Below are 49,249 nucleotides of genomic sequence, written 5' to 3'. Positions count from 1 at the left end.
CTCTCCCAGCCGTAGAATCAGTATTGACGGTTCTAAACCATTTTCATTCTCTGTGGTGAAGCGCTGATTTTTGCGCTTCATGGATGGCTAACGGGTCAGGTTAGTTTAAGATGAAATGCTATAATTATTATCACGTCAACTATTTATGTATATAAATCCAAATCTTTTTCGGATATCTTGAATTCGATGTAAACGAAAGCGAGAATGAGTAAATGAACATAATGGACTATCTTAATGGAAGGTTTCCAACTGTCGAATTAGTCCCAAGCATTTATTATCAATGGGACATCGGCATCCACTTTTCACTTGGTGGGGAAATCTATCAATTCAAAGAAAATGATGACCTCAATCTTGAACGATTTCGTCTAGTATATAAGCAAACCTCCACAATTTTTAATGAATTGTTTGAGCAAAACGACGACTTGTTCTTTGTAACGAATGTATATAAGCACAAAACAAAAGAGAAACGTACAAAAAAACTGAAGGTATACCAACCGTTTCTGAAGTGTAAAAATAATTTGAATCGGATTCAGGTGAAGACTTACCCTTATCCCTTCGAGTTGGACGAAGCAGAAGAATTTGAGATGCAACAATTTTCCTTGCTATGTAAAAGAGAAGACATACGTGTAAATGAATTACTTAAGGCAGCGAGTAATGAGGATTTTCCATTGAAACCAAAGTTTGGGAGATACGCCATTGATTATCCTGATGTTTTCTTTGTGAACATCACAAAAGACATTATTTTCTTTGTTTACGACGACCGAGGGTGCGAAGTCATAGCACGTGAAGCAGACCAGATACGTCCACTTTATGAGAAATACTATGATTGGGTACAAGAAGTTGATAGAAAAAGGATTGAAAAAGGGTTAGGTGAATGAGAATAAAAAATGACCAAAGTTTCATCTAATTTCTCTTGTTGAACTAACGGGGTGCATTACTTATTGAAGCGAGGTAATAAAAGTGACAAATTCATGTGAAGGTTTTTTGGATATTATCGGTTTAGAACAAAATACAAGAGAAAAAGCTAAATTAATGGTGTTAATTGAAAATCCTTCAGGAGAACCTAACAAAGAAATTTTGTTTAACATATTTGATTTTATAAAAAAAGTATATGGAACGGAAAAGTGTACTATTCTCTGGTGGGATGGTCAAATCAAGCCGTCCACAAAAATAATAAGTGTAGAAGACATTGAGTTCTTGCAGAATTTGTGGTCAAGGATTGCGGGCAATTATCTTGTATTTTTACCAGTTCAATTTGATGTAAAACAAATTACTCAAAAGGATGAAGAAGAGTTTATTGGATTAAGTTTAATTACATATTCCCATTTGATATTAAAGTCACCAGATGCATATGAAGTATTATATTTAACCATGAATAAATGAGATGTATTAAACTGATTTTATTGAACTAACAGGTGCATAACTTCAATAAGAAGTAATGCTTTTTTACTACACCAGCTAATAGAGGTTATTTTTTTATTGCATTAAAGGGTGCGAATATTGATAATTGAGAGTAATCGGCAATTACGAAACAGTTGATACTGTTAAAAACCAACATAAATGAAAATGTTCAAATAAAGATACACTATCTGATGATAGAAAAGTTATTTTAAAATAACTCTAAATCACTGAATTATATGATTTATGAAGATAAGTTTCTATAAACTCAGCCAATCCATCATTTTCGTGGTGTCCTGTAACAAAATCAGCTGCTGCTTTAACCTCCTCGCTAGCGTTCTCCATTGCCACGCCAGTACCGACATGACGAAGCATCTCTATATCATTGGGTCCGTCTCCAATGGCTACGACTTCGCTTGGACTAATTCGAAATGCGTGAAGTAAGTTTTTTATAGCAGACCATTTGGAAACATTAGGAGCAACCATTTCAAACCCGTCATTCCAATTGATGACCTCTGCTTCCTTTTTAAACAAAGAGGATAACTCAGGTGTTGGTGCACCTGTTCGAACACTATATTTAAGAACATCTTGATAATATGCCTGTCTTAAATCTCCAATATAACGTGGCGGAATTTGCCCAACTTTTGTCCAATAATCGATTTCTTCATTTGTTTCCTTACAATAAAGCCCATTTGCTGTATGGATAATAACATTATAAGAATTTTCAGCGGTCAGCTGGTGGAATCGTTCTTCGTTCAGTCGGACGGTTTTCATTTGCATAGCTCTTCCTGTTTCTGCATCGTGAATAGCGGCACCATTCAAACAGATCATTGGAGTTTGTAATCCAATTTCTTTATGGTAGGGAGCGGTTACTTCATAGTGTCGACCAGTAGCTAGAAAAACCTTGACTCCCTGATTAATGAGCCTATTAATGGCTTCCATATTTCGGCTGGAAATGTTGTTTGAGGCCTTTAGTAGTGTACCATCCATATCAATAAATATTGCACGCACAATCATTTATACTGCCTCCTCATCGTTGGTAAACCAATCATATCATCTGACTATTAAAGTCTTGTAAACTCAGTGTACAGATTTAATAAAGTTTATTGGGAGGTAAGGGACGGTTCTATGCAGGTAAAAATATTATTCCATTAACGGGTGCTAAAATAAAACTTAGATTTTTATACGACGACATAATGGCGGCTTTTGTTATGAGACAACAAAATTTTCAGCATGATTGTGAAGCATTGTACTTAAAGTAACGGGTGCTTGTGCGGCCGAGCCTAGGTCGTATCATATAGCGGGTGGGATTCCCGTCGAGAAAGAACTAGCCATTCACTCGTAGCGAGTCTTGGAGGGCTAATGGTAACATTAGCCTTTAAGCGTAGACAGTTAGGTGGCGGGCCGAAAGCCAAATGGTTGAAGGGATTGAGCTCCATAATGTTAGTAAATCGAGAGGGCTGATGCCTTAAGCACAGCAGAAATCTACATTTTATCCATCGTTAAAGGCAAGAAGGATAAAACCTCTCTGGAGTCAGAGACCTTGGCACGTCACACATTGATATGATACGGCAACTCGGGAAGACCCTACCGGTCTTTTCTTTGAGTATGGTGTACAAGCGATAATAAGCAAGGAAGCCAAATGCCGTTGTAGGGAGTCGGATAGCAGCGTAGTACCAATGAAGTTGGGTAATGCCGATGGAGGAAAGGCTGCTACCAAGTTATCACCCTTACTAGGGACACATTTACTACACGCAGAGGTAGGGATAATAAATGGAAACAAAACTATTAAGGATAGCAGAATTAGCAAAATCTGAACGGAAGAGATTAGCTATATTTTGTGAATGGTGACTAGGAGGAACCGTGTGCGTAAATAGCGCAAGCACGGTTCTGTGAGGGGGGAGGAACACAATCTACCGCTAGGTAGAGAGGTTCCCTTCTACTCGACTAGTTCCACAAGGAAATAAACAACTTTATTATCTGCTTTAATTTCAGAAGTAAAGCTGAACTTAATCTTTTTAAAGAACTTTAAAAGGAGATACTACAATTTAAGTAGTGTCTCCTTTTACGTTTTTATAAGTGAATTTTAATGACTTTATTATTCCTATTCAAATGATTCATATCTTGTAGCTTGAAAAATATAGCTATTATTCTTCTCTTTTTATCCCAATGTATGTAATAATCACAGCCAGCTATATCGTTGATAAAAGGGGACAAGGTATCATAGATCGTTTTAACATGTTTCGGAAGTTTCGAACCCTTATTTCTTAAAAAGAATTCTTCTCTATAACATTTAAAAAATATTCTAAATTTTTAAATAATTATAAACGAAATATGGTATATAATAAGAGAAGTATATAACTGTTTTTAGGAGGATGAAAGATATGTTAAATGTTTGCTCAAAAATTTTGGTTCCGTATGATAATTCTGAATTAAGCAAGAAGGCATTGGATACGGCCATAGCACTAGCAAAACATGAGGAAAATATCGAATTGAATGTTATCACTGTCATTGATGTACATGGTACCATCTATTACTACGGTAATGGCGATCCCGTTACTGAAGCTCAACTTGAAGCAGCAAAAGAATCACTCAGTGAAGTAGAACGAAAATTAAAAGCCCTGCCAAACAAGACAGAAACATTCATAGTGGAGGGAAGACCTGCTAATACTATCGTGGATTTCGTTAAGCAGGACAATGCCGATCTTGTTGTTATGGGAAGTCGTGGATTAAGTGGATTGAAAGAAATGTTTCTAGGAAGTGTCAGTCATTATGTTGTGCAACATTCCACATGCCCAGTATATATTGTTAAATAGTACTACTTCTTTTTATTGTTCATTAGTTTATCCCCTTTCATATTAATACAGTAATTACACAAGATTTCGCATATTTTAAAGTACTAGAAAAGGATCTTCGAATGAAGATCCTTTTCTAGTACCAATAAAAATGATTATGTAAACTCCTCTTAAAATAAAATAAGAGGAGTTTTTTAATCTAGTTTATTAGGTGTAGCGTCAGGAAAATGCGGATTTACAACGTTAAGAAAGTTTCAAACTAATAAAAAAGGTCAATCCCCTGTAGAACTGAAATCCAGAATCGTTTCCATACCCCTGGTAGTCCTCTTAAAAAGTAATTATATACAATATAAAGAATATTTGTAAAATATAAACAAATACGCTAATATAATGATGAAAATGTATATTTAAATACATTAGATAATGAATTCTTGACCGAGCAGGAATTTATTAATTTACTTGAATCCTTCGAATACGTAAACAACTAAGTTGAAATCCAACAAAGAGGGTGATAAACATGAAGAAATTCACATCGAGTATTATCTTTTTAGTTACTATAGTGTGTATTCTATCAGGATGTTTTAAACCTACTGATAAGGATTTGGCTTCAGTAAAAGGTACTTACTCTATATATTCTGTTGGGGACTATGAAGTGGATGTTAAATTGGAAGAAGATCTAGGATTAGTTAATTATATTCATAGCATAACTTTAGAAAAAGACTATGAATATGCAAAAGAAGTTGTCCCCTATTTGAAAATAGATAAATCAAAATACAATTATTTTGTGTTTGATAGTAAGGGATTGATATACGAAACAACAGACTATGGAAAATTATTGCGATTCTTAAAAGACAATCCAAACCCAAAATAATTAATTATAATATTTGTTTTGAGTTAACAGTAGTATAGTAAGACATGTGAAACTTACTATACTACTGTTTTTGTTATTGAACTCCAACACGCAATATCTAAAATATGAAAAGATATACCAGCGTCCTCCTCAGAGAAGGACGTTTTTTAGTTAGAGGGACCCTTCGTTAACCTAATTGGGTGTTTTTGCACAACGCCCCGAAAAGGTTTAATAAGCTGTATCCCTTGAGCCACTTGAGTTTAGGGCAAGTCTTTCAAAAAGTGTGCTTTATGACAAGCCTAATATCCATTGAATTCATTATGTCAAAAAGCCTGTATTCAAGTTATGCAATATTTCGTTTGATAGAGGGACTTTTTGACATATGGACATTAGGAAGGTTCCCTTAACGTTGTCATATCAATGAATTCTTACGTTCTACATCCCTTAGCGTTGTTAATCCGCGTTTCGCTGGCGGTACCTCCTATTAGGCTAATGGGTGACATCGGTTCAAGAAGAAGACCCTTTTGGTGATCTTTTCAATGTACTGAAATAAAAAAAGGTTTCCAACCCAAGATGGAAGCCTTCTCGCAATGTCCCCTTCGTTTTACTTCATCCAAAAAACTTTGATAGAAACCCTTTCTGCTCTTTCTTTTGACTGCTTAGTTGAGCCTCAATTAACTGTAATTTATCTTCTAATTCTGTTCTTTTATGAGCTTCTTCCTGTTTTTGTTCCTGTATATAAACATTAAAAGTATCTTTTAAATTTTTATCTGAGCTAATTAAATCTTTAACCAATCCTTTTAAAGCTTCATTATCCTCCTGGAGCGTATTTAATCTGTTATCTTCAAGCGATTTTGTTTTATTTTGTTTTTCTATTAATTGAGATAAACGATTTATTTCTTGCTGCATCTGACGGAACTCATTGCCTATTTGCATAAACATTTCATTAGCGCCACTTTGTTCAAAGGCCTGTCCAAGCAACAAAGCCATTTCGTTCTCTTTTTCTTTTTGCTCCTTATCCGTTTGCAACTGATGATATAAGTTTTCCTTAATTAGCTCTTCTTTCACATCATCAAACGTGACATTTCCTCCACGATTGAAAACTTCAATGATCTTTTCGATCTTTGGAAACTCAGTATGTAATTTATAAAACATACAAAACCACATAAAAGAGTCAGTAAAAAAATATTAAGAGCTTGTTTTATCAATCTTTCAAAACAGACTCAATTCTATGATCGTTTATCAAGCAATATTAGATCTAGTTTCCAAGGGAATTTGGGTGGGTTTTAATGGTAATACTAATAAATATTATTAAGGATAAATAGGAGTGAAACCATGCCACAAAAACCTTCTAAGTCTACCGAAGAGTTAAATACGGAAAAAAATGTTCAAATACCAAATAATAATCAGCAAGATAAGGATGCAATTGATAACTTAACACGTATGTTAGCATCCCTATTGAACTATCTATCAGATGAAGAAAACGAAGAGTTAGATATTGATTACATTATTGATGATACGGAGGGTCTTCGAGAATGGTGGAATCAATATAAGGAGAGTAACCGGAAATTGATTGAAGAAGAAATCAGAGAATCTCTTGGTAAACTATCTATTGAAGCCCTTCACAAGATCCATGAACAAGTAAAAGAAAAACAGGATTAATTGTTATGAAGCTAAAATATGAGAAGCGGAAATTTTTTTGTAGCTCGTCATATATTTTGTGATGGATAAAAAATTGATAATATTATTAGAAGTGAGGTGGGACAGGATGAGTACTAAAGTGGTACCAAAAGATGGGGTTCCTATTTAATTAGGACCGCATTCGCTAACAAATACAATAAGATTATTTTTCATATCTACAATCGGAGCTGAAATCCCATTTTCACTTTCATCCAGTTCTTCTAAGGCAATTTCAAACCCGCGTTTACGTAATAGTCTTTGGAGTACATTGTTCTAACGGGCGGTGGAGTAAATTTTCTAATTCACTCTTAGGAAGATATCCTAAGAAAATCATTCCGTTAGAAGTACAATGGAGCGGAAGTATAGCATCAACATAATCAACTAAACGAACGCTTTGTTGGGGATCAATTTGATCAATGGTAAGGGTGTTGTTATGTTTAGGTACACTCAAAAAAACTGTTTCTTGAGTTGTATCCCTCAATCTTTCCATACTTGCACGGGCCCTCCGAATAAGAGGACCATAATTTCAGAACAATTAATAAATTTCGGAATTTTCTGTTTGACTGAACCGATAATCGTGTATATAATCGGTGTATATTCTTATTGTGAACACAATATTCGCATTATGAACATATCTCACTAAAAGAAAAAGATTTAACTTTTACGTTTAAGCAGGGTAAGGAGGGGGCTTGTATAGATAAATATGAGTTTAAGGCCAGGAAGATGCAAAACAAATGTACGCGATCATTAAGGCTTGTGATGAAGTCATAACTGATATTGATCCTAGACAATTCCCTGTTGATTAATAGCATGGAGGTGTCGGGATAGGAACAAATATGAATGTAAATAAGGTTATTGCTAATTTTGCTAATAAAGTACTCATGGAAACAGGAGAAAACGACCTGAACATTCATCCCGTAGATAATGTAAACGCTTCACAATCCGCTTTAGATGTCTGTCACACCGCAACCCGGATTGGGATTATTCTAAGTTTTAAACCATTATCTAAAGGAATTGTCAATCTTATAGAAGCAGTGGAGGTCAAGGTAGAAGAATTTATGCCGATTTCAACCATTTCTCGTACATGTTTACAAGATAGTATGAGAATTCGGCTTTGCGATACATTTAGTGCTTATGCAGCTATGCTCAAGGACGATTAGGTTCACTAGAACAGGCCATTGAAGATCTTTCCCGTATAAACTTAGGTGGAACGGTGATTGGTTCAGGTATTGGTGCACCTGAAAAGTATCGGAAAGTAGTAGTTGAGAAACTAGGTTATGTTACCGGTCTGCAACTTTCTCTCCGTGAAAACTTGTTTGATGCTGCACAGAATTTTGATGACTTGGCTAAAGTATCTAGTGAATTACGATTACTTGCTTCTTGCTTAATCAAGTTTGCAAAAGATTTACGGTTATTATCATCAGGTCCGGAAGCTGGGTTCCCCTATAGAGAGTGAAAAAGAATTAAATATTGTAGACATTTAAAGAGCACATGTTGATGTTTAGCTTTGAAACATAGTCAAGGACTAAGGTTTTTAAACTATATATCCATCTGCTTTTTCTCAGGAAAGTATAAGAGGGAGTGATTCATGTGGTTATGGTTACACATCCTGTCAGAGGATATGGTTCACCTAATAAATACGTTCAAGGAAAAGGATTGTTACATTCTTTAACTGAATACACTGGCAGATTCGGAGAGAAAGTCATTGCATTGGTCGATTCCTTCTTTTTTGAGGAGTATGAAGTGATTTTAAATAATTTATATAAAAAAGCAGGCTATGAAATTAATGTTGTTCGCTTTAATGGTGAAGTAACAGAAAATGAAATAAAAAGAGTGACAGACATAGCAAATCTTGAACATGCAGAAGTGATTGTGGGCATTGGTGGCGGAAAGACTTTAGACGTGGCTAAAGGAGTTGCCGCTGATGCGAAACTATCATTGATTATTATGCCTACAACAGCTTCTACAGATGCGCCTTGCAGCGCTCTTTCTGTAATTTATAAAGAAAATGGGCAGCATAGTGATGCAAGATGGTATGATAGGAATCCAGATCTCGTTTTGGTTGATTTAGATATTGTGATTAATGCTCCGGTCAGGTATCTTGTTTCTGGTATGGCTGATGCATTAGCCACCTATTATGAAGCTAGAGCAAATGAATGGTCTGATAGTAGCAATTACATATTTATGAATAAAGACGGGAGCGGGTGCAGAAGAACAAGATTAGCTATGATTATCGCTAAATCATGCTATAGAATCCTTATGGAAGATGGGCTGAAGGCTAAACAAGCTGCAGAGTCTAAAATTTGTACAAAGGCATTTGAAGACGTAGTAGAAGTAAACACGCTCTTGTCCGGATTAGGTTTTGAAAATACTGGTGTTGCCGGAGCTCATGCCATTGCTAACGGTTTAACAGCGTTGAAAGAAAGTCATAAATCGCTTCATGGAGAGAAAGTTGGATTCGGGATTATATGTCAATTGATAATGGAGAATAGGCCTTTGAGTGAAATTGAGGAAGTTGTGAATTTTTGTTTAAAGATAGGGCTGCCGCTTACATTGGAGAGTCTAGGGATTGAACCTACAGAAGAAAATATAAGCATCATTGCCCAAAATTCAACAAAATCAAATTTGTTATGTGAACCAATCCTGGTAACAGAAGATTTAATTTACGATACCATCATTCAAGCAAATGAATATGTAAAATCATTTGAAATTTCGTAAATGTTTAATAAAAAAAACCAAATTTCTTATTACAATGTGCCCTATTAAGTAGACACCAAAAAAAGTCTACCAATAGGGTACTTTTTTGTATAATTACGGTGCTTACGTAGCAAGTAAAGCGGCGGTTGAATCAATGATAATGATATTGGCTCGCGAATTGCGTGGTAAAGATTTCTTGACTCCTTTATTAATAATTTTAAAAAATTTGGAGTTAAGCCAAAAAAGGGAGAAATACTGGAAAATGTTAAAGAAGTCGTAATTCAATTAAATGAATTAAATGACAAATACGGTTACTTTATTCAGACAATGGAGAGAGAAGAACTATATGAATTTATTACTGAAGCTGCCCGTATAGCTGGTTTAGAAGTCGAAGGAGACATAACCGAAGAATGGAGATAGTGGTAACGTGGTTGGACAAATGAAAGCATAGCAAAAGTGATAAATAAACCATATAAGACGGCTAGTGCGGTAAACAAATATACAAAAAAAGTTTACTATAAAGATAATATACACTATGTAGCAGTAGATAATGGTACTGGGAAGGTAATACAAGTTTCTGATTTAACTATATCAAATTGGAGATTTGATCCTGATTTTTCGAAATAGGTGGTGATGTAATGATAATAAAAAAAGAAGGCAAAATTAATGAAATAATCTATGAATATACAACAATTAATAGCGGTAAATCCAGATTATATCCAACAATTACTGATTTAAACGGTATTTTAGAAAAGATAATTGAATCCAAATCAACGACAGAATATATAAGAATTAATCCATTTTATATTAATGAAAAGATTAATATGCAGATAGAATTCGAAGAATTTATGTTTTATTTGGAATGTAGGGAACAGTTCGATAAAAAAGCACTAAAAGACCATATTTTAGATTGCTTAGATGCACATTATCCAACTGTGTCTACAGAGCAATTTGAGATGGGTAAAATACTGTATCCTCTATGTCAACACAACGATGTAAAGAGTTATAAGCTCTCGCTAGAAAAATATCGTGATTATTTAGGTACGCTTTTACCGAGGTTATTTGATTATGCTAAAAGAAAAATGCAATTAAAAGACGATGACTTAGCATTTGGATATTTTTGTTTTGAAGTTCATAGTGGATAATATTTGAACCTTGATAGGCTATTTGACTTTCAAGGTTCAAATATTAAAAAGTGTAATGGAAACAATAATTTTATGTATGTAACAAAAGATGAAGTAGCTATCTTTAATAAAAAAGGTGTCCTACAAACGGCGTACGGAAAAGACCAATATAAAAAACCAATAGAAATGCTATTAATCAATTTTATGGAAAATAAAAGGAGTTACTAAGCTATGAGTAAGACAAAACGAATAATAAATAAGTGGGATCCTATGAAACTTCTTTTGCATGCACCAGATGATGAGTATGAAGAAGAAATATTACTAATTAATGACGTCTTAGCTCTAACTAGTGATGTTAATCAAGTGGCAAATGAAATTAAAGCTGCTTTTATAAAAATGTTTGGTTATGACTTTAAAAGAAGTTATAACGATTGTTTAGAAATAGCAAAAAAAATATTAGATTAATTAAAAACCTTGATTGGCTATTCATGCCTTTCAAGGTTTCTTTTTTTGTTGGTGGGGCTATCGCATTTATTTCCCCTAAAACGGACAGCATAAATCCGTCCGTTTTAGGAGAAAAACCAATATTATTTTTGACAGTTGATGTTTTTTATACCTATTATTTCTTGCCTTGCGAAGGATCACTGTAATAAACTTGTGGATCTTACTAATCCACTTCTTTCCAACCACCTGCAAATCCATCTTTATCTATCCATGAATAAACATTTACTGTGTGGCTCAAAAAATTAAAATCATAAAACCCGAAAAACGTTGCACGAACTTCAAATGGTTGATTACCCACTGCTCTATCATTTTGTTTAAATGTGCTAGATACTCCATCAAAAACCGATACAAACGGATAGATATTTTTTGATCCACCTGTAGCATTATCAGGAGTAATATCACCATCTTTAATAGTCGCAAATAATGTTACATAATATCTACTTACTTCAATATCATTTATTTTTACTGTTGTTTCATATTTGTAATAATATGATCCGTCAGGCACCGATTGCAAAGAATTTATTTTCTGTCCGTTCATATTTTCTATTGAAGAGGTAACTAGAAGATATCCTCCATCCTCACCAATAGGGATTTTTTTGTTTTCTGGTAATGATTCTATGTCATTTAATTTATTAAAAAAATCTTTAGCTGTCTTTGAAGAAAGAGTTGCCTTAAGAAATTTGTTTTTCTCACCTTGATTTAACTTGTTGAATTTTTCTAATTGTTCTTTCGCAAAATCATCCTCTTCAGCATTAGCTTCCCACCAAGCCATATAATGTTTTTTCAAAACACCAAATGCAGGAACACCATTGTTTTCATTGTCCTCTTTTTCCGCATTAACAATTCCACTAGATGATACGAACATTGTAATAACTAGCAAAAAAGTTAACAGTGAAGATCTGACAAAATTAAATTTTTTCAAAACAATCCCTCCTATTTTCATTTTTTTACATATATATAATATAATGTAAAATATTTGGTTGAAAGGGTCTGAATAATCAAATAAATATTGTTTTACTTATTTTATTAATTAAAATACATTAAGAAAGACCCAGCTTATCTCTCTATTTTCATTTGCATGGCTTATCCCACTCGCACCGAAAATTCCTGTGATTTCCCTTTCATAACCAAGAATCTCGCGATTGTGGAAAAAGATTTTAAAACGATTATATTGTTTTATCTTTTTGTATAGTGAAGTTTTTCACATGGGAAATTAAACAACTATATTTTTACCCCCGTCCTAGATTTAGAACGGGGGTATGCTTGTTTGAACTTTTAAAATTAAATAACTTTTTTGTCAGTTTACATTTGTGTTAGGGATAAACGATTGGATAGGAACTGTTCCGTTATGAACGGGCAATCATGGAGACTACATATAATGGGTTAACCTTAACTACTATTGGTTGCCCTTTATGGGTAGCTTTTTTTGTGGTCTACATAAGGTTTATGTAGAATTTATATTAATAAATTGAGAGCAGGATCAGTGAAGAATGGACCTATTAAAAGGGTAAATTGACTCTTTGGGTGCATTATCAGCATATTTGTTGGGTTAAATCAGGAGAATTGTTCTTTCGTGTATTTACATCGGATGATACTTCAAAAGCCTCCATTTGGAGTGCGTCAAATGGTTTAAGGAACTGTTGCAGATACGCTGAATGGGTATAATTATGCTAATAATAACCCAGTGATGTTTGTTGATCCCGATGGAACGTTTGCTCAGATCTTAGTGGGCGCTGTGTTAGGCGCGTTTGTGAATGCGGTAATTTATTATGCTAACTTAGTTTTTAAATATGGCTTTAAGAATTACAAAAAGCATATCTCTGGAAGAGCTCTTACTATAACAATGCTTAGAGGAGCGGTTGCAGGGTCAATTGGTATAGTGAGATACTGGCAAAAAATAGGAGTATTTGATAAGGTTGGTGTTCTAATTATGAGCTTTCAACTAGCTCCTGCAGCATATTTTTTCAGTAATTTAGGTGGAAAGTACAGTAGACGTGGCTTTATAGAAAATCAATTTTTATCTCTTTTCAGTCCGAATAAAAGCATTATATATGGTACTATTGTGAAAACTTTAGAGAGAAGTTATTCAGGAAGATGATTTCTTTTACTGTTATAATAGCAAATGAGTAATCAGTAAAGGAGAGTATAAAATGAAAGAAACAATTCTCAAGTTGGCAGAATTACTCAATAATATCCATGATTTTATTCAAATCTACGTTAGCAATCATTTAAATCTAGGTTTAAATGATAAAGATTTACATTTTTGGATTATGGGTATTATTGGGATCTTGATATTTCTTTTTGTGCTAGTTGTATCAAAATTTATTTCTAAACTGCCTTTTGGAATTACAATACTATCATTCATATATAGTTTCACGATTATGATCGTTTTAGTTTTTGCCATTGAAATACAACAAGCCCTTACCAAAAGAGGAAATATGGAATTTCAAGATGCTGTTGTGGGATTATGGGGATTCGTTGTATTTTTTATAGGTTTTGTGATAATTTCATCAATATTTTTACTAATTAAAAGGTTAATAAATAGTTTTACTGATAAAGATTCTATTAGAAAAAGTTAATCTTTAATATTTATAATGAGAAATATCACCCATTTCGGGTGCTTTTATTTGTAATCTTGTTTAACTATATAAGGACAATAGGGGAGATGACACGGATACCTTTATTAAGCTATTCAAATGATCATTTGGCTATCTAAGTTTGATTTTTTTCCTTCAAACATAGATAGCCAACTTTGCATCTGAGCAAGTTATCTCTCCACGCTGCCAATTGGGCAGGGGAGAGATAATCAAGTTTGAATAATAATACAATGGAACCAAGATTGTTAGCGGTAATATGTTTACATTAATTTATAAACTCTGAAACTCGAAGAAAGAAAAACTAAATACGTATAAAAGGAAATATTAAAAGATAATATTTCCATCGTTAGAAAAAGATTCAGGTGATAAAATATTAATCGAGAGGTATGCCACATGTATAAAAAATCATTCTTAAATTTCATTTTTTAAAGTATGTCTTGTCTTTTTAATATTTCTAGGAGGATATCAGAATTGCGCAAAGAAAAAGTTTCAGCCATCATTGGAGAATCACATAAACTTATGAATCAAGTTGTAACTGATACTGCTAGTATCCTTTCAAATGCTAATTTTGTCTATAAAATTGATGAGTTATTGAATGAGAGAAACATAACTCAAAAGGACCTTGCGTCGATGACGGGTATGAGGGTAGGTACTATTTCTCAATTGGTCAACGGTAAGACAGGTGTTAGTCTCAATAAAACTCAGCTAATTGCTCTTATGGTGGCACTGAGAGTTACTAAGTTATCGGATATTGTTGATTTAGAATTGCCACAGGATGTCTTGTTGAAATTTCAAAAACAGCAAGCTGAATGGTTATTGGATAAAGAAATGCCTATTGAGCTCAAAGAGATGCATAGAAATAATATATTAAAAGCAAACAATTTATAATGAGTTAACAGTTATTTACAAACATAAAAGTAAGGAATGATGCTTCAGAGCCAATTCCTGTTGTTATAGAAAATATACAACCGACCATTAATAATCAACATAAGGTTAAATTTAAAGGTGAGTTACAAAAAATCAATCTTACAACTTATGACGGATCAGGAGAAGTTTGTCATCATTTTGTGGTCTATCTTCCAGTAGGTTTTGCAGGATATAAATATTGGATGGCGATTACTCCTTATCCTAATGGCAATAATCAGCATGAAAATCCATCTATCTATTGTTCACACGACGGCAAAAACTAGAATTGTACCTGTTGGATTAACAAATCCTGTTACAACTGCTCCTGGAAAAGGATATAACAGTGACCCAACGTTAACCTATGACCGTCAAGCTAAGCAATTGGTTTGTTATTATCGCCCTGTAATAAGTGGTTCATCAAAACTTGTTAAAAAGACAACGCGTGATGGAAAAACCTGGTCAGAAGAGATTGAATGTCCAATAGTAGGAGCGTCAGCGGCCTCCCTTTCGCCACAAGTTTTTAAAGTAAAAACAAATAAATTTATAGCAATCGGTCAATACTGAGGAGCGTTTGCCTACACTGAATCGAGTGACGGAACGACTTTCAAGTTGATTTCGCAATCATCACTCCCAAGGCAAGGTGGTTTATGGCATATCGGAGCTATGAAACTTGAAAGTGGATATATTTACTCGGTATTTGTTGATAATCCAGTTGATTTAGTTCATGGAACAAACTTGGTTTTGGGGTCGAGTAGTGGACAAGGTATTCCCTCGGTCGGTGAAAACTGTCTATTAGTTTAATCAGAGATTAGCAATTAGCTAGTCTCTTTTCCTTTGTCTCCTCCCTTGGATATCCGACTGAATAAATTCACAGCTTAATAGAAAACAGACCCAACATCAATAATTAGGTCTGTTCAATCTTACTTATAAACGGTATACGGAATATTTACTTTAGGATGGCCATAAGCATATGCAGCTACCTCATACTCTTGGAAAACTAATCGAATTCCACCATCAGCATATACAAACTGAGTATCTCTAGTAATATCGAAATCACTCAGAGAACCAACAAAAAAGTTTTCGTTACTGACCATTGTTTTATAAGCATGTCTTTTAACTTTTAAATAGTTGTCTCTCTTTTTTAGTACATCATGGATAACTATACGATTCCCAGTACTAAGACTGAAGTTATAAGTAGTAGCAACTGTACTTCCATGAGCACCGCCCATGTATCTGTAATCATACATGATAATGCTTAGAGTGTTGTTTTTATTGTAAGCAATTTCATACGAAGTCAGATACTCCCATTGGAATACGAAGTCAGGATAAGTCCCATCATCTTCTAACTTCCACTCTTCTAAATCTGCTAACATTAATTGTTTGTATTTTATTGAATTTTTAATGTGATTTCGAAGAATATTATTAATCTTATCTTGAACTGACTTTGTCGATAATCCAGAAATTTGTGGATAAACTAATTCTTTATCTGCTTGAACCGTTGTTTTCCCTACTTTAGCTATAATTGTTTTAGCTGCATCAAACTTTAGGGATTTAGTCGTAACATAGGCTTTTTTCTTGTTGTATTTAACTTCAGACCAACCTGACTTAGTTTTAGAAAAAATGGTGATATTGTCACCCTTTTTCAAGTATCCAACCACTTTATACTTTGTCCCTGCACCATTTCTGATTTCAAGTTTGTTCACAATAACCGTAGCTTTTGAAGTGGATGCAGCTTCTACTGAATTAGTAGCAAAAGATAATGAGATTAATAATGCTATTGCTATAGAAAATAACAATGAGGCTTTAAATATCCTTTTCATTCAAATTACCTCCTATATAGTGAAATCTATATTAGTATATAGGAAAATAAATGAAAAAAATAGGTTAAATTAGGAAATGCGTTGGGGGGATTGTAACGGAATTAATTAATATTGATTAATTACACAAGTCCAATAAGGGATCTTTTATTATACCGAAAGGAGGCGATGCTATTGCTTGTAGTTAAAAATCTAGCAGGGGATAAAGAATTATTATCGAACATAAAAAATTGTGAAATAAACGAAGAGGTAAACGGAGATTTTTCAAATTCATTTCCCTCTATTTTTTCTGCCAATAATGCTCACTCGTATCCACTAGGAAGAAAGCACAGTCGAATTAGATGGACACGAATTTAGAGTTAAAAATATGACAGAGATCCGAAATCAAAAGTCAGTTGCAGCGCAACATGTCTATTTGGATCTAATCGAACATCAAGTTTATGGGATTATTGGTGGTACAAGGAATGCAAATGATATTTTTTCTTTCGTGTTATCGGGTACCGGTTGGACTTTCGAATCTGTTGATGTAACGGATTATGCATTATTCGCTAATTTCAGTGAAAATAATGTTCTTTCATTAAATTGGGATGCTTGTTCTAAACTTGAATGTGAAATTAAGATTATGCCTAATATGCACATCAAGATTTATAAGAAAAATTGGCATGGAGACGGATCATCAATTTACGTACAAACATAATGACAAAACACTCATAAAAACAGTGGATACTACCAATCTATGTACAGTAATAAAAGGTTTTGGTGGTAATGGATTAGAGGTAACGTGCAGATCGTCTATGGTAGAGGTATACGGAAAACGTCACGCAGAACCTGTCAGAGATGATCGTTACACGATTACTGAATCTATGATTTAACGAATTAAACAAGAGTTGAATGATGTTCTAGAGATCAGGTTTGAATTAGAAGTAACCCAGCTTGGGTTTGATGTTGGTTTAGGTGATCTGCAATGGACCATATACGAGCCAATGAATATTGACTTTAAAACAAGGGTGATCGCTCGAAAATGGTATCCTTTTAGCAATAAAAGTCCTGTTGTCACTCTAGGTAATAAAAAGCGTAACTATACAGATGTGCTTACAGTAGCTCGAATTGAAATTGATGAGAATAAAAAAGAATACCGATCAAAGTTTGAGCAGACAAATGAAAATATTAACATGCAGGTTGAGACTTGACGGCGAAGTAGAAGAGGCTATATCGCAAATAGACGTGAGGGCAGAAGGTGTTTTAATTGAATCTAAAGCTGACACGGATACTGGCATAGATGAAGCTTATAATTATTTTGACGGTCAAATTGAATCTGTAGAGGCATCCATAAACGTAGTTGCCGGAACAGTGGCTCTTAAAGCTTCTGTAAATTATGTAGATGGTCAGGTTGGAGCCGTTAATTCAAACATTAGCGGGCTTGATTCCAGGATTCAAAGTGCTGAGGGGGGCATTAAGTGTTCAGGCAGGGCTGATATCCTCTAAAGTGAGTCTATCAGATTTTAATGGTAATATAGTTGCATCTTTGATAAATCAAACAGCCACATCAGTTTTAATTGAAGCTGAAAATATTAGGTTAAATTGATACTCAAAATTAAAGATGAGTATAGCATTCCTTGCAACATTAACTATTGTAATGGGGTAGATACTCTACTATTCCCATCTTAATCTTTGGCTTATACTTAAGAATAAATTAGGAAGTGAAAAGGTGTATTCCAAAGATACCTTCAACAACAAAGGTTTTAGCCGTTTTACCTATTATTTGGTAATGGTGGAAGCCTTTTTTCGTTTTTTACTTATTGCAATTAATCTTCCCATTTAATCAATTCATCGACACTTATACCTAACTCTTTAGCCATGATAGTTGCCTGATATAAATTAGGTTGAGATTTATTATTTCTCCACTTCGAAAATGTTTGTTCAGTCACTCTACATCATAGCTAGTGTTCTATTCCTCAACCCTTTTTAATCCATCCAATAATCGATTCTGTTTTCAAAATCATATTTAGATCACTTCCTCGTATTACCTATTCTTCAAATCAAAGTTAAATCCTTTAACGTAATAATTCAAAAAGTTTAAAAATAAAATTAAAGAAAGTAATCTTTAATAGAGAAACAATTAGGATTGCAATTAGTATACTTTAACATCACTTTAATTTACTAATTATTAAAAATAATCGGAATTAGGGCTAGAGAAAGCATACGCTGCTATGGTATCATAATAGTGTCGACATAAAAATACAAAATCCAACAATATAATTAAAGGAGTAAAGTAACATGAAGAAATACATAATCAAAGATAATAACTCAAGTCAAATCACAGGGAAGCAAGTATTTCTCAAAGCGGATAACACACAAACTTTGAACTTCGACTATGCTCACATTTATCCTGAAGTAGAAGCAATCAATATAAAAGAACATGATGATAACTTGGAATTGATTGAAGTTAACGTAGTAGTTGTTTAAGGAGTTAGATTTATACAAAATTTATCGACTTGCTAATTCAAATTATGAAGATATGAAACAAGCTAATTTATATCTTGAATACACTTCATATCTTCATAAAACGACTTTATAAAATTATTTAAAAAAAGGGGAGAAGCGTTTGAAGGAGTTTAAAGGGAATTTAGGCAGGATAATAGAACGCCTGTAAACAAAAAGAGTTCTTCTATAATCCTCGATTTCCCAAAAGAAAGGTAGGCTTCAAGTGGTATTTTCCGGTTGAAAAAACAAAAGAGATTTTATTAATGTGGCTAGATGAACATAAATGATTAACTATGACTACTTTCAAAGTGGTCTTTTATATTGTATAAAATAGAACACTTGTTCTATAATGAGGTTTTCTAAGGAGATGATCTTATGACTATTCGTGATAGAGGAACAATTAAATGGATTTCCATCATGCTTACTGAACATGTAAAAATGCTTCAGGACTACTTTTATGATGAAATTGAGCGGATTTAGAACCCTATATTAGATGAATATCAATGGCAAGAATTCGACGAGAAAATCCACTACGCCATGACACTTACTTTGCCCATTAAATTAACAGTGTGGGAGGGTGGTTATTTCAAGAATTATATGGGAATAGTGCATAGAGTCTGTCAAGATTCTTTTTCAAATCACGTTGAATCATCTAAACAGGAAAATTGAACCAACAAGAATCTATTAATCTTTCTAAAACTAGCAACATAAAAGATAACAAACGTACTGAAACACTATCTGCTGAAATTACTAGTGATAGAGTACCGCAAGATTTTAAAGATTTAGCATCAATCCAGTTCAAAGATGCGAGAACAATTGAAAAGTTATGGTCAAAGGTTAACAAGGCAGCCTATCCATTTTGTTTTGATAATGATATATGAAAATTCAAGTAGGAGTTGTAAGTCTTAGACAATTGATTAGGGCATTGAAGGTTAAGAATGTGAAGGACAAGTTTGGATACTTATATGGTGTGCTGGTGAATATTTTGAGGATATCACTGAGGATGGGTTTAGTTTAGTGGGATCGATTGATGTGACACTGGGAGTCACAAATAAAAAAAGCAGTCGCAAAGACCGCTATAAATCAGGATATGCACAGGTATTAGTTGTGACACTAGAGTAACAAATCATCATATTTTTGTGTGACTCGTTTAAAAATCTCCACTTATTCCTTCTGCCTGATCCGCTCCAATATCGACATGACATCTTCTGGTTTATGAAATTCAATCGGTGAGACGCCTTTTTCAAACACAATCGACTCTGCATCCACAAGCAAAACATACCGTCCGTTAATTTTCCCTAAATGGACATTTTCGCCGAAATCGGAAAGCAATCCTTTCACAGAAGTATTGCCAAGCGTCATTCGCATTTCTGCATCAGGCGTATGTTCAACAATTTGTGCTGTGGCTTCAATCACTTGATGCGTATCGAGACGCTCTTGAATCTCCCGTTTTTCACTTGCTTCCCAAACTTCCATTGCCTGTTCAAATTGCTGCAACTCTTCGCTGTTATCAGCGTATGTTTCTTGAACATGCTCATGCACCATATTCATGACTTGTGCTTTCATAATTTCTGGCATTGATTCACCATAATCAACGAATTTCAAGAAGTCTTCGAAATAACGAGCATGTGATGCTTGATGGATTTTTAGTTCGCCAGTTTCAACCATTCCTTCTTCAGGCATGTAGGGGTGAAGGTAGCTGAAACATTGATATGACTGCATTTAAGGCAATGTCGATGTGTAGCGGTCACTAATTTGGTCACATTCCAATGATTTTATCTAATTTATCTGATACAGATTTCTGCATGTCTGGAAGAACGTGGCTATATGTGTTAAGTGTTGTTTCAATATCTGAGTGACCTAGCCGTTCCGAGATAAGCTTCACATTTACATTTTGTTGAATCAAGATAGTAGCATGAGTATGTCTAAGGTCGTGAAAACGAATCTTAGGTAAGCCGACCTTCTCTACTAAATTATAGAACTCTTTGCGGAAGTTTCTCGGTATCATGGGTTTACCGGCCCTTGTACAAACAACTAAATCGTTGTCATAGTAACTTTGCCCATGAGTCAACTTTTCCTGTAAGACATGTTTCCTGTAAGTCCTTAACTCGTCTACTAATTTACTAGGGATGTGTATGGAACGGACGCTCGCTTCATTCTTTGCACCCGATTTTATTTCAGCATTTTGTGTTAATGTTTGCCGAACAAATATTGTCTGTGTTTCAAAATCTACATCTTTCCAACGCATACCTAAAATCTCTCCTTGTCTCATTCCTGTAAAGATAGAAATTAGAAATCCGATGTAACAGCGAGTCAACCTATTAACATTACTAGCTTCGCTGATGAAATGATTGACTTGTTTGAGCGACCAAATACTCATTTCTCTTTTCTTAATCTTCGGAAGAGTGATTCCATCAGTAGGGTTTTGCTTTATTAGTTTCAAAACTTTTGCTTTTTTTAATGAAGCACTAACAATTCGGAAAATTAGATGGATGGTGTTTGCTGAATAGCTCGTGTCGTTTACTAATTCATTGATAAACTTTTGAATTTGTATTGGTGCAATCTGCTGTACTTTTAACTGACCCAGTTTTGGTTTTATGACATTTCTATAATAGATAAAATGAATTTCAAAAGTAGTCTTTTGTAGTGTATTCTTCCTTTCTTGAAACCACTCCTCCATATAGCGTTCGTAAGTCATTTTTGTCAGGTCTAGGAACTCGTCTTCTAATACTTCTGCTCTTAGCTTTGTCATTTCATCAAGGGCATGACGTTTTGATTCAAATCCTCGTCTTCTGATTTGTTTCCGTTTACCAGTCATGGGGTCTATGCCACCATTAAATATAAAATCCCATTTTCCTGTTTGTTTATTTTTATTGATACTACCTGTCACAGTAAGAACAACCTCCTTGGAAGTTACCCTTAGTCTGTGAAGGTTTCCTTACCTATATTTTACCATGAAATGTAGGGTTGTTGACCATTATGATAAAAACGACACGTAGGTATTTGTAGATGGAAACAGAGCATATCAATAAGCAACATAACAAATATTCTCCTGTGAGGAAGTATTTATCATAAGGTTAAGAGACAAAGTCATTTTCTCACGAATTACTATATAATATAGTGGGTGTGTTTATTTAGATGGGCTACCATATCACCATTACGAAGGAAGTGTGAGTGTATAAAGAGGGGAGCAGTTCCGCACCCGCAAGGTGATATATAATAAGTACGAGTTTTCTAATTTTCTAAAAAGACAAGAAGAAAAGATACTTAAGAATTTGTGGAAAGTTAATATATTTGTAGTTACAAACAATTCAGGTAAAAGTAGAAAAAGATATGTATTCGCTAATAATCAAGCAGAATCAAAAGTTGAGATATTAATATATGTTTATAAATAGCCGTGAAAAAATTAGTTTTTGAGGTTAAAGTTTAGTTATCCGGTTATATGTTGATTATACAAAAACTGTTATAATTTGGTGCATATAATAACTATTCAAATTATAAGGAGAATTGGGAATGACTCTTAAAGAAGAACATTTAGCTCTAACTTCAGGATTAAGTCTAGCAGGAATAGCAGTAGATTACTTTTATCGGGATGTAGCTCAAAGTTCATTTTTCGAATATAGAGATGAAATTATTGAAAGTGTATTAAAGCCTAATAAAACAACTGCTGTACATTATTATTTAGCTGATATACAGTATAGATTAAAAGGGATAAAAAGTATATTTGAGGACTTAGATGATATGTCAGAAGGATATAACCTAATGGTAAGAATGTTAAAAGATGCAAAATTGTATCCTAATACTAATATACAAAGTCCTGATTTTGAACAATGTGATGATAACAATGGACATTTTGATTGTAAGTGTAAGCCAATAATAGAAACATGGATTGAATATATATCTGATAATTTAGATAAAGTAAATGAACTAATTATACATTCAGCATTTCAGTTTATTTTCCAAGACAGAAAATTTTTGCATGATTTTCATGTGGAATTGGCTGATTTTATTGAAGGTGAAATAGATAATATTAAAGAGAAGTATCCTCAGTTTGTTACTTCTAAAGATAGATTGAAACGTCAATATTTTCCTGAATGGTTAAAATCAGCGGTTTTTTATAGAGATAAAGGAACGTGTACTATTTGTCGACGTGATTTGTCTAATTTAATAAGAAATCAAAATCAAATACATATTGACCATATAGTGCCACTAAATATCTTTGGAAGTAATGACGCTTCAAATATGCAGTTACTTTGTGAAAAATGTAATACTACAAAAGGTGACCGAAACACTGATACTAGTTCAGTAAATGTTCCTTTTTGGAATGAATAAGTTTCTAAAAAAATAAAAATAAAGTAGTAGGAATACTTTATTTTTATTTTTTATTCTAATATAAATTTGTAATGATAAATTGGGGATAATTTCCATTTTAAGGAGAATTTAATTATATGTCGACAACCAAGGTCAATGGAAAAATTGAAATACAAGTCTCGGGAAACTTTATGAATAATTTGAATAAGGAGCAATCAGCAAATATTAAAACACTTTCATTCGATTTCTCACAGCATGAAGATGTATATCCATGGAGTAAGTCTGTTCATTTAGGCCTACCTAAACGGATTGGTTTTTACTTTGTTAAAGATAATAATGACAAGGTTATTTATGTAGGTTTAGCCAACGGTCAAAAGGGTTTATTCGAAAGGCATAGTAAACATGAAAAAAAACATCTATTTGAATTATTTAACGCTAAAGAACTCCTGGTCTTCTTTTGTGACGATTTAGCAAAAGATGACCCTGGAAAAATTGCTGTTTTAGAAAGATATTTTATATATACTCTTGAACCAGTATTAAACAATGATATCAAACTATCCAAGTCTACTAACAGTTTTGTGATAGAGATGATGACTGAAAAGATAGATAAAATGCTAAGTACAAGAAAACTTCCTACTGAAATCTATGACAGAATTGAAGAACTCCAACAAGAGTTGATAGAATTAAAAGAAGCAGAAATCCTTATTAGAGAAAAATATCATGAGCTATTGAAAAAGGTCTCTTTTGAAACTGTGCAACTTTCTGAAAAAGAAAAACATATAGGTATGCATAAAAAGTGTGATTATTATAAGGAAGCACATGAAAAGTCAAGGAAAGATTTAGAACAGTTTGCTACAGAAGGAAATGTAATTGAGATAAATGGTGCTTATATGTTGTGGAATAAGTAACTTTATTTTAAGCGCCCTTATGGAGGGTGTTTTAAAATTTTCTTTAGAATAATGTTTTTAAAAGTATACTTTTGAGACTGTAAAAAAACAGTCCTTTTTTACGTTTATTAAGGTGATATAGTTAATTTAAAAACGTTTTTAAATCTATAAGATAATTATAAACTTCTTATTATTAAAATGGTGTCACATCCTAATAGTATTGACACCATTTTTGTGATGTAGTAAAATCAAGGTATTGAATGGTGACAAAACATAGTGACATAAATTAGAGGGGAAAATGACATGAAATATGGATATGCAAGGGTATCCACAGTGGCACAAGATTTAACAGTACAAAATGAAGAACTCAAAAAAGAAGAATGCGAAGTCATCTTTGAAGAGAAGTTTACAGGTACAAAAACAGATAGACCGCAGTTTAAGAAGTTACTCAGGGAAATGCAAGCGGGTGATACTTTGGTGGTGACAAAATTAGACCGCCTTGCTCGTAATACTAAGGAAGGTATTGAGATAATCGAGAGCCTATTCCAAAAGGATGTAAAGGTTCATGTGTTGAATGTAGGGTTATTGGAAAACACTACAATTGGGAGATTTTTCTTACAAACGCTTCTTGCAGTAGCTGAGATGGAAAGAAATCTAATAGTTGAACGTACTCAAGAAGGAAAAGTAATTGCAAAACAGCGAGACGATTTTCGTGAAGGTAGACCAAGAAAACATTCTAAGCAACAAGTACAACATGCCTTAAAGCTTCTTGAAAATCATACATACAAGGAAGTTGAAGCGCTGACTGGTATCACGAAGAGAACTCTGATTAGAAGAAAGAATGAACAAGAAGTAAAGGATAGAGAATGTTAAAATGGTTTTACCTTAATAAATAAAAATGGTAGAATTTTACGTATAATACTATAAATAAAAGTAGGTGAAAGGTATAATGGATGAGTTTAAAAAAGCGTTAGACGAAGCAATTGCAGCATGGATTAAATTAAGCGATGAATGGGAAAAAGTTGAAACAACGCATTCAGATAAACTTGCAGAAAAGTATCCGTTTGATAAAGATTTTAGAGAAGTAATATCAGATTTAAAAGAATGGAAAGAAGAACTAACAAAATAGTTATATATAAATTGGGATTCCATACAGGAATCCTTTTTTTCTTTGGGTTTTCAATTTTTAAAGGAAGGATTTATCTTTAGTATGGGGGTGTATTTCAACATTTTGGAGTTACCTCGTTACTGATAATGGGTGTAGTAGGTGGACTTAAACACCATAGATTTTTAATACTTCCGATACAAGTACTATAAAAAATCGAATAACCCTACCTTTACCACATTGCAAATAGTCATTGAAAATGAATACTTCAAGTAGTTGAATTTCAGTAGAGCTAAACAGAGAATATAGTTCCCTTGCAATGGGTTTTCCTTATACATGGAGGGAAACTTATTTGTATTTTTAGCAGATAGGAAAAGAAAGTTGAACAGTACACCATAGATTTTCAAAGAGAAAACTCACTATTAAGTAAGTGCGTTTCTTTAGCAGGGGAACCATATCACCATTTCAAGGGAAAGGTTATTCAATAAAGTTAGTAGCGCTGCAATCCTCGCAATCTAACCTTTTTCTCCTCATTAGATTTTTCTTCACTTGCGGTTGAAACTACGTTTTCCCGCTCCTTCCTATATATTCTAAAAAAGTGGTAAAAAATATTGTTAAATGGATTGATTTTACTCGACAAAACATGACAGTTGTACACTGATATTCATGGTAAAATAATCCTGAAATTTAGTGTATTAGGAAAACGTGGATAACATTAAATAACATTGAGATTAACCTAGAGTTTTTATCAAAACTTTTCTTGATTATATTGAAGTCTAAAGTCTAATGAGGGAGTGAAAAGTATGAGAAGAGAAGCAGTTATAGATGGGGAGTATCGTTATTCCTTAATAAGGGAATGGGATGAATCAAATGCTCAAAGAGTTGTCTTTGTTTTGCTGAATCCAAGTACAGCAGATGATGAAGGAGATGACCAAACAACTAAGGTATGTATTGAATTTGCAAAAAAATGGGGATATGGTTCTCTACAAATTGTTAATCTGTTTGCTTTTCGAGCAACTTACCCAACAGACCTCAAAAAAGTAAAAGATTATAAAAAAATGGTTGGAGTACATAATCATAGTTTCTTACAGAATGCCTTACAGAATGCAGATAAGATAGTTGTAGCTTGGGGTGAACATGGTAAAATTCAAAAACGCTATATGGATGATTCTCTTAAATCTTTGTTTTCGTACTTCCCTCTGTACTGTTTTCGAGAGATTGCAAACAATCAACCAAAACATCCTCTAGGGGTAGATTATAACACACCTTTAGTTGAATACACTTTTTTTAAGCAGTTTCGGAGACCTGCTTTAGACGAGGGGGTAGTGGAATTTAGTGATATTGATGAAGAGATGGGAAATAGTGAAAAGAACAACTTTGTTAGTTGATAAAATTGTGATTTTATTAACTTAATAGTAAAGAAATGACCATAAATTCTTTACAAAAAGAACTAAAAGGCATTTTTTGAGGATTGTTCATCGTTTGGAGGTAATCTCTCGTAACAGACATTTCTTTTAAGACACTTAGTCTGATTGTTGTGATTAGTAATTGAAGACACCATATGTAGTGATAGAAAGGTAGAAAAGGAAAGAAGTTAGCTAATGCGGTTTGTTTAAAAAATAGCAGAGTAAGGACTTGTTAGAAGTAATAGAAGATAAGATGACGAATTTAACAAGAATGCAAATCAAAAGTATAAAAAGAACCAAAAAATAGGAAGAAAATCCGCGTGTGGTATTACTTACTTATAAAGGGAATTTGAATGAATTCTAAAAGAATAGAGGATTTATTACAGAAAGAAATAAATGCAGAGTTTAAGTACATTCAGTACCTTATATAGATTAAACAAGGGAGAGGACATTATGAAAAAGATGATGTTGAGTATAATTATAGTTTTTGGATTATCGACTGTCATTAATGTCTGTACAACAAACTCGGTAATAGTAGCCGAAGCAAAACAAGAAGAGAAGACATTGTTTGATAAGGGATGGAAAAATTTTAAGAAAAAGTGGGAGAAAGCGATGAATCCGAATCATCGGAACTTAAGTATAGTTGAATTTAAGGGAAAAGAAGAAAGTTACCCAGGTATGTTTTATAAGGGAGAGGTTCGAAGTTATCTTTTTGTTGGAGCAGAAACAAAAAGTATGAAGTCTAAGAAATTTCGCTCTGTATCAGTTGTTGGATTTATTAGCCCTGAAAAACAGAATAGCGATTATAATACACTTGTCGCTGGCGTTAAATTAATCCAAATAGCAAACCCTAATATTTCAATAGAAATGGTAAAAGAAATTGCATACGGTCACTTAGGACTTGGAGAAGAGTTCTTAGTTGATGGAACTAAAAAAACGTATTCGTATAAAGGTGTTAAGTATACGGCTGAGTATACAGCTGATGATAAACATCCTGATAATGGAATTTTTACTTTAACTGTAGAAAAAGAATAATATCGAATAATATATTGAATTTAAACAAAGGGAGAATACAATGAAGAAATCATTGTTAGTTGGCAGTGTTTTATTATCTTTAAGTTTAATTATACCTGCTTGTGAGGAAGGTAAAGAAAAAGAAGAAAAGACTACAAGCGAAACTGAAAATCAATCTCATATAAAACAAACACCAGAAAAATCTGAAATAGAACAACTTGAAAATGAAAAGCAAGATTTAATAGTAGCTAAAAGAGAAGCTGAAAAGCGTGAAGAAGAACGCAAACGTCAAGTTGAGTTAGCAGAGCAAAAACGACAATCGGATGTCGCAGAGAAACAGCGTCAAGAGGAAATTACTGAAAAACAACCTATTGCTCAACAGCAAGAAGCAGAAAGAAAAGCATCCGAACGGAAAGCACAACAGAGACAACAACAAGAGCAGGCATCTCAGTCTCAACAGGGAGAAAAAAAAGCTCAAGGTAATGATTTGGATGGTAACAGTTTCATCGACCAATATGAATGGTCAATGATGAATGGAGAAGAGCAAAATCAGTGGACAAAGGATTAAGTAGGGTGTCTAGATAAAGAGGTAGACGGACAGGATAATCGTTGTTATGAAGAGTAATCACTGAATAAAAGTTTAAATTCCTACATTAGGTGACTATATGGATAAAACCATTCCTCGTTATCTGATACCAATTAAATATGAATTGTAACTAGATAATTCATTTTATAAATGGGCGGTTTACTCAAATGAACGTTTGTTAGTGTTACAGCCGCGCAATCATAAATAATATGCGCCGTACGATTATTTAAATTATCCGCTCTATTAACATGAATTTTACGTATGCAAAAATAAGGAATATCTATCAGGTGCTTATCACTAAGATAAATGATTTGAAGTGGATTAGAGTGTCCAAGCTTTACCGCCCCCACGCTATGAAGTGAAATATGAGATACAAAGGTCTCTCTAAAGAGTCCATACCTTGCGGAGTACAGGTAACTTCCTAGATATACTAAAATGGAACATCAAAACCCTTTGGTATTTAGATACTCCCTCTGTAGGCTTGTCTTATAAGTTAATACTTGTGTAACTGCTCCCATCAAGTCCTTATGTACTGAATATACTCCTGTTCTGTACTCATTGGGAGTAATTAGAGGAGTTGAGGAAGTCTTAATTTCAATAAGTATAGCATCTTTTGAGAAGGGATTCGCATATAATAAATCAATTAGCTTGCCACTATCATTGTTGATAGTCTTTCCTCCTACATAAGCCTCATCATTTATCAAAACGGTTGGATTAGAGAAAATCTGACTCAAAATCCAAGTATTTTCTTTCAAGACACTTTGTCAAAACTTCTCAGAGGTATTATTGAGTTTGTTGCCATCCCAAACAGACAATACTTTTTTTAGGTTAGCTATCCCAACAAGAGTATTAAGTTGGTCTAAATCTTTCTCCTGTAGGTTTTTAAGCCTGTCAATTATTTTATCTGGATTATCATTTGTAACAATCAATTCTAATGTTTTCTCTAATGCTTCACTCATATCATCCTTCATTAATTGAGTAAATAGATTAGTGTTACTCTCATAAATTTCAATCAGTCTCTCAATATCAGGGCTATTCTTGAAAAGGTGAAATCCTCCTTACATAACCCCATACTTTTCATGTACTGCATAATGTTTCTGAATTTCTCTAGTAAGAGGCAGCATAGCCTCAGAGTTTAGCTCTAGCTTAATCCATTCCTCAACTTTTAATTTATTTAACTCTAACTCTTTAAAATCTTCCCAAGAGGCATTTTTACCTTTCATTTGAAAGATGAAGCAACCTCTAACAGATGCCTCAGGATTATTAATATTGTTCACTATTTCAGGTCTGAAAATAAGTCTAGTAGTAGATGTCTTTTTCAATTCAATGTCATCGCAAACAGCAGAGTCTCTTGATGTTGTCCATCCATTAATTCTGTCATTCATATTTAGTTAACACTCCTCTATACCACATTTGGAAGTCCTTACTAACAGTATACAATATTTCAAATTAAATGGAATACATTTACAAATGGAAGGTGGAGGGCTGTTGGGTCAGTCACTTTTCTTCTATTGCAAATATCACTGGTTAGTCTTTTTCAACGAAAAAGGTGCTTTTCTGTGCTAAGCAGGAAGGGCTTTTTTTATTTGTGAAGTTTTGACCGCCTTAGACTGTTAAAACGACTTACCACCTCCTAAAACAAAGTGTCATTCTGCCGAAATCTTTTCCAGTCTACAGGAATGAAGTACATTATAAAATACTCTGTTCCCAAAATAAATTATCATGGTATAATTATCCTATTTATAATACTGAAGTACTACCTGATTTCTATTGGAGGTGTTTGTTTGTACTACAGTGATAATTACACTAGTTTTGATGAATGGTTCTCTCTAGTTTCTGATAGTAATGAATTGGTTGTTCCCTTTTGTATGATTTCTTACAGGGACAGGGAGTGGCTAGATGATTAACTAGAAAGAATTCATAATAGGTCAGTATAAGAAGTGAAAGACTTATTAAGATGTTTACTAGTTCCTTTTTCTAGAGAATTAGATATAAGAACTTACGAGGATATTAACCTTATGAGTCAGGCTAACTCTGAGTCTAATACTAATACCATCATTGGTAACAACCCAAAAATAGAACTGTATCATAGAATTGAAAATAGACAGGAAGCATGGGAAGGATTAACTTGGATTTTGGAATTTTTACCCTATCGACCATATAAAGCAATTATAGCACTTGAGAATTACATTATTTCTGAGCCGAGTATACCAGACGATAGGAATACTGGAATTGAACAGTGTGCGGAAATCATAATGGAAAAGTTTATCTATTTCGAAAATCCATTAGAAAAGTTGGCGAAATTGAAACCTACTGAATTTGAATGGTTAATAGAAGAATTGTATAGAAGGATGGGTTACCAAACTGCTTGGACTCCTGCAACCCGTGATGGAGGAAAAGATATAATGGCGTCTATCAAGAGACCAGATGGGAACGAAAAAGTATACGTTGAATGTAAATTATATAGAACTACTAAGTTAACAATCAATGATGTCCGAAGTCTAGGTTTTACAATTATTAATGACAAGGTAAATAGAGGAGTTATCTTTTGTACAGGCTATGTCAACGATAAATTAAGGAATTATGATGAAAGAATTCAAATATGGTCTTATGAAGCTCTTAACGTCCTACTAAATGCTCATTTAGGTATGAATTGGGTAGAGAGGTTAGATATTATTTTTGAAAATAAGAAAAGAGAAATAGAATTTCAGCAGGTGGGAGGGAATTTTGATAACAAAAAGAAAAAATCCCCCCAAAAAACAAAATGAAACCAAGAATGGTAAAGAGTCTTTAGTTATTACAAGAAACCCAAAGAACTATACATCTTTTGACATACGAGCCAATAAACCTAATTGTTATAAGTATAATGCTCTATATGGAGAGACAGGCTCTATGGTACTACAAGAGGTGAAACTTTTGAATTTCAAACAAGCATAAACGGTAGAATAAAGACGATTGACTACTATGCTCCTAATAATGTTGGGATACTATTATCAGTTGCAAACAAAGTATAATTGAATGCTAAAGAAATTTATAAGAAAGAGATAAACCTAGATGCTGTAAATCGTTTAGAAGATTTTGGGGATATGAGCCGTAATGAATCAATAATTATGAAATCTAAGGGTAATGTATAATTTCATAGAAACCGTACAAGTTGCAATTGTATTTGGTTATACGGCTTTGGAGACTTTTGCTAATCTAAGTATTCCTCAAAATTTAGAATACAAGGCTAATATTAATAGCAAGGGTATCATTAAAATTTACAATAAAAATGCAATTGAAAGATGGGTCACATTAATAACGAAATATCGGAGATTTAGGTAGACGTATACAATACGGATAATATTAGATTACTTAAAAGTGAATGCAGCTATATATAATCGAGGGTATTTTATACGACTTATGAAGAAATATTGTATCGAAAATAAAATAGCGAGAACAAAACGATATTTTAATTGAATTTATGGGACTGTATTTAATTATGTGTGTTAAAAAGGTGTCTTTCTTTTTGATAAGATATCTAGACTAAAAAGGAGTGAGTTACATGGCTGGACATGTTTTTAAAAAGTCTCAGTTGCATCAAATCTTGGATAATGTTGTAGGGAAATCGTTAGGAGAAGTTGATAAAAATCGAGTTTTTGACCGTGCGCGTATTTCACCTAAAATTACAGGAATCGCAGGTGATGTCATTGAACAATCTGTGCTAGGTTACCCTGCAGATTCGAAACAAGAGGCTGATTTACTTGTAGATGGAGTCCCTGTTGAGCTGAAAACAACTGGTATTCGTAAACCAAAAAAGAAAAGTGAGCATGAATTTGAGGCGAAGGAGCCGATGTCGATTACGGCTGTTTCGCCGGAACGAATTGTGGAGGAGTACTTTGAAAGCTCAAATTTTTGGCATAAGCTTCAGAATTTATTGCTAGTTTACTATCATTACGCAGCAGAACAAACAGTACCGGCTCTTGAATATGCCAACTTCATTATTGAGGATTATCATTTCCATACTTTTTCAGAAGAGGATAGAAAAACGCTTCAAAACGACTGGGAACTTGTTCGAACATTTATTGAATTCTTACAGCAAAATTACTCCAAGCCTGAGAAGCTATATCACAGCATTTCTTCTGAATTGCGCAAGCAGTTAATGCTAATTGATATCGCACCGAAATGGCCGAACCGACCACGTTTCCGTTTAAAGCGTACTACCGTTTCAACGATTGTGCAAAATCATTTCGGTCAAAAGCTAGAGCAATTAACGGAAAGTTATACATCGTTTGCACAAATTGATGAAAAGTTAAAGCAAATAACCAAGTCGCATCGTGGGAAAACGATTCGTGAGCTAATGGATGAGTTACAAATTCCGATAAAACTAAATAAAAAAAATGATGTATCAAAATCTATCGCGGAGCAAATTATAGTGCGCATGTTTGGAGGAAAAGCAAAAAAGCTAAGTAAAATTGAGTTGTTTCATAAAATTGGGCTTTTACCGAAAACCTTGACGATGACGAAAAATGGTACACGTACAGAAGATACGAAACTATTTCCTATCGACTTTGAGGAGTGGACAGAAGTGAATACAACTTTTGAACAATCCGCGGTGTATCAAGCGTTTAAATTACAGCAATTATTATTTATTTTATTTGAGGAGCCGTCCTCAGATGCGAAGTTATTAGATAACAAATTTCAAGGATTTAAACGATTTGTATTTCCAGATTCAATAATTGAACAAGACTTGCAGCAAGTATGGCTTGAAGTAAGACGTTTAATTCATTACAACGAATTACGAGACGAAATTGAATATGGAAAGGATGGAAAACCCCAAATAAATAAATCGGGTACATTGAAAACGTCTGTTAATTTTCCAAAATCAAAAGATTACGACATATTTATTCGAGGCTCAGGAAAAGATTCAACTATTAAGCCGGTGACGATAAATAACATTGCGATGTATCGTCAAAACGTTTGGGTGAAGGGGAGCACTTTAGTAGCATTATTACACGAACAGCCGTTTATTGAATAAAAAAATATTAGTTGATTATAATGTACTATTTATATGGGGAGTTTAGGTGATTAAGAGAAGAATCCTTAGAATTGCCACTAGCACATTTGTATAACCAAGAATAAATCTATGCCTAATGAAAAATCAAAGAATATAATAATCTTGAGATATACGAACAAAGTTCGAAACTTGTAATATTCTCTAGAAAATTGTAATAGAAAAGTAGTTTGATTCGTATGTATCTTGATAAATTTTCGAATTTTTCTCGCTTGTTAACGAGCGTTACCATGTTTTATTGGTCACTAAAGGGAACATTCGGCACGGGGTGGGGTAATAAAATTTTTTTCTGTTACCGTTTGTTCCCTATAAATGCTAGATAGTTAGTAATGTAGTTGTTTTAGTAAATAATTGGATATACAATTGAACTAAAGAAATGGGAGATGGAAGCTAATGCCTTTTAGTTTTTTAATTGATACAATGCAAAATAATTACCGAAATGTACCCCAAAATACTAACAATTATGATTTAACATATCGACCAGAGTGTGATGTAGAAAATTTAATTTTAGAATATCCGACTTATAAAGGGAGAGGAGACTATAGATTAAGTGTTAATGGTAACAGCTTTTCTCATGGGGATATTATATATGCAATTGAGCACTATTTACTTTCGTTTCCGCTGAACCAAAGATTAGACAAAGCGATAGAATTAAGTAATACTTTAATGGATATATTGATTAGTGGTTTAGATACCCAAGTGAATCCACAATTTACTATTGAATTTGGTAATGTCACTTATAATGGGAGACAATTTGTACAACTAGTGTATTGGTTAATAGGCCAGGAAGAAATAAACTATCCTAGGATTAGAGGGAAGATAGGCGTCAGGTTGCCAATAACTAGGTATCATGAAGCAATTGTTTCTGTAATATACGGTTTCTTTAATACAGATACTGTTGTACAACGAGCGAAAATTAGGAATCAAAGACCTCCTCTATGTTTAAACGGAATCGTTAATGAGCAACAATATAATCAGATTGATAGAGTTATAATTCAAAATATTCAAATGATATAGAGTTTAGGAGTGAAAATGGTGTCAATTAAGCGTCTCAACTTATATGACCAATACTCTAGAGATGATGTATATAAAATCTTTGATGGTGTAACTCCATTTACAATAGGAGCGGGAAATTGGGGACTTCATGGACTTGTAAAGATTCCGAAAAGGAAAAAGGACTTTGTGTTTTTTGTAACATTTGGACAAAAACAACTAGGCCATGATTTTGATGAAAGTATAACTGAAGATGGTATATTAACTTGGCAATCTCAGCCTAAACAGACGCTGGATAATAAAGTGATAAAGCAATTGATTAGTCATAATCATTTAATAGAGAATATATACCTATTTTTAAGAACTAAAAAGAAGAATAGTCTAACTAAACAAGTTGAACCCTTTACTTACTTGGGGAGACTAGCGTATCTTACACATGATACAACTAGGGAACAACCAGTTTATTTTAAGTGGCAGATTATAGATTGGGAGGTACCTCCTTCGAATGTATTAGATAGAATGGATTTAACATTAGAACCCTTAATCAATCAAGAGGATTTAGTTAAAGACCATTTAGTCGAAACTCAGCGACCAAGTTTGATGCCTGATAAAGCAAAAGAATCAAGAAGCTTTTATGCTACCAAGGTTGATTATGCTGAGAACAGCAAAAGAAATTCTGAGCTTGGATTAAAAGGGGAATTATTAGTTGTTAACCATCTCAAGAATGTTTTAGGATATGACACTATTCATACTTCAGTCATAGAAGGAGATGGAGCAGGCTATGACATAGAAGCCTTTAAAGAGGATGGTACTTCATTATACATAGAGGTTAAAACTACAAAAGGTGGAATTAATACCCCGTTTATAATAACTGCTAATGAATTGGCGTTTTCTTTAGAATATACAAATAACTATGAGTTATATAGAGTCTATGAATATGACCATAATTCTAATTCAGGAAAGTTCTATAGAGTCGAAGGTGACCTTAAAGACTCATTGAACTTAAAACCAACTGTTTATAGGGCGAAGTTATAAAATAAGCTACCATAAGTCTGTAAAACTAGCGGTAGCTTATTTGTAATTTATTTAATCAAGTATGTTATTGTCAGTTGCTATGAAACTAACCTCTGTTCGTGTATCCTCTAAGGAGCAGAACGAGGCAAGACAAGTTGAGACAATGAAAGACAAAGGAATAGGTGAACGTGATATTTTTATCGATAAGGCAAGCGGAAAAGACTTTGTAAGACCTAAGTATCTACTACTTAAGCAGATGGTTCGTGAAGGGGATACAGTCGTATTTGATTCTATCTCTCGAATGGGTAGAAATATGAATGAGACATTAATTGAATATGATTGGTTTGTTAAAAATGGTGTCAAGCTTTGTTTCATAAAAGAGCCTATGATTAATACAAGTAACTAGCAGGACGACATTATGAAACAGGCAATTCAAAAAATCATCCTTACATTGCTTACTGCATTTGCTGAGAAGGAAAGAGAAGGAATAAAGACAAGGCCGGCAGAGGGTATCGCAATAGCAATGAAGAATGGAGTCAAGTTCGGAAGGCCGGCAGTAGCAATACCAACAGAATGGAAAAAGTATTACAGTCAGTGGAAAGCAGGGGAGATATCAGCGGTGAAATTTATGGAGACAATGGGAATGTCTAAGGCTACATTTTACAGAAAAGTGAAGGAATACGAGGGGAAAAAATGAGTTTCTATGTAATAGATTTACGATGAAAATAATGAGTTTTATTAACAGTTGACCATCACTAATAAATTCAAATTGATTTATAGGATATAAGAAATGAGATTCAGACTACTGATATAATAATATTACTAAATATGAAGAAAAAGAGTAGAGGGTTAACCTCTATTCTTTTTAATAATTAATATTTATGTTTATAAGTCATTGTGATTTTTTGAATCTCCCTATTCTGGAAGTTGAAATAATCTTGAGTGAATATGGTATAATCAAGTTCATGTTTTTCTTTTTCATAGAGATAAAGAATAATAAAAATGTCTTATTATAGTAGAATCTGTTTTGAAATTTTATTTTGGGAGTTATTATATGCCCTCATTTACCATAGTTATTATGGTTGATCTTTATTTAAGTATTTATTATAATAATAATTAGATAAATATATATCGAAAGGATGTCCTTATTTTTATGATAGATGTAGTAGAACTTTTTGCAGGAGTAGGAGGATTCCGATTAGGTTTAGAACGAAATGAAGGATTCAATGTCCTTTGGGGAAACCAATGGGAACCATCACATAAGACACAACACGCCTTCAATTGCTATGATAAACGCTTTGAAGATAGAGGCTTCCATAGTAATGAAGATATCGCAATAGCAAAATATGAAATTCCTAAACATGATTTATTAGTAGGGGGATTTCCGTGCCAAGATTACTCTGTCGCACGTACATTAAATGGGGAAGCGGGTATTCAAGGAAAAAAGGGTGTTTTATTTTGGGAAATAATGGATATTATAAGAATGAATACTCCATCGTTTGTCCTCTTGGAAAATGTTGACCGATTATTAAAGTCTCCTTCAAAACGAAAGGGGAGAGACTTTGCTGTTATGTTAGCAAGCTTTAGAGATTTAGGATATAGCGTTGAATGGCGAATGATTAATGCAGCAGATTATGGTATGGCACAAAAGAGGAGAAGAGTATTTATTTTTGCCTATAAAAATGAAACACAATTTGCAAAAAAACAAGAAGAATCTGGCTATTCTCCACAAGAATTAATTCATGAAAAAGGTTTCTTTGCGTCAGAGTTTCCATTGGAAGGCACTTCTTTAAAACATCCAGTTTCTGACGATACACTACCTCTTGATATTGTAGAGGTGTCAGATACATTTACAGCTAATTTTAGAAACTCTGGAATAATGAGAAACGGAAATTTCTATACTGAAGAAGTAATTCCTAAGACTATTCCTTCAAAAACATTGGGACAAGTATTAAGAGAAGCAAAAGAGTATGGACAAGTAATAGATGAAAGGTATTATTTAGATATAGATAAAGTTGGGAAAAATGGGAAAACGGCACTTGAACACTTTAAATATTTAAAAGGGTCGAAGAAAATAGAGAGAACTTCTCAATCGGGCCATGTGTATACTTATTCCGAAGGAGGTATGAATTTTCCAGATGATTTGGACAGCCCTGGAAGAACGATGTTAACTAGTGAAGGTACTAAAAACAGAAGTACTCACGTAGTGTCGGATTTGGATACTGGAAGATTAAGAATACTAACACCAATTGAATGTGAAATACTAAATGATTTTCCTCCTAATTGGACTAATACTATGCCAGAAAGAATGCGTTACTTCTGTATGGGAAATGCATTAGTGGTCGGGCTTATTGAAAAGATGGGTAATAAAATTAAAGAAATTTATCTAGGGGAAACTCAGCTATTATCAGTTCCTGAACATTATGAAGGGGAAATAAATAAACTTGAAATGCAACAAGAAGCAGTAACTAAACGAATCGGTTTATTAAAACAAGAAATGGTAAATAAAGAATTTTCTAAACCTTCTAAAGTGGATGCTGAAAAGAAGTTAGAATATAAAAACTAAGAAAAAACACCTCGTCAATCTGGCGAGGTGTTTAATTTAGAAAAAATACATATATATTTTAATACGGTAGAAATTGTAATAGGGATTTTTGGGATTGATAAAGTTATGTCGTATTTGGAAATATCAATTAATACAATTTTTTACTTATATTACCAAATTTTAAAGAAATCAGTTTCTGAACCTCAATTGATGACACATAAGATTCTGTGACATAAAGTATTGCGAAACTGCATTATTACCAAAGTTGACATTCTATCTGAAGACAACTAAAAGCTGCATTTCACAAAATGCTTATAAGTCTATGTATGTCTCACACCAGACTGTAAATATGTTTTTACTAATAGTGGCTGCTTCAGTCCCTTTGAAAATATTTATTAAGCGTTGTATCTAAATATTGAAGAGGTTTTGCTAAATCCTTGTTAGATAAAGGGGCGAATGTTGCTGTGATTTCAAAGGCTTTAGGTCATAGTGATATTTCGGTAACAACTAAATATTTGCATTTAGATGTTGATGAGCTAGTAAAAAACCTTCGTTCTTATTTGTAAGCTATCTACTATAAAAAACTATTACTTAATTTGAAAGAGCTAGTTTAAATATGAAGCGCTACTTTAATTAAAAGATTATAAAAAAGGTTTTAAAGCAGCTTTAAAGCGAGTCCTTTAATGAATTTGTAAATACTAGCGGCTGCAACCTCGTTTTCTGCTCCTTCTTATAAAATCTAGCCAAGTATTCAGAAAGTCAAAGAAAGAAGAGAGAACGAAGAGTCTAAGGATTTTCCCTCGCATTAAGATGCAAAGAAACGCGCTCACTAATAATGGGTGTGTTTCTTGATGTGTCGGGGCGCTTATCACCATAACATGGGTTTCCCCTTCAGAATCAATGAGTGGCACTTCCATCGGCCTCACTTGAAATGCTATTTGTGATGATAAGCATATTAGAGCTCCCACTTGTGGTTGAAACTCCATTTCATCACTCCATAGACAAACAAGAACTATTTCGATAATAAAGACCGATTTTCTGTTTTTTTTGTTTTGTAGGAAAATCAAAATAAAGATACGACACTTTAATGAATTAACGTACTAATTAAGAGGTTTTTGGACTGGAATAAAAAAATATGGTATAATTTAAATATAAATGGTTGACATATCTGTGGTCTTTTGATATGAGAAACCATTTATATTTGAAGGTGAGGGATTATCAGGTGGGTATTTAAGATAAATTAAATAGGTAATAAATTGATGAAAGGCAAATCCACTCATTACGCTATTCCGTTTCGTTGATAACTCCATGAGGTTGATTTTCAAAAGCAAGCTTAACAGCTCGCTCCTCCACTCAATTGTTAATGTGAAAGAAAAGTATTTGTTGCACAGACACAACGAAGTTGTGGATGTGGAGTCGGTGAATCGGAGCGATAGCGGAGATTTAACGGCTTGGGTTTTGGTTAAGGAAGAAAAAAGATACAATATCGACCTATAATAAATTATATATATTATCATAAGGCAATTATGTATCTTTTTTAAGAAAGTATGAATTTCAAAATAAAAGGAGTTTGTTTTAAGTGAATAAAACAGAATTTACACAGGAAGAAATTGTAGCAATCGAAGGTGACGACATAATCAAGGAGCATATGGCTAAAAATAATAAGTTGATGATAAATATATTTAATCGATTTGTTACGGATTTAGACCAAAGATATGAAAGTGTTGAGACGATAGGTAAGGGTGGAAAGAAGACTAAATACATATTGGGTGCAAAACGTGATGTTGAAGCTGACCGTAAAGATAAACGTGTAAATAACGGAAAGGGGCAAGTGCCATTGAAGTATGAGCAAGCATTTCCAATTATGATGTTAGAGTATTTAGAAACGCATCAAAGTGAGAAGCCACAAACAATCCCAAAATGGTTATTGGATATGGGTTTTATTACTAAAGAAATGTTTGAAGCAAGAAAATTGAAATATGATTCAAGGGTGTTAGAAGCCGAGACTAATAGATTAGTTGAAAATGAGGTCGTTAAAAAAGGTTATGATGATGTTGTTGAAGATTACGTAGTAAGAGAGATTCAAAGATTGAACGATTATTTTATGGCGGTGGTTGCAAGGTTAAATAAAGCAAAAATAATCACACATGTACCGTATGAAATGGGAAAATGTAAAATTCCAGTTATATCAGAAAGTTGGGACGATGAGAGCGGAGAAACGGAGCAATCCATTTCTTATAGATATGAATATCCTGAGCTATCATCTTATGTCGTAGGGGAAATTTCTTTAATGCAGAGAGAACTGCAAAACCAAGACAAATACAAGCACCTTTCATTGAAGGAAATTCACAACCTTAAAAATATGAAGATTGTACAAGAATACTGGAAAGAGTATAAATACAGATTAAACAGAATTACGGATGAAAGCGGTGAACGTTTATATCTGGTATTAGCTTATACAGCGCATGCAATATTTTTACGTGCAGGAAAGAATCCGATTATCAAATGGTTAGAGAAAAATAATCGTGAAGCAATTGAATTTTATAACAGTAACGAGATTCAGTATTTTTTAGAGAACAGAAACGATTTTCATAAAACAAGAAACGATTATGTAGTTGGGTTAGCGAAAAAAAGGCAAGAGAGATTCAACACACCTATAAAGGTAGTGAAGGAATCAATTGAAGATTACGGTGGAAAAAGGAAAGTTATAAGTGTTGAGAACGACCCTTACGATGACAAAAATAAATGGGATAAAAACAAGGAATTTATGTATTTGGAATTATACGCAAAAGCATATGAGAAGTTGCAAGAATACTACGGCCACACTTTTAAATAAAAGGGTTTTGCGATAATTTAATGAAACGTTATTAAAACAAAAATATGAGGACTTTGGAATTTTCGATTAACCTTATATAAAAAACACAAATACCATATAATGCTAATCAAGCATTCCAAACACAAAGCAAGTAGATTGAAACCCCATTTCTATGATGGGGTTTTTCTGTATAAAAGAGAGGATTTATCAAATGAACGATAAACTCGAAAAATAAGTGTTCCACTCCTACAGATGTTAAATATTTCATTACGTATAATTGATAAAAATAATCATAAAAGTATGTTTATTGACATGCTTGTTTCGTGTGCAATTTTTTAACTTTCGACACGGGCTTATATATCTATTTTAATTTGCTTTCAAATGGTAAAATTATCCTAGATTACATATATAGTTTAATAGGGGAGTGGAGAAGGATGCAAAGGAATTTCTTATTTATTATTTTAGGAATAAGCTTGGTCATCTTAAGTGGCTGTGGCGCAAGTAGTAAAGACTCTGCAAAAAAAGTAGTCGAATCAATTGAAGAAAAAGATTATTTTACAGCAAAAAAAATCTATGAAGATGCGACAAACGATTCATCAAAGGAAAAGAAAGATGAATTAAACAAAACTATTTCAAAAGTGCTTTTAGAATATATACAAAAGGATTATCAAGAAATGAAGGCAGATAGTGATAAAGAAGCTTCCTTTTATAACTCTTTAGGTAAAATTGAAGAAATTGGAATAAGTGATAAAGCTTTGACAAATAAAATTAAGTCCTACAAACAAGAGTTAGAAGCTTTAATTGAAAAAGAAGATGGAATAAATGAAGAGGAAGTTGTAGCGCAAGAAGAGAGTACAGAAAATACCTACGAAAATACAATCTTTAATATGGATTGGAAAACCTTTAGTAATTATTGGAATGAATCTGTTGATGATTATGATAATTCATATTTTATGATAAAAAATGAAAGAGAAAGCCAAATTCCTTTTGGCATTCGTTATGATGGACAAGTAAATAATTCTTTATATGTTAGTGCTAGCACAGAAAAGGATACTGGTAAGGTATCGTATGCTGTGGTTATAGGAAATGTAACGGACAATAAATCAGGTTATATAGATGTTTATCAAGCAGGTGCTAACCTAATATTAATAGCAGACCCTAAAGGGGAGAATAAAGAACAAATTGCTATTAACTATTTAGGTTTAAGTAATGGAAAAATTGTAGAGGAAAAAACTTTATCTTATACTCAAAACGGTATTATTTACAAAGCGGAATATGAAGATAATGTTGGGAGTTTACCAACTTTAACAGTATCAGTTGAAAAAGAAAAGCCATTTGGACATTGATTAAAGTTTAAAAAGGTATACCTTTAAGGAAGTGTCAAACTAGTTGTTTTTATTGATTGTAAAAGCGGATGAAATTTTTTAAACGTTTGAAAAATGAAGTATATCTTTATAAATATTTTGGGTTAGTACAGAGTTTCCTTTTATAACTAGGAAACTCTGTACTATTTTAATGTTGTTTAGATGTGTGACCGACTGCTTATTAATGACTGTTTATATGCTTCATTAATAAGTGGTTTGATATAATCCAAACTTATAACATGTTTTAATTTAATATCAATTTGATTAGGCTCTTTGTCTTTAAATTTATCCTTATCAATATTCTCTAAATACTTATCTTTGTAACGGTATAGTTCTGGAATTGTAATTTTATATTTGGCGTATATACTATCACGATTTCCATTAGGGAAATGAAATAGCAAGCGGTTTCCGATGGTTGAAATAGATAAAAATTTCTCATTACATTGTACTAATTGAAACATAATTCCATCTGAGATATTACAGATAATCGAGGTGTTTAAAGTATGTAAGTTGTTAGCTATGTAATTGTAAATATCACTTGCAATTGTGCCTTGTTTATTTAGTTTCTTTATAACATTTTCTTTAGTACGGTAATTAGAATTTCCCTTTGGTATTTCAACTATATTCTTTAACTGGACTTGAATATCGTTTTTATTTCTAGCCATATACTCTATTTGTAGTTCGTGTAATTTTGATTGGTAATTATCGTTTATTGGATAATTTGCTATCAACATGAACCTTGAATCATTGTCTTTAACAAATGTTCTGTAACCTAACATTTGTTCGATAGCTTTGTCGTCTACTACTTCTTTCACCTCGATATAAAGGTTTCTTCCTTCTTTATCTTTAAATAAAATATCGCATCTTTTCCGCATCTGAATCAATGATTCTCTTTCAGTTAATGTTAGTCCTTCTTCAATTAAATCGTGTCTAATAAGTAATTTATTTTGTAAAACAATTTCTTCATTTGGTTTCATGTTATTTCTCTCCTAAGAGTACTTTTAGGATAATTTTAACATTAAAAGCAGATATATAAGTTTTATTTTTTGAGATTAGTTCAAAATGATAGTTAGTTAAATTTCCAGTAGTAATATAATGTTTCATTTAAGTACACCCTATTGATACAATGTTGGGAGATTGATATACTTAGGTTAAAGTTGTCTCATATACATGTGTCGAAATAGAGGGGGAATTGATATGAAATATGGGTATGGTCGTGTATCGTCAGCAGGTCAAAATCTAACCGCACAAATTAAACAACTGCAAGAAGCGGGATGTGACATTATTTTTAAAGAAAAGGTCAGTGGAAGGAAGAAAGAAGAAAGAGAGCAATTCAATCTACTCCTTGAGACAGTGCTAGAAGGTGACACCATTGTTGTTACAAAGTTAGATAGGTTTGCTAGAAGTACCAAAGATGCTTTAAACACTATTGAGTACTTAAAAGGCAAAGGTGTTTCGCTTATTGTCTTGAATATGGGTGGAGATAAAATTGATACAGGAACAGCAATTGGTAAGTTAATGATAACAGTATTATCTGGTATCGCAGAATTTGAAGCTGATATGATTAAGGAAAGGCAATTGGAGGGCATTGAAGAAGCTAAGCGAAGAGGAGTCTATAAAGGAAGACCTAAGAAATACACGGAGAATAACAGTGGTTTACAGTATGCCCTTGAGTTATTTAATAATAGAAATACCAATAAGATGACTGTGAAAGAGATTGAACAGATAACCAAGATAAGCAGGGCAACTCTTTATAGAGCTGTAAGGGAACGTGTAGGGGATTAATGTCCTGTTTATTATAGAATAGGTGGATGCTAATTGATTATTTATAAAGCAACTAATACAGTTAATCGTAAAGTGTATATTGGGTTGACAATAAGGACATTACAGACAAGAAAGAAAAGACACTTGTTAGATGCTAGAAGTGGTAGTGAATTTATTTTCCATCGAGCAATCAGAAGATATGGTGAGGAATCATTCAAGTGGAAAGTCATTGATAAAGCAGATACTCTTGATGAGCTAAATGAGAAGGAAATGTATTGGATTAACCACTATGATTCTTATAACAATGGATACAACATGACATTTGGTGGAAGTGCTTTAATGCTTGGAAGGTCCCACACAGAAGAAGCAAGGAAAAAGATAGCAGAAGCAGGTATAGGCAGATTAGTCACAGAGGAAACTAGACGAAAAATAAGAGAAGCAAATCAAGGAGAGAACAGTAGTAGTTCCAAACTAACTGCTTCACAGGTACTTGAAATCCATGAGCTTTTGAAGGAAGGACTGTTTTGTAGTCAAATTGCTGAAACCTTTGGTATATCTCCAATAGCAGTTTATGAAATCGGAACTGGGAGGAAGTGGAAGTACCTCTTCGAAGAGAATTTCATTGAAGCAAGGATACAACAAAGAGAAGAAAGAGGTAAGCAGATAAAGAACCTATTAGCAGAAGGGAAATTAAAACAGAAAGAGATTGCTGAAATATTTAATGTGGGTATAACTACTGTTAGTGCCATATCCAGAGGAAGGAACTTTAGTCATATCCCTACTGACACTCCCATTAGTACATCATACAGAAAACTAAAAGATAAGGATGCTACTGAAATTAAGAAACTTCTTGTTCAAGGAAATTTGACACATGAACAAATCGCCAAAAATTTTAATGTCGCATCTTCAACTATCACCAATATAAGTCTGGGCACCACTTGGAAACACATTGAAGTTGCTGGTTTTAATGCAGGAAAGCAAGATAATAAGTTATCTGAGGAATCCATACAGATAATTAAGGAGTTACTTAAGGAAGGTGAGATGACCCTTCAAAAAATTGCCGACCAATTCAATGTAACTAAACAAGCCATTCACAGAATCAAAACAGGTAAAATATACTCGCATGTTAAGACTCAGTATGATGATGAAATTAATAAAACTAAGGAAAGAGCAAAGCTTACAGAGCAGGATGTCAGAGAGGTTAAATTGCTATTGAAGCAAGGAAACATGACCAATGCTGAAATAGGAGAAAAATATGGTGTCCATAGAAGAACGATATCAGATATAAGACTGGGTAAGACATGGAAACATGTTTGAACAAATTAACCAACGGTCAGTTGTTTTTTATTGCCTTAAAATTTGAAATGAACTATAACAGCACTCATGAAATCATATTCATTATGCCACAGAGCCAACTTTAAGCTATCGATTGTCCATTCGCACAATTTGTACGTGACATAATTTTAGAACGCACATGTGAAGGTAGGGATAGTGCTAATAGCAAGTAAAGCATATGGGTAGAAAGGCGTAGCAGATACGCTCTTATACCGAAATAGCAAAATATCAATTACTCTTTAAAATATCTTTAAACGCCCATTTGTAACCAAATGCCATTTTTCTTTCACCTCTACAAACCATAGCAATTTCTAGGAGATTACGAGCAAATATTTTAGGCACTCAAAAAGGGTGTTTTTTTGTTCTAGTGGGAGTCTATTGACCAATTTCAAGGAGTATTTAATGAATTATTTAGTAGCTCTACTGCTCCTGTACTCAGGTAAATAACAACAAAAGTAAAAATAATTAAATAATAAAATTCCTGAATTTGGTATAATGTAAAAGGACTATTTCTGCTTGAAAAAGGAGGGTTAAAATGCAAGATAAAAAATTTCAGATATTTATTAGTTCTACATACAAGGACTTAATAGAAGCTAGAGAGAAAGTATTTTCAACCATTTTGTCGATGTATCATTTTCCTGTAGGTATGGAGATGTTTAGTGCTGATAATGATGAACAATGGAAAATAATCCAAGATACTATGATGGATAGCGACTATTATATATTAATAATCGGGCATCGCTATGGTTCAGTTACAAAAGAAGGGATTAGCTATACTGAAAAAGAGTATGATTATGCTAAATCATTAGGGATTCCTATAATGTCCTTTGTTAGAAATAGAGATGTGGCAACGACTCCTAACGAAAGGGAAGGTAATAAAAGCAATGAAAAAAAACTTGATGAATTTATAAAAAAAGTAACTGAAGGAAAAATGTGTGAATTTTGGGAAACATCAGATGACCTTGTAAACAAGATAACGATAGCGTTAGTCAAAGCATTTTCTAGACATCAGAGAACAGGATGGATTAGAGCAGATAAAGCAATAACACCAGAAATGTCAGAGGAATTTCTTAGATTAAGTAAAGAGAACTATTCCCTTAGACAGGAACTAGATGAACTAAAAAAAAAACAAATTGGTAAAGAGCCAAATTTAGAAATTTTAATTAATGAGTCAGATAAATTAAAAATTAAATTTCAAGAAAATCTTAATTTTGAACATTTGGGATACCTTGAACAAATTGATTATAGTTTGATTGAAGAATATCTTCTTCCCTATATTAAAAAAGAGGAAATCGAAAATTACAATAACAATATACCTACTAATCAAGAGATTGATAAATTTAATCAGGAAGCGATTTATTTTACAAGACTTACGGACACAGGTTTAGATTTATCTTTTTCCATATCAAATATTGGTTCTGCTAAAGCAAATGAAATATTTATAGATATAACTTTTCCAAATGAAGTTAAAATACTTAAAAAAGATGAAATCGAAGACTTAGAATTACCCAAGATACCAACAATTCCTGAAAATCCTATTGAGGTTGCGGAAAAAGAATATGATAAGGCAAATATGAAGAAAATTCTAGGTGAATTTAAAGTCTCGAATATATATGATTTAATAGGGAGTCAAGCACTATCCGCAATTAGTTCTTATCCTCCACTTACGAGGGGTTATTCACAACTTGTTGGGAAAAACATCTTAACAGTAAGGAACACAACATTCCTAAATGAAAATACAATAACATTGAAATTGTCTGATTTGCTTCACACTAGGATGTATACATTTGATGATGAGTACTTATTAGTTCCATTAAAAAAAGGTAGTTTTCATATAAAAGTTACTGTTATTTGTGAAGAGTATTCAGAGGAAAAGGGATTAAAAATACCATTATCTGTATTATGAATATCAGTCTCAAATGGAAAGATAATCTGATATTTAGAAGCAAAACATTAGTTGGCACTCTAAAAGAGTGTCTTTCTTGATTTTAGAAGGGGCATGTTATCAAATTACAATGATTATTATATTGAACTGTGAAGAGTGTACCACTCACACAATTTGCTTTAATTTCATTATCTAAAGAACCGTAACTATTGTTGGGGAATTTTTTTGAGTTATTAGTTGCCTTAAGTATAATTTTTGGGGACTATTCAATTAGCGACATTAACAATTGAGCAGGCTTGCAATTAACAATCATGATTGCAATTCATAATCACCAAAAACAATAAAAAACTTTGATATATCAAAATTTTCAAGCAATCCATGATGGGTGGCGGATTTACGATTGATAACCCAAATGAAATAGCTACATGCGGTTGTGGGTCATCGTTTAGGACTGCGAAGAAAGTAGGTACACCAAATACTTTAGATTGAGCATCTAACCTAGACAAGGCTAGATGTTTTTTGTTGAGTAGAGTAAATGATGAAATAGATAGAAATGTTGGTAACAATAAAGGGTTATAGAACGTTTCTAAGATAAGCAGAGCTACTCTTTGTGAAGTAAGATGAAGTTACTGAGAGGATAGCCACTAGTGTGATATCTTTTTTGGTTGTAGAAAAAATCTACAAAATGAATCTTTTGTAATTTTGTTTTATCAAAAAGAATCGTTTGGTTTTAGTGGAAAAAATGTTAATATAATCTATGTAAAAAAGATTCCTTGAGGAGGCATAAAATGTCAAATGATTCAATTGTTTTAGAGCTGTTTGGTCGTGTTCAAAAGTTGGAGGAGAAAGTCAGGTTTCTAGAGGGGAAATTAGAGAGCCAAGAATATGTTCAAGAAGAGGACAATGAAGAGCCAGTAAAACAAACATTAGTGACAAGAGCTAATTCAAGGGATTACGTTGCAGACAGGTTACAGCAAGAAAACCCTCAATTTAGCATTAGAAAGGCTAATCGTGAAGAGGGTTCTGGATTGGTTTTAACGGATGAGCAAGGTGAAAAGTTGATTCTTAAGTATTACTACAGCAAGAGTTTCTTGGAATTTCCATCAGGATGGCATACTGTTGATATAAGTGATATTGAGAATGATATTTTTGACATTTATACTTTCGCTGTATCTTACCAAGAGGAATACTTTGTATTTTTCTATACAAGAGATGAATTAAAGTCATTTGTTTCTCGTAAAAGACTTAACTCATCAACTAAGTATTACTTTTACTTCCACATTGAAAACGGTAAGATTGTTGAGGTAAGGGATGATGAGTATAATGTTTCTAAGTATTATGACAGATGGGATTTACCTAGCCAATTAGTCTAAATTAATATAAAGCACTCAACAATGTGAGTGCTTTTATTTCTTGGCTTTTTATAGTTAACTTTGAGAGATATGGGGGTACTTTTCACCCACTCACACTGATTCATATATCGAATATTGAATAAGCACTCCTGCTCCTGCATTTTGAATTAAAAATGAATTGGGAGGACTGTGTTTTCCTTTTACAGATAGAAAAAAAGTGTATCGTACAACTTTACCAATAAAATATTCAAAAACTAAGCCAGTGATTTTTCCTTGTCACTGGCTTTTTATCTAGTGGATAAAATTGTTAATTAAAGGAAACCTTACACAAACTAAAGAGCATAATATTTGGTCACTAAAGCGGTCACTAACAAGGTAATAAATCCATTAATATCAGTGTTTTTTAGCTCATATGTGCGGTCACTAATTTGGTCACTAAATTGTAATTTTTACACTATCCTTCTCCACTTCACCTATTCCTTCTGCCTGATCCGCTCCAATATCGACATGACATCTTCTGGTTTATGAAATTCAATCGGTGAGACGCCTTTTTCAAACACAATCGACTCTGCATCCACAAGCAAAACATACCGCCCGTTAATTTTCCCTAAATGGACATTTTCGCCGAAATCGGAAAGCAATCCTTTCACAGAAGTATTGCCAAGCGTCATTCGCATTTCTGCATCAGGCGTATGTTCAACGATTTGTGCTGTGGCTTCAATCACTTGATGCGTATCGAGACGCTCTTGAATCTCCCGTTTTTCACTTGCTTCCCAAACTTCCATTGCCTGTTCAAATTGCTGCAACTCTTCGCTGTTATCAGCGTATGTTTCTTGAACATGCTCATGCACCATATTCATGACTTGTGCTTTCATAATTTCTGGCATTGATTCACCATAATCAACGAATTTCAAGAAGTCTTCAAAGTAGCGGGCATGAGAGGCTTGATGAATCTTTAGTTCGCCAGG

General features: G+C 33.2%; 50 protein-coding genes and 7 pseudogenes. 45 read left to right on the top strand and 12 right to left on the bottom strand.

What is annotated here, in order from left to right; all coding sequences use genetic code 11:
• Positions 1-212: 212 nt before the first annotated feature.
• The gene (locus tag HNP81_RS14160) at positions 213-878 is read left to right on the top strand and encodes a DUF3885 domain-containing protein (RefSeq protein WP_182503066.1); all 666 of its coding nucleotides are present in this window, start codon (positions 213-215) and stop codon (positions 876-878) included.
• An 82-nt stretch (positions 879-960) separates the two neighbouring features.
• The gene (locus HNP81_RS14155; RefSeq protein ID WP_182503065.1) at positions 961-1,383 is read left to right on the top strand and encodes a hypothetical protein; all 423 of its coding nucleotides are present in this window, start codon (positions 961-963) and stop codon (positions 1,381-1,383) included.
• 237 nt (positions 1,384-1,620) lie between these two features.
• Here HNP81_RS14155 and HNP81_RS14150 read toward each other — a convergent pair whose 3' ends face one another.
• On the bottom strand, positions 1,621-2,415 hold the full coding sequence (locus tag HNP81_RS14150; protein WP_182503064.1) for an HAD family hydrolase: 795 nt from the start codon (positions 2,413-2,415) through the stop codon (positions 1,621-1,623).
• A gap of 1,367 nt (positions 2,416-3,782) precedes the next feature.
• Here HNP81_RS14150 and HNP81_RS14145 point away from each other — a divergent pair.
• Together HNP81_RS14145 and HNP81_RS14140 are read left to right on the top strand one after the other, a co-directional pair.
• The gene (locus HNP81_RS14145) at positions 3,783-4,214 is read left to right on the top strand and encodes a universal stress protein (RefSeq protein ID WP_028390785.1); all 432 of its coding nucleotides are present in this window, start codon (positions 3,783-3,785) and stop codon (positions 4,212-4,214) included.
• A gap of 496 nt (positions 4,215-4,710) precedes the next feature.
• Positions 4,711-5,064, top strand: a complete 354-nt coding sequence (locus HNP81_RS14140) for a hypothetical protein (RefSeq protein ID WP_182503063.1) — start codon at positions 4,711-4,713, stop codon at positions 5,062-5,064.
• Between the two features lie 588 nt (positions 5,065-5,652).
• Here the strand turns inward: HNP81_RS14140 and HNP81_RS14135 are convergent.
• Positions 5,653-6,198 (bottom strand): hypothetical protein, encoded by a 546-nt coding sequence (locus HNP81_RS14135; protein ID WP_182503062.1) that lies wholly within the window; start codon positions 6,196-6,198, stop codon positions 5,653-5,655.
• A gap of 180 nt (positions 6,199-6,378) precedes the next feature.
• Here HNP81_RS14135 and HNP81_RS14130 point away from each other — a divergent pair, with 180 nt between their 5' ends.
• Entirely contained in the window at positions 6,379-6,705 is a 327-nt protein-coding gene (locus HNP81_RS14130; RefSeq protein ID WP_028390788.1) for a hypothetical protein, read from the top strand.
• A gap of 262 nt (positions 6,706-6,967) precedes the next feature.
• Here HNP81_RS14130 and HNP81_RS14125 read toward each other — a convergent pair whose 3' ends face one another.
• A complete protein-coding gene (locus HNP81_RS14125; RefSeq protein ID WP_182503061.1) occupies positions 6,968-7,213 on the bottom strand; it encodes an IclR family transcriptional regulator domain-containing protein in 246 nt (81 codons plus the stop codon).
• A gap of 346 nt (positions 7,214-7,559) precedes the next feature.
• On the opposite strand from HNP81_RS14125, the gene HNP81_RS24330 reads away from it, so the two are divergent.
• The 8 genes and pseudogenes from HNP81_RS24330 (at position 7,560) to HNP81_RS14090 (ending at position 11,009) form a co-directional block, all read left to right on the top strand.
• Entirely contained in the window at positions 7,560-7,883 is a 324-nt protein-coding gene (locus HNP81_RS24330) for a lyase family protein (RefSeq protein ID WP_182503060.1), read from the top strand.
• A 53-nt stretch (positions 7,884-7,936) separates the two neighbouring features.
• Complete coding sequence (locus HNP81_RS24325; RefSeq protein ID WP_312859684.1) at positions 7,937-8,179, top strand: lyase family protein; 243 nt, start codon at positions 7,937-7,939, stop codon at positions 8,177-8,179.
• Between the two features lie 140 nt (positions 8,180-8,319).
• Positions 8,320-9,441 (top strand): glycerol dehydrogenase, encoded by a 1,122-nt coding sequence (locus HNP81_RS14110; protein ID WP_182503084.1) that lies wholly within the window; start codon positions 8,320-8,322, stop codon positions 9,439-9,441.
• Positions 9,442-9,535: 94 nt separating this feature from the next.
• A pseudogene (locus HNP81_RS14105) lies at positions 9,536-9,613 on the top strand (3-ketoacyl-ACP reductase); the annotation flags it as partial.
• A gap of 2 nt (positions 9,614-9,615) precedes the next feature.
• Positions 9,616-9,840, top strand: a pseudogene (locus HNP81_RS24450) (hypothetical protein); the annotation flags it as partial.
• Between the two features lie 18 nt (positions 9,841-9,858).
• Positions 9,859-10,047 (top strand): annotated as a pseudogene (locus tag HNP81_RS24695) (colicin E5-related ribonuclease); the annotation flags it as partial.
• Positions 10,048-10,058: 11 nt separating this feature from the next.
• Positions 10,059-10,565 carry a hypothetical protein gene (locus HNP81_RS14095; RefSeq protein WP_182503058.1) on the top strand — a complete coding sequence of 169 codons (507 nt, stop codon included), beginning with the start codon at positions 10,059-10,061 and terminating at the stop codon, positions 10,563-10,565.
• Between the two features lie 210 nt (positions 10,566-10,775).
• A complete protein-coding gene (locus HNP81_RS14090) occupies positions 10,776-11,009 on the top strand; it encodes a DUF1871 family protein (protein ID WP_182503057.1) in 234 nt (77 codons plus the stop codon).
• Positions 11,010-11,211: 202 nt separating this feature from the next.
• Here HNP81_RS14090 and HNP81_RS14085 read toward each other — a convergent pair whose 3' ends face one another.
• The gene (locus HNP81_RS14085) at positions 11,212-11,970 is read right to left on the bottom strand and encodes a hypothetical protein (protein WP_028390793.1); all 759 of its coding nucleotides are present in this window, start codon (positions 11,968-11,970) and stop codon (positions 11,212-11,214) included.
• A gap of 828 nt (positions 11,971-12,798) precedes the next feature.
• Between HNP81_RS14085 and HNP81_RS14080 the strand changes: the two genes are divergently transcribed.
• From HNP81_RS14080 to HNP81_RS14065, 4 genes are all read left to right on the top strand, one after another.
• Positions 12,799-13,146, top strand: coding sequence for a hypothetical protein (locus tag HNP81_RS14080; protein WP_152534706.1), 348 nt, complete (start codon positions 12,799-12,801; stop codon positions 13,144-13,146).
• Between the two features lie 52 nt (positions 13,147-13,198).
• Positions 13,199-13,627 carry a hypothetical protein gene (locus HNP81_RS14075; RefSeq protein WP_182503056.1) on the top strand — a complete coding sequence of 143 codons (429 nt, stop codon included), beginning with the start codon at positions 13,199-13,201 and terminating at the stop codon, positions 13,625-13,627.
• 489 nt (positions 13,628-14,116) lie between these two features.
• Entirely contained in the window at positions 14,117-14,533 is a 417-nt protein-coding gene (locus tag HNP81_RS14070; RefSeq protein WP_182503055.1) for a helix-turn-helix domain-containing protein, read from the top strand.
• Positions 14,534-14,734: 201 nt separating this feature from the next.
• Complete coding sequence (locus HNP81_RS14065; protein WP_182503054.1) at positions 14,735-15,115, top strand: hypothetical protein; 381 nt, start codon at positions 14,735-14,737, stop codon at positions 15,113-15,115.
• 356 nt (positions 15,116-15,471) lie between these two features.
• Here the strand turns inward: HNP81_RS14065 and HNP81_RS14060 are convergent, their stop codons facing one another.
• On the bottom strand, positions 15,472-16,371 hold the full coding sequence (locus HNP81_RS14060; protein WP_182503053.1) for a PdaC/SigV domain-containing protein: 900 nt from the start codon (positions 16,369-16,371) through the stop codon (positions 15,472-15,474).
• A gap of 364 nt (positions 16,372-16,735) precedes the next feature.
• Here HNP81_RS14060 and HNP81_RS14055 point away from each other — a divergent pair, with 364 nt between their 5' ends.
• The 6 genes and pseudogenes from HNP81_RS14055 to HNP81_RS14025 all read left to right on the top strand — a co-directional run bounded on the left by HNP81_RS14055 (position 16,736) and on the right by HNP81_RS14025 (position 19,733).
• Positions 16,736-17,065 (top strand): phage tail family protein, encoded by a 330-nt coding sequence (locus HNP81_RS14055; protein ID WP_182503083.1) that lies wholly within the window; start codon positions 16,736-16,738, stop codon positions 17,063-17,065.
• A pseudogene (locus HNP81_RS24690) lies at positions 16,956-17,558 on the top strand (phage tail protein). The gene HNP81_RS14055 and the pseudogene HNP81_RS24690 overlap by 110 nt, the downstream one beginning before the upstream one ends.
• Positions 17,527-17,853: a hypothetical protein gene (locus HNP81_RS14040; RefSeq protein ID WP_182503050.1), complete on the top strand. Its 327-nt coding sequence runs from the start codon at positions 17,527-17,529 to the stop codon at positions 17,851-17,853. The pseudogene HNP81_RS24690 and the gene HNP81_RS14040 overlap by 32 nt, the downstream one beginning before the upstream one ends.
• A 792-nt stretch (positions 17,854-18,645) precedes the next feature.
• A complete protein-coding gene (locus HNP81_RS14035) occupies positions 18,646-18,834 on the top strand; it encodes a hypothetical protein (protein ID WP_182503049.1) in 189 nt (62 codons plus the stop codon).
• 504 nt (positions 18,835-19,338) lie between these two features.
• Entirely contained in the window at positions 19,339-19,521 is a 183-nt protein-coding gene (locus HNP81_RS24685; protein WP_182503082.1) for a YolD-like family protein, read from the top strand.
• Positions 19,518-19,733 (top strand): hypothetical protein, encoded by a 216-nt coding sequence (locus tag HNP81_RS14025; protein ID WP_182503048.1) that lies wholly within the window; start codon positions 19,518-19,520, stop codon positions 19,731-19,733. Before HNP81_RS24685 ends, HNP81_RS14025 begins: the two co-directional genes overlap by 4 nt.
• A gap of 283 nt (positions 19,734-20,016) precedes the next feature.
• Here HNP81_RS14025 and HNP81_RS14020 read toward each other — a convergent pair.
• Both HNP81_RS14020 and HNP81_RS14015 read right to left on the bottom strand, forming a co-directional pair.
• Positions 20,017-20,553: pseudogene (locus tag HNP81_RS14020) on the bottom strand (DUF3900 domain-containing protein); the annotation flags it as partial.
• A 58-nt stretch (positions 20,554-20,611) separates the two neighbouring features.
• Positions 20,612-21,742, bottom strand: coding sequence for a site-specific integrase (locus tag HNP81_RS14015; RefSeq protein ID WP_182503046.1), 1,131 nt, complete (start codon positions 21,740-21,742; stop codon positions 20,612-20,614).
• Positions 21,743-22,365: 623 nt separating this feature from the next.
• On the opposite strand from HNP81_RS14015, the gene HNP81_RS14010 reads away from it, so the two are divergent.
• The 7 genes from HNP81_RS14010 to HNP81_RS13980 all read left to right on the top strand — a co-directional run bounded on the left by HNP81_RS14010 (position 22,366) and on the right by HNP81_RS13980 (position 28,143).
• The gene (locus tag HNP81_RS14010; RefSeq protein WP_182503045.1) at positions 22,366-23,184 is read left to right on the top strand and encodes an HNH endonuclease; all 819 of its coding nucleotides are present in this window, start codon (positions 22,366-22,368) and stop codon (positions 23,182-23,184) included.
• 116 nt (positions 23,185-23,300) lie between these two features.
• The gene (locus HNP81_RS14005) at positions 23,301-24,071 is read left to right on the top strand and encodes a GIY-YIG nuclease family protein (protein WP_182503044.1); all 771 of its coding nucleotides are present in this window, start codon (positions 23,301-23,303) and stop codon (positions 24,069-24,071) included.
• A gap of 282 nt (positions 24,072-24,353) precedes the next feature.
• A complete protein-coding gene (locus tag HNP81_RS14000; RefSeq protein ID WP_182503043.1) occupies positions 24,354-24,923 on the top strand; it encodes a recombinase family protein in 570 nt (189 codons plus the stop codon).
• 76 nt (positions 24,924-24,999) lie between these two features.
• Positions 25,000-25,179, top strand: a complete 180-nt coding sequence (locus tag HNP81_RS13995; protein WP_182503042.1) for a hypothetical protein — start codon at positions 25,000-25,002, stop codon at positions 25,177-25,179.
• 779 nt (positions 25,180-25,958) lie between these two features.
• Positions 25,959-26,543, top strand: a complete 585-nt coding sequence (locus HNP81_RS13990) for a DUF1643 domain-containing protein (RefSeq protein WP_182503041.1) — start codon at positions 25,959-25,961, stop codon at positions 26,541-26,543.
• Between the two features lie 471 nt (positions 26,544-27,014).
• A complete protein-coding gene (locus HNP81_RS13985) occupies positions 27,015-27,596 on the top strand; it encodes a hypothetical protein (RefSeq protein WP_182503040.1) in 582 nt (193 codons plus the stop codon).
• A 40-nt stretch (positions 27,597-27,636) separates the two neighbouring features.
• Positions 27,637-28,143 carry a hypothetical protein gene (locus HNP81_RS13980; protein WP_182503039.1) on the top strand — a complete coding sequence of 169 codons (507 nt, stop codon included), beginning with the start codon at positions 27,637-27,639 and terminating at the stop codon, positions 28,141-28,143.
• A 461-nt stretch (positions 28,144-28,604) separates the two neighbouring features.
• On the opposite strand, the gene HNP81_RS23905 is transcribed toward HNP81_RS13980, so the two are convergent.
• The 3 genes from HNP81_RS23905 to HNP81_RS23895 all read right to left on the bottom strand — a co-directional run bounded on the left by HNP81_RS23905 (position 28,605) and on the right by HNP81_RS23895 (position 29,546).
• Positions 28,605-28,916, bottom strand: coding sequence for a Shedu anti-phage system protein SduA domain-containing protein (locus tag HNP81_RS23905; RefSeq protein ID WP_281384505.1), 312 nt, complete (start codon positions 28,914-28,916; stop codon positions 28,605-28,607).
• Positions 28,917-28,925: 9 nt separating this feature from the next.
• The gene (locus HNP81_RS23900; protein WP_246399356.1) at positions 28,926-29,120 is read right to left on the bottom strand and encodes a hypothetical protein; all 195 of its coding nucleotides are present in this window, start codon (positions 29,118-29,120) and stop codon (positions 28,926-28,928) included.
• Positions 29,121-29,219: 99 nt separating this feature from the next.
• Positions 29,220-29,546: a hypothetical protein gene (locus HNP81_RS23895; protein WP_246399355.1), complete on the bottom strand. Its 327-nt coding sequence runs from the start codon at positions 29,544-29,546 to the stop codon at positions 29,220-29,222.
• 633 nt (positions 29,547-30,179) lie between these two features.
• Here HNP81_RS23895 and HNP81_RS13970 point away from each other — a divergent pair.
• The 10 genes and pseudogenes from HNP81_RS13970 to HNP81_RS13930 all read left to right on the top strand — a co-directional run bounded on the left by HNP81_RS13970 (position 30,180) and on the right by HNP81_RS13930 (position 41,927).
• Positions 30,180-30,929: a restriction endonuclease gene (locus HNP81_RS13970; protein ID WP_220478582.1), complete on the top strand. Its 750-nt coding sequence runs from the start codon at positions 30,180-30,182 to the stop codon at positions 30,927-30,929.
• A 776-nt stretch (positions 30,930-31,705) separates the two neighbouring features.
• Entirely contained in the window at positions 31,706-33,178 is a 1,473-nt protein-coding gene (locus HNP81_RS13965) for a MutH/Sau3AI family endonuclease (protein WP_182503038.1), read from the top strand.
• 429 nt (positions 33,179-33,607) lie between these two features.
• Positions 33,608-34,231, top strand: coding sequence for a hypothetical protein (locus HNP81_RS13960; protein ID WP_182503037.1), 624 nt, complete (start codon positions 33,608-33,610; stop codon positions 34,229-34,231).
• Positions 34,232-34,249: 18 nt separating this feature from the next.
• The gene (locus HNP81_RS13955; protein ID WP_312859683.1) at positions 34,250-35,242 is read left to right on the top strand and encodes a DUF3427 domain-containing protein; all 993 of its coding nucleotides are present in this window, start codon (positions 34,250-34,252) and stop codon (positions 35,240-35,242) included.
• A gap of 67 nt (positions 35,243-35,309) precedes the next feature.
• Complete coding sequence (locus tag HNP81_RS24680) at positions 35,310-35,627, top strand: recombinase family protein (protein WP_376766751.1); 318 nt, start codon at positions 35,310-35,312, stop codon at positions 35,625-35,627.
• Between the two features lie 12 nt (positions 35,628-35,639).
• Positions 35,640-35,918 (top strand): hypothetical protein, encoded by a 279-nt coding sequence (locus HNP81_RS24675; RefSeq protein ID WP_376766750.1) that lies wholly within the window; start codon positions 35,640-35,642, stop codon positions 35,916-35,918.
• Between the two features lie 456 nt (positions 35,919-36,374).
• Positions 36,375-37,787, top strand: coding sequence for a DNA (cytosine-5-)-methyltransferase (dcm, locus tag HNP81_RS13945; protein WP_182503036.1), 1,413 nt, complete (start codon positions 36,375-36,377; stop codon positions 37,785-37,787).
• A 398-nt stretch (positions 37,788-38,185) separates the two neighbouring features.
• A pseudogene (locus HNP81_RS13940) lies at positions 38,186-38,332 on the top strand (tyrosine-type recombinase/integrase); the annotation flags it as partial.
• A 1,013-nt stretch (positions 38,333-39,345) separates the two neighbouring features.
• Positions 39,346-40,602: a hypothetical protein gene (locus HNP81_RS13935; protein WP_182503035.1), complete on the top strand. Its 1,257-nt coding sequence runs from the start codon at positions 39,346-39,348 to the stop codon at positions 40,600-40,602.
• 413 nt (positions 40,603-41,015) lie between these two features.
• Entirely contained in the window at positions 41,016-41,927 is a 912-nt protein-coding gene (locus tag HNP81_RS13930; RefSeq protein WP_182503034.1) for a hypothetical protein, read from the top strand.
• A 176-nt stretch (positions 41,928-42,103) separates the two neighbouring features.
• Here the strand turns inward: HNP81_RS13930 and HNP81_RS13925 are convergent, their stop codons facing one another.
• Positions 42,104-42,922 (bottom strand): endonuclease NucS domain-containing protein, encoded by an 819-nt coding sequence (locus tag HNP81_RS13925; protein ID WP_182503033.1) that lies wholly within the window; start codon positions 42,920-42,922, stop codon positions 42,104-42,106.
• Between the two features lie 220 nt (positions 42,923-43,142).
• On the opposite strand from HNP81_RS13925, the gene HNP81_RS13920 reads away from it, so the two are divergent.
• The 5 genes and pseudogenes from HNP81_RS13920 to HNP81_RS13905 all read left to right on the top strand — a co-directional run bounded on the left by HNP81_RS13920 (position 43,143) and on the right by HNP81_RS13905 (position 48,302).
• Positions 43,143-43,730, top strand: a complete 588-nt coding sequence (locus HNP81_RS13920; protein ID WP_182503032.1) for a recombinase family protein — start codon at positions 43,143-43,145, stop codon at positions 43,728-43,730.
• Positions 43,731-43,763: 33 nt separating this feature from the next.
• Positions 43,764-45,026, top strand: coding sequence for a helix-turn-helix domain-containing protein (locus HNP81_RS13915; RefSeq protein ID WP_182503031.1), 1,263 nt, complete (start codon positions 43,764-43,766; stop codon positions 45,024-45,026).
• Positions 45,027-45,579: 553 nt separating this feature from the next.
• The gene (locus tag HNP81_RS13910) at positions 45,580-46,950 is read left to right on the top strand and encodes a DUF4062 domain-containing protein (RefSeq protein ID WP_182503030.1); all 1,371 of its coding nucleotides are present in this window, start codon (positions 45,580-45,582) and stop codon (positions 46,948-46,950) included.
• Positions 46,951-47,295: 345 nt separating this feature from the next.
• A pseudogene (locus HNP81_RS23890) lies at positions 47,296-47,418 on the top strand (iron-sulfur cluster assembly accessory protein); the annotation flags it as partial.
• A 299-nt stretch (positions 47,419-47,717) separates the two neighbouring features.
• A complete protein-coding gene (locus tag HNP81_RS13905) occupies positions 47,718-48,302 on the top strand; it encodes a hypothetical protein (RefSeq protein ID WP_182503029.1) in 585 nt (194 codons plus the stop codon).
• Positions 48,303-48,754: 452 nt separating this feature from the next.
• On the opposite strand, the gene HNP81_RS13900 is transcribed toward HNP81_RS13905, so the two are convergent.
• Positions 48,755-49,249, bottom strand: a 495-nt coding sequence (locus tag HNP81_RS13900) for a DUF3900 domain-containing protein (RefSeq protein WP_182503028.1), incomplete at its 5' end; no start/stop codon positions are given.

The organism is Peribacillus huizhouensis, from assembly GCF_014138605.1.
In the GTDB taxonomy this organism is placed as follows: domain Bacteria; phylum Bacillota; class Bacilli; order Bacillales; family DSM-1321; genus Peribacillus; species Peribacillus huizhouensis.
The sequence above is the reverse complement of the archived record's forward strand: the minus strand, read 5'-3'. Positions and strand labels throughout refer to the sequence as shown.

Coding starts and splice junctions, on each gene's coding strand:
- HNP81_RS14160 (WP_182503066.1), top strand. CDS start 213: ATGAACATAATGGACTATCTTAATGGAAGGTTTCCAACTGTCGAATTA.
- HNP81_RS14150 (WP_182503064.1), bottom strand. CDS start 2,415: ATGATTGTGCGTGCAATATTTATTGATATGGATGGTACACTACTAAAG.
- HNP81_RS14145 (WP_028390785.1), top strand. CDS start 3,783: ATGTTAAATGTTTGCTCAAAAATTTTGGTTCCGTATGATAATTCTGAA.
- HNP81_RS14140 (WP_182503063.1), top strand. CDS start 4,711: ATGAAGAAATTCACATCGAGTATTATCTTTTTAGTTACTATAGTGTGT.
- HNP81_RS14135 (WP_182503062.1), bottom strand. CDS start 6,198: ATGTTTTATAAATTACATACTGAGTTTCCAAAGATCGAAAAGATCATT.
- HNP81_RS14130 (WP_028390788.1), top strand. CDS start 6,379: ATGCCACAAAAACCTTCTAAGTCTACCGAAGAGTTAAATACGGAAAAA.
- HNP81_RS14125 (WP_182503061.1), bottom strand. CDS start 7,213: ATGGAAAGATTGAGGGATACAACTCAAGAAACAGTTTTTTTGAGTGTA.
- HNP81_RS24330 (WP_182503060.1), top strand. CDS start 7,560: ATGAATGTAAATAAGGTTATTGCTAATTTTGCTAATAAAGTACTCATG.
- HNP81_RS14110 (WP_182503084.1), top strand. CDS start 8,320: ATGGTTACACATCCTGTCAGAGGATATGGTTCACCTAATAAATACGTT.
- HNP81_RS14095 (WP_182503058.1), top strand. CDS start 10,059: ATGATAATAAAAAAAGAAGGCAAAATTAATGAAATAATCTATGAATAT.
- HNP81_RS14090 (WP_182503057.1), top strand. CDS start 10,776: ATGAGTAAGACAAAACGAATAATAAATAAGTGGGATCCTATGAAACTT.
- HNP81_RS14075 (WP_182503056.1), top strand. CDS start 13,199: ATGAAAGAAACAATTCTCAAGTTGGCAGAATTACTCAATAATATCCAT.
- HNP81_RS14060 (WP_182503053.1), bottom strand. CDS start 16,371: ATGAAAAGGATATTTAAAGCCTCATTGTTATTTTCTATAGCAATAGCA.
- HNP81_RS14055 (WP_182503083.1), top strand. CDS start 16,736: ATGACAGAGATCCGAAATCAAAAGTCAGTTGCAGCGCAACATGTCTAT.
- HNP81_RS14040 (WP_182503050.1), top strand. CDS start 17,527: ATGAAAATATTAACATGCAGGTTGAGACTTGACGGCGAAGTAGAAGAG.
- HNP81_RS14035 (WP_182503049.1), top strand. CDS start 18,646: ATGAAGAAATACATAATCAAAGATAATAACTCAAGTCAAATCACAGGG.
- HNP81_RS14010 (WP_182503045.1), top strand. CDS start 22,366: ATGACTCTTAAAGAAGAACATTTAGCTCTAACTTCAGGATTAAGTCTA.
- HNP81_RS14005 (WP_182503044.1), top strand. CDS start 23,301: ATGTCGACAACCAAGGTCAATGGAAAAATTGAAATACAAGTCTCGGGA.
- HNP81_RS14000 (WP_182503043.1), top strand. CDS start 24,354: ATGAAATATGGATATGCAAGGGTATCCACAGTGGCACAAGATTTAACA.
- HNP81_RS13995 (WP_182503042.1), top strand. CDS start 25,000: ATGGATGAGTTTAAAAAAGCGTTAGACGAAGCAATTGCAGCATGGATT.
- HNP81_RS13990 (WP_182503041.1), top strand. CDS start 25,959: ATGAGAAGAGAAGCAGTTATAGATGGGGAGTATCGTTATTCCTTAATA.
- HNP81_RS13985 (WP_182503040.1), top strand. CDS start 27,015: ATGAAAAAGATGATGTTGAGTATAATTATAGTTTTTGGATTATCGACT.
- HNP81_RS13980 (WP_182503039.1), top strand. CDS start 27,637: ATGAAGAAATCATTGTTAGTTGGCAGTGTTTTATTATCTTTAAGTTTA.
- HNP81_RS23900 (WP_246399356.1), bottom strand. CDS start 29,120: ATGAGTGAAGCATTAGAGAAAACATTAGAATTGATTGTTACAAATGAT.
- HNP81_RS23895 (WP_246399355.1), bottom strand. CDS start 29,546: ATGAATGACAGAATTAATGGATGGACAACATCAAGAGACTCTGCTGTT.
- HNP81_RS13970 (WP_220478582.1), top strand. CDS start 30,180: ATGAGTCAGGCTAACTCTGAGTCTAATACTAATACCATCATTGGTAAC.
- HNP81_RS13965 (WP_182503038.1), top strand. CDS start 31,706: ATGGCTGGACATGTTTTTAAAAAGTCTCAGTTGCATCAAATCTTGGAT.
- HNP81_RS13960 (WP_182503037.1), top strand. CDS start 33,608: ATGCCTTTTAGTTTTTTAATTGATACAATGCAAAATAATTACCGAAAT.
- HNP81_RS24675 (WP_376766750.1), top strand. CDS start 35,640: ATGAAACAGGCAATTCAAAAAATCATCCTTACATTGCTTACTGCATTT.
- dcm (WP_182503036.1), top strand. CDS start 36,375: ATGATAGATGTAGTAGAACTTTTTGCAGGAGTAGGAGGATTCCGATTA.
- HNP81_RS13930 (WP_182503034.1), top strand. CDS start 41,016: ATGCAAAGGAATTTCTTATTTATTATTTTAGGAATAAGCTTGGTCATC.
- HNP81_RS13925 (WP_182503033.1), bottom strand. CDS start 42,922: ATGAAACCAAATGAAGAAATTGTTTTACAAAATAAATTACTTATTAGA.
- HNP81_RS13920 (WP_182503032.1), top strand. CDS start 43,143: ATGAAATATGGGTATGGTCGTGTATCGTCAGCAGGTCAAAATCTAACC.
- HNP81_RS13910 (WP_182503030.1), top strand. CDS start 45,580: ATGCAAGATAAAAAATTTCAGATATTTATTAGTTCTACATACAAGGAC.
- HNP81_RS13905 (WP_182503029.1), top strand. CDS start 47,718: ATGTCAAATGATTCAATTGTTTTAGAGCTGTTTGGTCGTGTTCAAAAG.